Origin of the sequence: Corynebacterium sp. KPL4015 (genome assembly GCF_040225725.1) — a bacterium.
Lineage (GTDB): Bacteria > Actinomycetota > Actinomycetes > Mycobacteriales > Mycobacteriaceae > Corynebacterium > Corynebacterium rhinophilum.
This window is the reverse complement of sequence record NZ_JBEHGF010000018.1, coordinates 1-48,220: the sequence shown is the minus strand read 5'-3', so window position 1 is coordinate 48,220 and position 48,220 is coordinate 1. Positions and strand designations below refer to the sequence as shown.

Genomic DNA, 48,220 nt, shown 5'->3' with positions numbered 1-48,220 from the left:
AGCACGTGCTGGCCCCTGACACCATCACACTGCATGCTCTATCGAAAGGTAGAAACACCACTCAAACGGACTTGACCCGTCGTGTTTGCAGCCTTTATTTTTTCCATGCTGAAAATAAGCGAAGCCCAAGACACTGAGGCCGCTTTAGATAAATGCCGCGAGGATGTAACCAGCCGTGCCAAGTATCCCGGAGGAGTCAGTTTTCCAGAAGACATTGACATTCAGTCATCAGATTCAATAACTGATTCGCCGCGCAGGTACTACGCCTTTGGCCACGTTGATTTCCCCAATGGATTTGGCACTCCAGTCCGAGAGTTCTATTCCTGCAACATTGTCGTTGATTTGGGCGATATTCAAGACAGTACCGTCCACGTTGCCAAAGATCCGCTGCGCTAATCGTTCTCGACCACTGCTGCGCTCTTGCAGCCAATGTCGGAAAACTTCCCTCTTTCCCTCTCACTCACTTTGAAAGGTATCCACACCATGACCTCCCCATCCCCTTATTCCGATAATTCCCAACCGGCTGGTCAACCAGCTGGGCAGCCGGCTCCTGAGCATCCCCAAAAGAAAAAGGGCGGCTGCCTTAAGTGGGGCGCAATCATCATCGGTGTCCTCATCGTTATCGCCATCATCGCCAGTTTGGGCGGCAGCGATGATGAAACTAGCGGAAGCTCCACGGACCAGACCACCCCGCAAAGCACTGTAGAGGCCGCCCCAGAGGAAGAGGCCCAAGAAATCAATGCGGACGACGATGCTCGCGATGAACAAGACAATCAGCCAGAAGAACGAAGCGAAGACCAGGATGTCCCGCGCGAATTCAAGAACGCTCTGAAGAGTGCCAAGTTCTACTCAGATTCCATGCACATGTCTAAGCAGGGCCTGTATGACCAGCTCAGCAGCGAATATGGCGATAAATTCAGCCCAGAAGCAGCCCAATACGCAATTGATAATTTGGAGGCAGACTACCGGGATAACGCCCTGGAATCGGCCCGCGTCTATGAAGATATGATGAGCATGTCCCCCAATGCCATCTATGACCAGCTCATCAGTGAATACGGCGATAAGTTCACCGAAGAAGAAGCACAGTACGCCATGGATAATCTGTAGTTGTACCCCACAAGGAACTCGCGCAGTGCCGTCGAGGTGCCTTGCTCTTGCTCGAGGGCGACGCTTATAGTCGCTCTCACTAGCATTGCGGCAACGTTACACTCGAAAGGATTCCTGCCATGCCCGCTCCACACTCCACGTCTGCCTCGGAACCTAATGATGACGATTCCCAGGAGTCATTGCCCCTGACCAAGGATCCATTCCTCAGGTGGAGCGTTCTTGTCCTGATTATCCTTACCATCATCGCCATCGTCACCAACCTGCCTTAAAGCTGGCGACGCTGTAGGCCGATGCCCCATCTAAGCCGCTAGCGCTTGCGCCGGCCGCGGCGAAAGCCTTTTAGCTCCGCCTTCTTGGCAATCGCGGCCACCTGTGCCGCGGTGTAGTTCACTGGCGCAACCCCGGCGCGGGGCAAGACCCATCCCCTCCAGTAAGAAATAATGGCCATGCCGCTGCCGACGATTGGGGAAACCACCATGCCCAAGGCGAATTGGTCATAGGATGCAAAGGTCACCATGACGATGCCGGTCACGATAGACGGCACTGCATAGAGGGGGCTGCCGCCGAAAATGGAAGGGATCTGACCGGAGGCGACATCGCGGACCATTCCCCCGCCGACGGCGGTTAAGACACCTAAAAACGCGCACGGGATCATAGGCATGCCCGCAGCCAGTGCCTTCACGCAACCGGTGGTAGACCACATACCCAAAATGATGGCATCGCCGTGCTCGCGAAAAATCTCCCACGCCTTTCCCTTCAGCTCCATGAGAAAGGCGGTCAGCGCCCCGGCGCAGGCAAGGCCCAAGTACCAGGGATCTGAAATGGCGGCGGCGGGGCCGTCATCGATAAGCATGTCGCGGATCATGCCGCCAGCCAGGCCGGAAAATAAGGCGAGGAAAACAAACCCGACGATGTCGAATTCGCGGCGGCGGGCAATCGTGCCACCGATGATGCCGTTCAAGGCCACTCCGATCAGATCGAAGGCCTGGTACATCGTGTTGATGAGGGGATCCACGTCGTGCATAACAACTACTGAACATAGCCGATCGCAGCGGTTTCGCCCTTTCTAGGGGTAGGAAGTGAGTAAAGTTGATAGACGGTCTCTTCTGGCCGGATTACAGTGTTATCCCGCTTTGTCTCGGTTATCTCGAAAGTTCTTTCATGTCTAACTCAAATGCCAGGTACTTCATCTGGTCCAATGGCCTGCAAAATTTAGGCGACCAGATCGTCGCCTCCAAAACGGTGCTGCCGGCGCTCTTTAATGCGGCAGGCGTCCCCGCCTTCTTCACCGGCCTGCTTACCCCTATCCGGGAATCTGGCTCCATGCTGCCGCAGGCCGCTCTTACCCCCTGGGTGACCACGCACCGCGCACGCAAGCGCTTGTGGATGATCGGCTCGACCGGCCAAGCTATCTCCGCCGCCGTGATTGCCCTTGCAGCTTTCTTTATACGCGGCGCATGGTTGGGCGTGATTGTACTTCTTGCATTGGCGGCGCTTTCCCTATTCCGCGCGTTGTGTTCCATCGCTGGCAAAGACGTCCAAGCGCGCACGATTTCCAAGGGACAGCGCGGCCGGGTGACTGGATCCGCAACGGCCTTGGGCGGCGGGGCCACCCTACTTGCCGGTGTCATCTTATTCCTCTTGGGGGATCTCACGATCTCTACTATGGGCATCGTTTTATTGGTCGGCGCTTCTACCTGGGCCATTGCCACGCGGGTATTTTCGCACGTGGAAGAACCAGTGCCGGAGGGGGAACAAGAGGGCATCGATAAGAGCTGGTGGTCAGATACGTGGAAGCTTTTCACTGACGATGCCCAGTTCCGCAACTTCGTCATCGTTCGCGCACTGCTGCTGGTCTCGGCGCTTTCTACCGCATTTATCGTGCTGCTGCACGATGACCTATCTGGTGTCTTCGGCTTCGTGATTGCCTCTGGTTTGGCCTCACTTATCGGTGGGCGAGTTTCTGGCATATTTTCGGATAAATCCTCCAAAAACACCATGGCGGCTGGTGCTGCCGCCTCCTCCGTTATCATCCTGCTCATCGTGGCTAGTTCCCACTGGGCCCCAGACGCTATGAATGCTTGGGTCATGCCGCTCGGCTTCTTTGCCGTCAATCTCGCGCATACGTCTGTTCGCGTGGCGCGAAAGACCTACGTAGTGGATATGGCCGGTGGGGATAAAAGGACGCAGTACGTGGGTGCGGCTAACACCATGATGGGCATTATTTTGCTCATCGTGGGTGGTATTTCTTCCGTCATCGCTCTCGCGGGGCCAGAGGCAGCGTTGATTTTCTTGGCGCTCGTCGGCTTTATTGGAGTGTGGCGCGCGGGCAGCCTTAAGGAGGTTTCTCGCACATAGTTTAAATATGGACTATAAGATAAAGCCCGAAGAACTAATCAAACTCAACCCCCAGGAGTTTTGTTGACCGTGGAAGCAACTACCCCAAGTGCCGTCGTCGTCCTTGCGGCGGGCGCCGGCACGCGCATGAAATCCACAAAGCAAAAGACTTTGCACGAAATTGGCGGTCGCACGCTGCTTGGACACGCGCTGCACGCCGCGGCGGGTATTAACCCGGATCACCTCGTAACCGTCGTGGGCCACCAGCGCGAGCAGGTCTCGCCCGTCGTAGAAAAAATTGCGAATGAGCTGGACCGTGAGGTCGTGCAGGCCGTGCAGGAAGAACAGCGCGGTACCGGCCATGCCGTGTCCTGCGGGATTTGCCCAATTTCTGATTTCGAAGGCACCATCATCGTCACCAACGGTGATGTGCCGCTTTTGCCCCCAGAAACCATCGAGGGGTTGCGCGATACCCACACCGCTCAAGGCAATGCGGTCACGGTGTTATCCATGCGCCTTGCAGATCCCACCGGTTATGGCCGCATCATTCGCGACACGGACGGATCGGTGTCCGCCATCGTGGAGCACAAGGATGCCACCGAAGAACAGCGCCTGGTTAATGAGGTCAACTCCGGTGTTTTCGCTTTCGATGCGGCAGCATTGCGCGATGCCCTGACCAAGCTTGATACCAATAATGCGCAGGGCGAGCTCTACATTACCGATGTCCTCGAAATCGCCCGCACCGCTGGGCATGGCGTGGGTGCGCACGTGGCCGCGGATCCGCAGGAACTCGCCGGCGTCAATGACCGCGTGCAGCTGGCCGCCGCTGGCCGCGAGCTCAACCGCCGCATGGTGGAAAAGGCCATGCGCGGTGGCGCCACCATCATCGATCCGGAAACCACTTGGATTGGTGTCAATGTCACCATCGGCACCGATGTCACCATCCACCCCGGCACCCAGCTGTGGGGTGCAACGAGCATTGCCGATAATGCCGAGATCGGCCCAGATTCCACGTTGACGAATATGCAGATCGGTACCGGCGCGTCCGTCGTCCGCACCCACGGCAGCGATTCCGTCATCGGCGTCAACGCCAAGATCGGGCCTTTTACCTTCATTCGCCCGAATACCATCGTGGGCGAAGACGGCAAGCTCGGCGGCTTCGTGGAGGCGAAAAATGCCGAGCTCGGCCGCGGTACCAAGGTGCCGCACCTTACCTATATCGGCGATGCCACCGTAGGCGAGGAATCCAATATCGGGGCATCCTCGGTCTTCGTCAATTACGACGGTGTAAACAAGCACCACACCACCATTGGCAGCCACGTGCGCACCGGCTCGGATACGATGTTTATCGCTCCGGTCAATGTCGGTGATGGCGCGTACTCCGGTGCGGGTACAGTAATTAAAGACGATGTTCCCGCGGGAGCACTCGTAGTCTCCGGTGGCAAACAGCGCAATATCGAAGGCTGGGTTGAAAAGAAGCGTCCGGGCACCCCAGCGGCAGAAGCCGCAGCCCGTGCACAGGACAACGAAAAGTAAAGGGGCATATTCTCCTATGACTGGCAAGGTAACTGGTAGTAGCAAGAACATGAAGCTCTTTTCTGGGCGCGCACACCCAGAATTGGCAGAGGCAGTGGCAAAGGAACTCAAGACTGATCTGGTTCCTACCACCGCCCGGGACTTCGCCAATGGTGAGATCTTCATCCGCTTCGAAGAGTCCGTGCGCGGTGCTGACTGCTTCGTCATGCAATCGCATTCCCAGCCGCTTAATAAGTGGTTGATGGAACAGCTCATCATGATCGATGCGTTGAAGCGTGGTTCCGCCAAGCGCATTACCGCGATCTTGCCGTTCTACCCATATGCGCGTCAGGATAAAAAGCACTTGGGCCGCGAGCCCATCTCCGCCCGCCTGGTCGCAGATCTCCTGCAGGCAGCCGGCGCGGACCGCATCGTCTCGGTGGACCTGCACACGGATCAGATTCAGGGCTTCTTCGACGGTCCGGTGGACCACATGCACGCCCAGCCCATCTTGACGGACTACATCAAGTCCAAGTACGCCACCGATAACATCGCCGTCGTCTCCCCCGATGCCGGCCGCGTGAAGGTCGCCGAAAAGTGGGCCCACGACTTGGGCGATGCCCCGCTGGCCTTCGTGCACAAGACCCGCTCCAATACCGAGGCCAATAAGACGGTCTCCAACCGCGTAGTGGGTGAAGTTGAGGGCAAGGACTGCGTGCTTCTCGATGACATGATTGACACCGGTGGCACCATCGCCGGCGCCGTGCGCGTCCTCAAGGAAGCGGGCGCAAAGAAGGTCATCATCGCCTGTACCCACGGCGTCTTCTCTGACCCTGCCCGCGAGCGCCTGTCCGAGTGCGGTGCCGAGGAAGTCATCACCACCGATACCCTTCCGCAGTCCACCGAAGGCTGGTCCAACCTCAAGGTCCTGTCCATTGCCCCACTGCTGGCTCGGACCATCCATGAGATCTTCGAAAACGGTTCCGTGACTACCCTTTTCGACCGCGCATAAGCGTTTCGCCGGTCGCACTACAACTCACACCCCGCCCTTCGCGCTCACCGTGAACGGCGGGGTGTCGGTGTTTTCCATCCCCGTGAGCGCCAAAGGCGTCGCAGGTACACGCAAGCACTACCGCACTACCGCCTGCCGTTCGCCCCACTCCTCCCTTCGCGCTCACCGCGTAACCCGAGCTACAGACATACGCGCTACCGGTGAGCGCGAAGGGCGTAATCAGAGGAAAGGGCGCGAAGGAAGATTAACGGGGTGAGTTTTGGTTTCATCGGCCGAAAGATGCTAATCTAACTCAGTCTCGGCGAGGGCGACTCAAAAATTGGGAAGCCGTTATCGACGCGATTGAAGTTAGAGCATGTTGCTTTTATTGACGCCTGCGATGACTCGTCCAAGACGTTCATCGGCAGGCTTTCGTCGTTTTTATACCTTCGATAGCCTCGCCGCACTACACCGACAAAGGAGATTGCATCATGGCAGAGCGCCCAATTATTAAAGCAGAACCACGTACCGTCTTTGGCAAGGGCTACGCCCGCCGCCTGCGCCGCGACTGGAAGGTTCCCGGCGTAATCTACGGTAGCGACCAGGAGCCCGTACACTTCGCAGTGCCACTGCTGGACATCCAGTCCCTCGTTCGCAACAACGGTGTCAACGCCGTTCTGGAGCTTGAGCTTGAGGGCGAGCAGTACCTGACCATGGTCAAGAACGTTGACCAGAACGTGCTCACCATGGACATCGACCACGTTGACTTGCTGCTGATTAAGCGCGGCGAGAAGGTCGAGGTTGAGGTTCCGATTACCCTGACCGGCGAGTCCGCACCGGGCACCATGCACATTCAGGATGCAGACGTCCTCATGGTTGAGGCTGACGTACTAAGCATTCCGGAAGAGATCGAGCTGTCCATCGAGGGCCTCGAGGACGGCGAGGTCATCACCGCCGCCGACATCACCATGCCGGAAGGCACCACCCTGGTGGCAGACCCAGAGACCGTTATCCTCTCCATCTCCCTGCCTGAGGTTGACGAGGAGCTCGAAGAGGCCGCTGAGGCTGCTGAGGAAGGCGGCGCCGACGCTGGTGCCGACTCCGTCGACGAAGAGGCCGAAGGCGAGTCCTCCGAGTCCGACGACTCCGAGGAGTAATTTCCCACTCCCCCAAACGCATATCGCCGTGAGCAGCAATGCTCACGGCGATATCGCAGTTTTATAGATGGTTTATAAATCTTGTCCGGCAAGTTCACGAATTCTAGGCGTGATTTCGATCTTGCCCTTGCCTTCCTTAGCGCGCTTGATAATGAGCCGCGCAGCAGCAACTTTGCCACTAGGAACATTTTCGGTTTCGCGATCAACTTCAGGTGATTTTTCGGGCATGGGGCGCACCTCCTTAATCACTACGATACTTCCCCAAGTCCACCGCTGTAAGAGGTATTTTTAGCACCCAAGCAGCAGTGATACTCGGCGGCATATTCTATGGAGCATAGACTTGTATTTCCAATAGAATTTCAATCTATGCGACAATAATGCAGTGACTCCACTACTCGTAGTAGGCCTTGGCAATCCTGGCCCGAAATATTCCGGCACGCGGCACAATATCGGCTTCGACGTTGCCGATGAGCTCGCCGGTGAATTAATGAGCAGCTTTTCGGTGCATAAGAAGACTAATACCGAGGTCGCGGAAGGAATGCTATCCGGACGCAAGGTAATCTGCGCTAAACCGCGGTCCTTTATGAACATGTCTGGCGGGCCGATCAAGGCACTCGCCCAGTACTTCCATCTGGCACCCGCAGATATTGTGGTGATGCACGATGAATTAGAACTCGACTTCGGGACCGTGAAATTGCGCCAAGGCGGTGGCGATCACGGGCACAACGGTCTGCGCTCTACTACGAAGTCGCTCGGTACTAAGGACTATCAGCGCCTTTCTATCGGCATCGGAAGGCCGCCAGGCCGGATGGATCCGGCATCGTTTGTGCTCAAGCCGTGGTCCAAACAAGAAAAGGTGGAGATCCCCATCCTCTGCGCTGACGCAGTAGCAGAAATAAGGAGTGCGCTAGACTAGCTGGCATGAAATTGGCTACTCTTCGCACCGCGTTCGGCACCTCTGCAATCCGCATTGAAGGCGATAATGTGGGAGTGTAGCTGGACTACGAGGACGTAGGCGCGCTGCTGCGCAGCGAAGATTGGCGCAAGGCCGCACAACTATCCGGCGAGCCGATAGTCTTTGAGCAGCATGATTTAGAAGCAGTCGTCCCAACGCCAGGAAAGATCATCTGCGTAGGCCTTAATTACGCCAAGCATATCCGGGAAATGGGCCGCGACTTTCCCGAGCACCCCACGCTATTTATCAAGTTCGCCGATGCTCTGACTGGCCCCTACGATGACGTCTATATCCCCGAGTACGCAACCCAGAAGCTGGACTATGAGGGTGAGCTAGCGGTGGTCATCGGCGAGCGCGCGCACCGCGTAACCCGCGCAGACGCATTAGATTACGCGGCGGGGTATTCCATCATGAATGACTACACCCTGCGCGATTTTCAGCGTCAGACCAGCCAATTCCACGCGGGCAAGTCTTTTTATCGCACCGCAGGCTTTGGGCCTTGGCTGACCACCCCTGATGAATGGGCGCCGGGCAAAAGCGCGCGACTGACCACCACGGTTAATGGCGAGGTGCGCCAGCAGGACAATACTGATGACCTCATCTTTTCCATCGCTGAGCTCATCGAATTTTGCTCGCAGCTCTATCCCCTCAACCCCGGTGATGTCATCGTGACCGGTACGCCCGAAGGCGTTGGTTTTGCCCGCGACCCGCAGCAATTCCTCCAGAACGGCGATACCGTCGCCATAGACGTCGAAGGGCTCGGTCATATTTCTAATACCACTCGCTACGGCGAGCCCGGCCTCTAAGCCTGCTGCACATACCCCGCACAAGCTGTGGTTGGGTTCTCACTCCAACGAGGGCACACCAGTTTTCTAGATAGGGCCACCAAGCCGTTAAGCTGGAAGAATGAGCACCAAAAGCAGCAAATCCCCTAAGAAGCTGAATAAGAAGGCCTACGAAAAAGAGCTCGAGCGGTTGCAAGCAGAGCTCGTTGATATGCAGCAGTGGGTCGTTGAAACCGGCGCCCGCGTGGTCATCATCATGGAAGGCCGCGACGCCGCCGGCAAGGGTTCTGCCATCAAGCGCATCACGCAGTATCTCAACCCCCGCACCTGCCGGATCGAGGCTCTTCCGGCCCCGAACTCGCGCGAACAGGGCCAGTGGTATTTCCAGCGCTACGTGGAAAAGCTGCCGACCAAGGGCGAAATCGTCATCTTTGACCGCTCTTGGTACAACCGCGCCGGCGTTGAGCGCGTCATGGGCTTTTGCACCGACCAAGAATACGTCCGCTTCTTGCACCAGGCTCCCACCTTTGAGCAGATGCTTGTGGAAGACGGCATCATCCTGCGCAAGTACTGGTTCTCTGTCTCTGATGAAGAGCAGATTAAGCGCTTTGAATCCCGCCGCAATGATCCGCTGCGCCGCTGGAAGCTCTCCCCCATGGATCTCCAATCCATTACCCGCTGGGAAGACTATTCCCGCGCCAAGGATGCCATGTTCATCCATACCGATACCCCGACCGCGCCGTGGTACACCGTGGAGTCTGAGGATAAAAAGCGCTCGCGCATCAACGTCATTTCGCACCTGCTCAATACCATCCCTTACGAAAAGATCGAGCGCGAGCTGCCGGAAATCCCACACCGTCCCGATTCCGATGGCAAGACCTACGAGCGCCCAGACCGCGAAGAGTTCCGCTATGTGCCGGATGTAGCCGCCAAGCTAGAGGACTCGTCTAAAAAGAAGGGTAAGAAGAAAAGCAAGAAGAAGGACAAAAAGAAGTAGTCCCCCCGAAGGCGTACTACTATGTCCGACTATGAGCACTGACACCGTCGCCAGAACACGCTTGGGGGATAAAATCCTCACCGCGGTGGCAGCGCTCATCGCGGTGTTTTATCTCATTAGTGCATGGGCAAATCCCGGTGCTATCGAACTCATCCAAGCAGCGCTATCGCTTTTATTTTTACCCTTCATCTGGGTCTGGCGTACCAAACCGGTACTCAGCGCAGCTGGCTTTATCGTCCTCCTTGGTGCGTGGGCCGCGGCGTGGATAAGCCAGCTACCAGCAAACCTCGGGGTCACCCCATGGGCATTGACCGCGCCGATGGCCGTCTACGCCACCTCCCGCTACGTGGAACGCCGCTCAATTCCCCGCGCGGTGCTTATCGCCGCGTTTCTGGGTTCCTTTGTATCGCCTGCTATGTGGCGCATTGACCCCGAGTCCTTTTTATTATCTTTCCAGCTAGATCGCCGCTACATCGCCTTGCTGGTGGTGCATTGGGCAGTGCTCGGCAGCGCCTATTTCATCGCCGCACGCTATTTTGATCTGGATAGGCAACGCGAGCGCTTAGCTCAAGAACGGTTCCACCAAGCGCAGGAGGAAGAGCGCTTACTCATTGCGCGGGAATTGCACGATGTCTTGGCCCATTCCCTCACCTTGATCAAGGTTCAGGCTAATGCCGGGATTATCGCCGCGCGCACGGATACCACCGCCGCAGAGTCCACTTTGAAGAGCATTCGCGATGGTGCGGATTCCGCGCTGGAGGAAGTGCGCGGCATCGTCACGGCGCTACGCAGTACGGGGCCCACGGCGTTAGAACCCGCGCAGCAGCTCGAGCATGTACAGGGCATCATCGATGGCTTTCGCACCGCTGGCCTGAAGATTGACGCGGAATTGCCTTCCTCCTACGAGGTTTCCGCGCTGACTCAGCTAGCCCTGGTGCGCATCATTTCTGAAGGGCTGACCAATGCCCTGCGCCACCAAGGCCCCGGCACGCATGTGCAGCTAAAACTCACGCTTTCCGATGCCGCACGAGTCACCCTCACCTCCACCGCTACGTCGCCTACGCCCAGTGAGGTATCCGGCAGCGGCGTGGGTTTGGTGGGAGTAAAGGAACGCGCCCAAGCGTTGGGCGGAAGCTTAATAAACAGTGGCGATGCCCAGAAATTTACACTGGATGCGGAACTCCCATTACACAAGGACAACCATGCCTAAGATTCGCGTCATGCTTGCAGACGATCAAGCAATGCTCGTCGCTGCCTTATCAACCATCTTGAACGCGCAGGAAGATATTGAGGTGGTGGCTACCGCATCCTCCGGAGACGACGCCGTTTCCTTGGCACTTCGATTCCGCATTGATGTGACCATTTTGGATATACGAATGCCTGGCATGGATGGAATTGCGGCGGCCCAAGCCATTCTCTCCCGCATCCCTGACTGCCGGATTATCATGCTCACCACATTCAATGAAGAAGATCTGGTATCCCAATCTATCGCCGCCGGTGCGCATGGATTCTTGCTAAAAGATGCGGATCCTGAGGTTCTGGTAGAAGCCGTACGAGACGTTGCTAAGGGAGAGTCTGTCCTCGCCTCACAGGTAACGGGCCCTGTTCTAGAGGGCTATCGCAGGGCACTAACGCACAGCCAGCTTAGTCCACACGAACGCCAAGGACTTAGCCTGGTCACTCGGCGCGAGATGGAGGTGCTCACGCTCATTGCGCGCGGGGCTACCAATGGCGAGATTGCAGGCCACATGTCTATCGCGGATACCACGGTAAAAACGCATGTCTCCGCGCTGATGTCCAAGCTAGCTGCACGCGACCGCGTGGCTTTGGTGCTGCTGGCGCACAAAGCCGGCATAGCCTAGCCTCCTACTGTGGTAGGACTAGCCCGGCGCGAAGACCGTCTCTGGGGCGGAAGATTTTGATAGTCGCGCGACTCATACTTTTGGTATGAGCTATGAGGTTTCCTTCGAACACATCACCAAGTCTTTCGGTTCCCAGGCAGTGCTGCGAGATATTAGTTTTCGTGTTTCACCTGGCCGCGTACACGCTGTGCTCGGGAGAAATGGCGCCGGCAAGTCCACCTTGTTTTCCATTTTCCTCGGTCTGCTGCCTGCCGATTCGGGAACGGTGCGCGTGGCTGGCAAACCATGGTCGCGCGAAGTTCTCGCCCATGTCGGCGCCTCGGTCAACGGGCCAGCCTTCTACGGGCACCTGTCAGCCACAGATAACCTCCGCGTGCATACCCGCCTGCTCGGATTGCCCGACACTGAAATCGAGCGTGTCTTGCACATTGCCGGTCTAACCGGGGCTGGTGCTAAGAAGGCAAAGTCTTTTTCCACCGGGATGAAAGCCCGTTTGGCTTTAGCCCAAGCCTTGCTCGGTAATCCAGAAATCTTATTGCTCGATGAGCCGCAAAATGGACTCGATCCACAGGGCATCGCGGAGCTCCGCAAGCTGCTCCAGCAGCTCGCCGCGGCTGGGCACACCGTTGTGGTCAGCTCCCATCAACTCGGCGAGATCCTTCACCTAGCCCATGACATCACTATCCTGTCCCAAGGCACCATCCGGTATTCCGGCTCCCTGCAAGAACTCGCCCCCAGCGGTGAATTGGAAGCCGAATTCTTCCGCCTGACTTCTGCAGATGGTGAGACCGATGAGTAACCAGTATCGACGGTATCTCTCAGCAGAACTACTGCGCAGCCGCGGCAGCGCCCTGCAGTGGCTACCATTACTCGCCCTGCCCCTAGTGATAATGACGGTATTCTTTTCTGCGTTCACCTCCTCCGCTGAGGACGCTACCGGGGTTCTTGGCTGGCAGTCCATGTTTATCACCGGCATGTACGCTCCACTCATAGCGCTTTTTGCTGGCATTCCTGAGCGCCGCGAGGCACTCAGCCGTAGCGGCGGCACCCTATGGCGCCGGCTTCATCCTCGCTACGAGCATGCCTCCCGGTTCCTCATCGTCTTGGCAAGCCTCGCAGTATTTCACCTACTTAATTTCGGTCTGTCCTGGGCGGCGGTTGCAATACAAGCACGGACAGACCACCAGCTGCTCATCATCGCTGGGGCTTATTCTTTGATCGGGGCTATTGGCATCGCGGGGCTTGCGACCGCAGGCGCCCGCAGGCTGGGCCTTGCCGTCACGCTTATCCTCGCGGTTATCTGGCAGGTCATTAGTGTGCTTCCTCGCGTTGTCGAGGGGCCGCTATGGTGGGCCTTTCCGCCCGCCTGGCCGCTACGGTTACTATTGCCTGCGCTGCGCATCCACCAGAATTCGGTTCCGCTCGAGCCTGGCGATCCACTCCTGCAGGAAAGCCCGCTTCCGGCATTGGCGTTGTGCCTCATCCTCGCTGTAGCAGGCTCTTTGACCGCGACCATGACGCCTGGCCGAGTACGTCCGCTTTCCCGACGCCGGCGCGTTACGGCGCCCACGGTCAGTACCGCCGCCACGCCAGCTCAGGGTTGGCAGCCTGCCACTGTCTCTCGTGCCGCTGCCCACTCGCGCCGTGCCGATGCGCTCCGGGGGTTTCACCGGGCCATAATGACACCAGCGGTCATTACGTGCTTGGTATCAAGCGCCTTAGCTCTGTTCTTTATTGCCTTTATCTACCCACCACGTTATGTACAGGGATTCTTCGTATTTCTGCTTCTCCCCGTGGGTGCCGGTGTACTTCCTATGCTGGTCTGGCCGGGGTTCTCGGGCGCGTGGCCAATTGTTTATACAGAATCTCGCCACTGCTCTACTGCCCTTCTCCTGTGGTTACTGAGCATCATCACAGCGGTGTGCACGTGTGCTTCGCTCGCGGTTATCTTCGCCGGTGGTGCTGCCCTAACCGTACCAGCGCAATTACCCCTAGCCATCGGCGTGGGATACGTCCTTACGGTGATATCTCTCATCGTCGTCATCCGCTTTGGTATTTGGAGCTCACTTGCTCTGACAATCGTCGGCACCATTGTCTCCGTGACGGTAGGCGGCGATGTCCTCGCGAAGACTATCCTTTGGCTCGTTGCCTTCCCCGCCTGGCCGATGAATGCGGATTCTCCCGGACGCTACGCCTGTGCTGCGATAATGACCCTCCTTTTCGCCGCCATTACTTCGTGGGCCGCCAGGCGGTTGCTGCGCACACGGGCACTTCGCCCTACCGATTAAATAACTAAGGCCCGCGGGGACTCCGCGGGCCTTAAATTATGCGAGCTTAAAGCTCAGAGGGAGATAAGCGCTTGGGCAGGACCACCGGGCGGGCATTAGAAAGCCCCTCCACCACGCGGATGACCTGGTTGGAGTAGCCAAACTCGTTGTCGTACCAGACGTAGAGCACCAAGTGCTTGCCGGAGGCAATGGTGGCGATACCATCAACGATGCCGGCATTGGTATTGCCCACGAAGTCACTAGAAACGACCTCTGGGGAGGCAATGTAGGAAATCTGCTGGCGCAGATCCGAATGCAGGGAGACATTGCGCAGGAAGTCATTGACCTCATCACGGTCGACCTCTTGCTCCAGCTCCAGGTTAAGCACCGCCATGGACACGTCCGGGGTGGGAACGCGGATGGCGTTACCGGTCAGCTTGCCTTCGAACTCAGGCAGGGCCTTGGCCACGGCCTTGGCAGCACCGGTGGCGGCAAGCACCATGTTCAGGCCAGCGGCGCGGCCGCGGCGCTCGCCCTTGTGGTAGTTATCAATGAGGTTTTGGTCATTGGTAAACGAGTGCGCGGTTTCCACGTGGCCGTGCGCCACGCCGTAGCGGTCATTGATGACCTTGAGCACCGGGGTGATGCCGTTGGTAGTACAGGAGGCTGCCGACAAAATGCTGTCAGACTCCTCGATAATGCTGTGGTTAATTCCGTAGACGATGTTCTTCACATCGCCCTTGCCCGGCGCGGTGAGCAGAACCTTGGAAACGCCCTTGGACTGCAGGTGCTGTGACAGCCCCTCACGGTCACGCCAGCGGCCGGTGTTGTCGATGACAATCGCATCGTTGAGGTCGTACGCGGTGTAGTCAACAGTAGCCGGGTCATTGGAGTAGATGACCTGGATCGGGGTGCCGTTTGCCCAAATAATGTTGTTTTCGCGGTCAACCGAGATAGTGCCGTCGAATGCACCGGGGACAGAGTCACGGCGCAGCAGCGAAGCACGCTTGACGATGTCGTCGTGGGAGACCAGGAAATTGTTGCCGTCCAGGTGGGTCGTGTGCTGCGGTGGCCTGCCCGCCCGCTGCGCGAGGCGCTGGGGCTGGTGACCGGGAAATGAGCAGGAGCATGAAAAAGAAATTGGGCTACGTCGGCCTCGGCTTCCTGCTGGCCGGTGGCGGCGGAGCCGCTGCGGAAATCGACCCCAGCCAGCTACTCCACCTATTAGGAGGTCTGCTGTGAGTACACGGGAAAACGTCACAGTGACGCTTAGATTGGAGGTAGCGGCATGAAATCGGTAATCCTCGACGTGCCGCCGTTTCACAGCGACGGCGCGCAAAGAGAGTTCGAAGAATTTTCTTCCACACTTCCCGGCCCGGAGCTAATTACCGCGAAATATGGCGGCGGCCGCCCGCACCCGCGTGATGTGTCGCGTCTAGCGTATGCAGCCTGCACTACACTGGCACTGCTGACCGTGTGGCTGTGGCTGCCGCACGGCACCAGTGGCAGTGGTGAGACGGTGACAGCTAGTCCGACCTCGACAGCCACCTCTACTCCGTCGCCTACGCCGTCCACTACATCGTCGCCGTACGAGCGCGGGCAGCAGCTTGTGGACCACCTCGGCCAAGTCCGCCCCTACCGTCCCGACATATTAAAGGCCTGCTTCCAGTGGGTCGGCACTGGCACCCCGCCCGCTTTCCAAGTGAACTCTGACCCGGACGCGGACACCTACCTGGTGCCCGACGGCTGTGACTCCGGCTGGCGCGAGGAGCTGCCACAGGAAGCGTGGGTATGCGGCGAGGCCAGCGCCTCCAAGCGGTACTCGATATACAACGAGGCACTGGACGAGGGGCGCGTGAAGCAGCCCTATGCCACCTATCTCCTCGCCTACACCATGATTTGCGGAGGTAACGATGAATGACGAAACCCGCGCCTTCTACCCAGTAGATAACGACGAGACGACCATCATGCAGCCGCTCGGCGACCCCGACATTGACTTCGCCCCGCCACAGGAGACGGACAACCGCGCCGGGCTGCTCGACAGGCTGGGGCTTCCCCGCCCGCAGTGGAGCCTGCCGCACATCGACACTCCGCGGTGGCTGTGGCAGCCCACCTGGCGCAGGCGGTGGCTCCGCTGGCTCGCCGTGCTCGCCGCGCTGTATCTGGTCTCGGTGCTGCTGCACAATGCTGCTGCCGGGTACACGGCGGTCGCCGCCATTGCCCTGTGGCTCGCCGCATGGTTCAGGGGTCGCCGGTACGAGGTGCGGGTACCGCCACGCACTGCCGTGACGGTCGTGTTCGACCAGAAGACAGGGCGCGGGCGCTTCGCTGATTTGGACGACGCTTTAGAGGCTGGCGGCCTGGCGAAGACCACCTACGACGAGAATGGCAAGGCTTTCCACACGGGCTGCTGCACCGTGTCGCTGACCCCACTAGCGGAAACTGGCGACGTGGAGGCGCGAGTGTCCGCGCCGTCGCAGTACCGCCTCGCTGACTTGGAAAAGAATGAGGAGCGCATTCGTCGCCGCCTCAATGTGAAAGACCTTTTTGATTTTCATATCGACCAGTCAAACGGCAATTTTGTGTTCACCATGACGACCGCTGACCGGCCGGACGCGGAGGTCGCAACGGAGTCATGGACAAACGTTTAGGAGTAAGAAAATGGCTAAAGATTTTTTCGCCGGACTCGGCGACGACACCCTGCCGCAGGTTCCCGGTGACACGGAGCAAGTAGCAGAGACGGACACCGTGGACGAGGGTTTTTGCGGCCCCGCACTTATCAACGAGGCAGTCGCTGACCTCGCCAGCTACCGCGAACGCTACTCACAGCTTGCCCAGCACGTAAAGGGCGGCTCGTTCCATGAGCCGGGGGTCGGCAAGCTGCCCGCTGACTCTGTGCACGAGCTGCTGCGTATCTACGGCGCGGTGTTTTCCCCGCAGCCGTGGCACGAGCACGTGGTGCGGTTTGAGCCGGACAGCGTAGGCCTGACACTGGAACTCGACACCGGCGACGCGGTGGAAGCCCTGCGCTCCGCCGGTTTCTACGACGTAACCGGCAATGGCCTCACGGCGCAGGTCGCGGGTCACGACATGCAAGCCACCCGCGGCTATCAGCTCGTCAAGCGCGACGCGCGCGGCCTCTGGGAGCTGGTGCAGTCCACGACGCTGGCACACTGGAACCACACCATGCACAAGCTGGGTCTCGCCTACGTCACTAAACGCGCGGACGGGGTGACCTCCTACCTCTGCCCTACTCCGCAGGGGTGGGGTGTGACAGGTGACGGTCGCGGTTACCTGTCAGTGAAACCCCGCCGACTGTTGGGTTCGACGTTTGGAACCGGACTGTTGAAAAGCTGCGCGGTGTCGTGAAATGCGACGTTGAACTGCGCCGTTTGGCCGCTGACCGAGTGGCAATCGTCACCCCGCCGAGGGCTGCCCGCATGACCCCTGGGTGCCTGGCGCAGACGAGCAACTCCATGTAACTGGCACCGACTCGTTGGAAGAGTTTTGCGCGTCATCTGTTGCCGCGTATCCGCGCCTGGCGTGGGTGCAGGGCCGCACGGCGGACGGCGAAGTGCTGTCGGCTGCTATGGCGCGCTCACCGCACGCACTGGTCGGCGGCGGCACTGGTAGCGGTAAGTCGTTTTGGGCCTCATGGCTGCTGACTAGCTGCGTGCTCGCGGGTGCCGATGCAATGATTGCCGACGGTAAAGGTAGCTCGGACTACGTTCCCCTGGTGCAGCACCTACCCAATGTGGTGATGTACACGTCAACCGACGCGGAGCATGTCCGCCTTATCCAGTGGGTGCATGCGGAGATGGAACACCGCTACGCGCAGCAGAAAGCCGCAGCTATCTCGGGCGAGGTGTACGAGCCGCGGCTCCTTGTAGTTTTGTTTGACGAGTACGGGGCGTTTTCAAAGTCAATCAACGTTAAGAGTCACCCGCAGAAAAATCATAAGACCGTGCACGGTGTGCCAAGATTGAACTCATGAACGCCTCCACCACGCCTCTGCTTGTCGTGGGGCTCGGCAACCCTGGGCCCAAATATGAACTCACCCGCCATAACGTCGGACATCTGGTGCTAGATGAACTAGCCAGCCGGACTTCTCCGATGCCTTCGTCGTTTAGCGTGCACAAGAAATCGAATGCTGAGATTGTGCAGACTCGGTTTAAAACCTCCGATGGTGGCGAGCGACAGGTGATTCTGGCTAAGCCCCGGACGTACATGAATCTGTCGGGTGGGCCGGTCGCGGCGCTGGCGAAGTTCTTCAATGTCGCACCTAGCGACGTCGTGGTGGTCCACGATGAGCTGGACCTAGACCCGGGTGTGGTGCGCCTTAAGCGCGGCGGGGGCGAGAATGGCCACAATGGCCTGCGTTCGACATCGAAGTCATTGGGCACGAAGGACTACATGCGCGTGCGCATTGGCATTGGTCGTCCTCCGGGCCGCCAGGATCCAGCTGATTATGTGCTGCGCAACTTCAATGCCAAGGAGCGCGAGGAACTCGCTTTCACCCTGCCCACCGCGGCGGAGGCAGTGGAGCTAATCGCCAGCCACGGGCTGGAAATTGCTCAAAACCAGGTGCACGGGCGGTAGTAGCTAGCGGCAAGGCAGCAAAGAGCCCCCTTCCCTCCCAGCTTTCACGGGAATGAGGAAGAGGGCTATTTTCGCTTTCTAGGAAGCTTCAGCCTTACAGCTCGTCGGTGTTCGTGCTGCTCGGCGTTTTCGTCGGCGGTTTCGCTCTGCCCACCGAGCGCCTGGCGGTGGGATTCGGGAAGCTGCGGCAGGGCGGCCCGTGAGGGCATCGACCAGGTGATGAGGATCAGGCGCCCGAGGAGCTCCCCGTCCGACACGCCCACGACTCGGCGTAGCGGCCGCCCTTCGCCAGCAATTCATCGTGCGTGCCCCGTTCTGCGACCGTCCCGTCCTCCGAAAGCACGACGATGAGGTCGGCATCGCGGACGGTGTGCAGGCGATGGGCGACGACGATCACGGTGCGATCGCCGCGCAACGCCTCCATCGTGCCGACGATCGCCCGCTCAGTGGCCGCATCCAGCGAGGACGTCGGCTCGTCGAGAAGCACCACCGGGGAATCCTTCAGAAGCGCCCGGGCGATGGCGAGGCGCTGCCGCTCGCCTCCCGACAGCAGCGTCCCCTCCTCCCCCACCGGGGTATCCCACCCGGAAGGCAGCAGCTCCACGATGCGGTCCACCCCGGAACGCCGAGCGGCCTCGCGCAAGCGGTCCCCGTCACCGGGCCCGGAACCGAATTCGGGGTCGGCGAAGACCACGTTGTCCCGCACGGACGCGTCGAAAAGGAACGTCTCCTGGAACACCGGGGTCACCAGCGAGTTCACGCCGTCGGTGCCGATCCGAGGCAAGGGCACCCCGCCGATGAGGATCTCCCCCGAGTCCGGATCATGAAAACGCGACAGCAGCCGCATGACCGTCGTCTTGCCCGCCCCCGACGGTCCCACTACAGCAACCAGCGCTCCCTGAGGTGCACGGAAGCTGACGCCGTCGAGAACCTTCTTATCCCCGTACCCGAAGCTCACGCCGCGGAACTCCACGTCATGCCCGTTGGGCAGCTCCGGTGCGGTCGGTTCGGGAAGGGCGGGGATCGCCCGCAGGTCACGCAACGCAGCCAACGTGTTGCGGCCCGCACCGAAACCGCCGGACAACGCTCCCGCCGTGGTGATCGGTCCGGTGAACTGGACGACCACGATGAGCATTGGCGCCAACTGCGCCGGCGCCATCCCGCCCGTCGCGGCGACTGCTACGGCGACGATTACCGCCGCCGTGAACACCGCATGGACGACCGAACTCAACCGTCCGATGGCCGCCCCCTGCGTCGACGTCGCCTTCGCGAACGTATCGTGTTGGGCCCGGATCGCCTCATCCACCATCGCGTCCGCCGCCGAACCGTCGCTCGCGGCGCGAATCGCCTGCTGGCAGCGGGTGAACTCGATCAGCCTGCCGGAGACGGCAGCGACGGCGTCAGCATGCGCTTCGTCCGACTCCCCGCCGACCCGGCCAATGGCCCGGTAGGCGAAGAAGAGCACCGGCGCCGACGCGACGGGAACCAAACCGACGCGCCAATCCACCGCCAGAATTCCGAAGGCGATGACGGTCGGCGCAACCACCGCGGCGATGACGGGCCGCAGGATCACGTGCGGCACGGACGCCGCGAACGCGATACCCGACGACGCCATCTCCGAAAAGCGGCCGGCCGTGGACTTGGTGACGTACCCGAGTGGCAACGTCAGCACGCGTTTGCCCAGGGAACGCAGCAGGGACGACAGCACCGCTGCGGAATTCGCCCTGCCGACCGTCCCCGCGGCGAGGGACAGCACCGCATGGGCGACCGCGAGGCCGGCGATGACGCCGGTGAAACGCCACGCCGTCGCATCATCTCCCTCGGCCAGAGCCGACAGCAGCGGCAGCAGCGCGACGAACGCCGCTCCCTGGGCCAGCGAGGCAAGCGCGGCCAACGCAATGAGCCACGCCAGCGTCATTCTCGAGCGCCGATCCGTCATCGACCACAAGTCCCGAATCATCGGTTCCCCGCCTTTTCATCGTCTGATTCAGTGCCCCGCGGAGCGGATGGTTCGTCGTCGAGCGCGAACGCGCGCCACAAATCCCGGTAGCGGCCACCGCGCGCAAGCAACTCGTCGTGGGTACCCGCCTCCGCGACCGCTCCCCCATCGAGAACGAGGATGCGGTCGGCGTTGCGGATCGTGCTCAACCTGTGCGCGATCACAATCACCGTCCGCGAACGGGCCAAACGCTCGATTGCGGACTGGATGAGGGCCTCGGAAGCCGGATCCGCATAAGCGGTTGCCTCATCGAAGATGAGCACCGGCGCGTCCGTGACGATCGACCTCGCGATGGCCACGCGCTGCGCCTCACCGCCGGAAAAGGTCACGTCGACGTTGACCACCGAATCCAGACGCTTCGGCAGCGCCGCGATGACCGCATCGAGGTTCGCGAGCTTCGCGGCCGCCATGATTTCGCCGTCGGTGGCGTCTCTCCTGGCCAGCCGGATGTTCTCCCGCAACGGCAGCGTGAGCAACTGCGGATCTTGGAACACCACCGACACCGAGCGGTGCACGTCGCGCACGGCGATGTCGCGAAGATCGGTGCCGCCCAGCAGCACCGAGCCTTCAACGGGGTCGTGGAAACGCGCCAACAGCCGGGCGACGGTGGACTTTCCGGAACCGGAGGACCCCACCAGCGCAGTGAGGGTCCCCGGTTCGAACGTCGCGGACATCCCGTCGAGGACCCGCGGCCCATCGCCATAGGAGAAGACCAGGTTCCGGACCTCGAGCGCGCCTCCGCGCACGGGCACCGGATCGGCGGGCTCGGCGATTGGCGGCGTGCCCAGCACCTCCGCGATGGACTTCAGGGCGGCAATCCCCGCGATGATGGGTTCGGAGTTCATGGCCACCCGCACGATCGCCGCGGAGAGTCCAAGGCTGAGAACCAGCCCGGCGACGAGACCCTCCGGTATGCCGCCCGCGGCGTCCCTCAGAGCGAGGCCGGCCCAGCACACCACTGCGAGGACTGTGATCGGGGACGTCACCACGTCGATGAACCCGAGATAGATGTTCGACTGCCGGGACCAGGCGGACCACGCGCGGACGAACGACAACGCCGCGGCATCGTAGCGACCCGCGCCCTGGTTGGCGCGTCCGAAGGACTTCATCACCGGGATACCGCGCACCAACTCGATGACCGCGGCCGTCACTCCTTCGGAGGCTCGCTCGTAGTCGCGCTGAAGACCGGCTCCGCGCGAAATCATCACGCCCATCAGGGCGAAGGTGACCAGCACCGGGACGATCGCCACCGCCGCGATCCGCCAATCCACCGCGACGAGCGCGATGAGGGAAAGCAGGGGAACCAGCACCGCCACCACGGTCTCACCGACGGTGTGGCCCATGAGCTGGTGGACAGCCGCGACGTCCTTCTCAACCGACCCGATGATTCCCGACGAGCGCCGGGCGTCCAGCCAGCCCAGCGGCAACTTCCGGATTTGGGCGACCAGCCGGCGCCGGAGGTGGAGCTGCAGGTCGTTATCCGCCCGGTGCGAGAGCATGCCGGCGGCGCCGTCCGCGGCCATGCGCACCGTTGCGGCGACGACGATGACAGCCACGGCCAACCACGTCCGATGCTCCGGGGCCTCCGGGTACGTCATCGCGATGTCGATGATGCCGACCAGCGAAGCGACGGTAGCCACCGACGACAGGACGGATAACGCGACCACCGCACGCATCCGCGTCCGGATCGGGGCGAGCAGCGACCACGGGCCTACGGTCCCGTCCACGGCGCTCACTTGCCCGCCTCCCCGATCGCGCTTTTCTTCGTGAGAGTGCAGAAGTACACCATGCCGGCGTGTGAGGCTCCGCCCAGCTTCAGCCCGTTGGCTTCGGCGAGGTCCTCGAGCTCGCTGCCCCGGAACACCCGGTGGCCCATCTTCGCCATGACGGCCATGTCGACCCGCTCGTTCACGTCGGGATCCTCGGCGAACGTCTGCACGTAAGCGATGCCGCCGTCGGCGAGCAGACCGGCGACCCTGCCGAGCGCGGCACCCGCATCCTTCATTTGGTGGAGCGCGCCGCACACCCAGATTTCATCGGTCCTGCCGGGCTCTCCCGCGAGCGGCGCGAGGACGTCGGCGACGTGGAATTCCGTCCGGGCCCCGAGCCTTTCGACGGCGGCGCGTTCGCGGGCGATGCGGATCGCATTGGGCGACAGGTCGTAGCCGACGATGTTCGCCCTGCGATAGCGAGGCTCGGCGGCGAGCATGCGGGCGAGCCACCCGGTTCCGCAACCGAGGTCGAGAACCCGGGCCGGCGCATCCGGCCCGGGATCCAGCGCACGGAGCTTCCGATACACGGCGGCGGCGTCCATCGGTTCACGCGCATAGCGGCTGAGGAACCTCGGCTGGACCTTGTCCTCGTAGGCCGCGAGGAGTCTGCGGTTGTTCTGGACGATCTGGGCAATCGACTTCATCTGGTTCTGTCTCCGGGGTGTGTGGGCCGCGTCCACGCGGCGGTTTCGGGTTAGGTGCTCGGGTTCGCGGGCCGTCGTCGGCGGCGCCGCCCCAGTGGACGTGCCCGTCATGCAGACTCCCCCGGCCTCGTTTTCACGGCGATGCCCCACGCCGCGAGCACGGCGATGCCTAAGAACCAGGCCGCGCAGACCACCAGACCCGCAGCCCCGGTGCCGTTGACGGCCTCGCCTGCCGCGGATACGGGGGTGTGCCCGGCGATTCCGCGCAGGAGGGGACGGAAGTGGTCGGCGGGCATGAGCACCGTGTTGACGAACATCGCAACGATGATTAACGGGATGAGGGCCACGGACCCCTGGGGGCTGGTGATGGAGAACGCGATGTACGTGCCGGTGCATGCGGCCGCCGCGGCAACCATCGCCCCGGTCACCGCGATCCTCCACCACCAGGACACCTCCGGGGGGCCGTCGGAAAGCAAGGCGGCCACCGCCGCGACGACGGCCGTCATCGCCATGATCCGGATGAACTCGGCAATGATCCGTGCGGCCGACACGGCCGCGTACGGTGACGGCATGGTGATTAACCGCTCGTGGAAGCCATTGCTGCGTTCAACGAACACGGTGGACGATCCCGTGATGGCCAGGATGAACGCCCACGCCGTCACGACCAGGATGACCGCGTTCCGGAGTTCGAACTCTCCGGTGAGCTGCCTGACCAGGCCACCGAACATGCGGTTGACGATGAACAGGTACACGAGCGGAGCAATGAACGTCATGAACCAGAAGTCGGGGCGCCGCAGCCAAATGTGGGCGATGCGCCGCAGATGCACGAAGATGGCGCCGATCATGATTCGCTCCTCGAGGTGAACCGGCGGATGAACAGGACGATTCCGGCGACCACCGCGACACCGAGCCACAGGGCTGCCTCTTCCCCGGCGCTATCCGGGAAGGCGTCCGGGGACGCCGCCCTGATCACCTCGATCATCGGCGAAAACGGCATGTGACGTACGACGTCGCGCAGGGAGCCGTCCAAAGCGGTCGCCGGAATGAACGCGGTGGAGAACATGAGCAGCAGCATTTCCAGCGCCTGGATCGATGAGGCCGTCGACACCGGGGCGGGCACCATCAGGATCACCCCGTCCGTGACCAGGGACAGGACCGCCGCGGCGAGCAGCGACCACAGGACAGTCCACGCGACGTCACCGACAGCCATGTCGAGGCCGCAGGCCCACGCGACGACCAGCAGCGCCGCGATCGACGCGGACATCCGCAGCACATCGGTGGCGAGCCTGCCGGCGACATAGCCGCCTGTGGCCCCGGGCAACACGCGCACGCGGTCAACGAGCCCGGATTCGACGTCCTGTCCCACCGCCATCGCCGACGCCGCGGCGGTGAACATCGCCGCCTGGAACAGGCAGCCGCCGAGCACGAAACGCAGGTACCCGAAGCCGGATTGCCCCGCCGAGTATCCAAACACCGCGTACAGGCACAGCAGGAAGAGGGGCGGAACTACGAACATGGAGATCAGCGACGCGGTGTTGCGTCGCAACAGCAGCAGATCCCGACGGAGAAACGCCGCGACCGACGTCGCACTCATCGCGCCGCACCCCCCGCGTTCATCGATATGAACACCTCGTTGAGGGTGGGTGACGACACGCTCAGCGAATCCGGCGACGCTTCCGAGGCCTCCATCGCCTGCGCCGCCGCCTCGAGGACCCGCGGTCCGGGGTCGACGTCGAGGGACACCAACTTCCCCGCGACGCGGGCGCCGTCTAGGCACGTTCCCCCGAGGCAGCAGGCGAACGCCTCCGCCTCGGCGGCGGTGGCGAAGGACACGCGGAGCACGTGCGACCCGAAGTCGCGGCGCAATTCCTCCGGCGTTCCGCTGGCGACGATGCGGCGATCCTTGAGCAGATGGACGTGGTCGGCCAGCGCCTCCGCCTCTTCCAGGTACTGGGTGGTCAGCACCAGGGTCATTCCGTCGTCGCGCAGTTGCCGGATGAAGCCCCACAGCTCTTCGCGGCTGACAGGGTCCAGCCCCGTTGTGGGTTCGTCGAGGAACAGCAGCCTGGGCACGACGCACAGCGACGCGGCGATGTCGAGACGGCGCCGCATGCCACCCGAATAGGCCGACGCCAGCGTCGAGGCACTGTCCGCGAGCGAGAATTGCGCGAGCAGTTCCGTCGCGCGGGCGGCCGCGGCGGCGCGGTCGAGCCCGCGCAGCCGCCCGAAGAACTCCAGGTTCTCCCGGCCGGTGAGGTTCTCGTCGATCGCCGCGAATTGGCCGGTGGTGGCAATGTCGGCGCGCACGCCCGCCGGGTCCTCTTTCACATCGCGCGAGAAGATGCTCACCTCGCCGGAGTCGGCGGTGATGAGCGTCGACAGGATTCGGATGAGGGTGGTCTTGCCTGCACCGTTGTGGCCGAGGAACGACACGATCGCCCCGGCGGGCACGGTAAAACTCACGCCGTCGAGCACATGCTTGCGCATCCGGGCGCCGCGCTTTCCCTTGCGCCCGCCGTCCGGCGGGGCACCTGCCCCGCCTTCGGGCGGGGTGCCCGCATTGCCCGCATTGCCCGCAATCGGGTAGCTCTTCGTGAGGTCGCGGACGACGATCGCCGCACCTCGTTCAGCTTGATCCGTCATCGTTTCCCCTTTTCTTTGGTATCGCAGTGGGCCGCTGTCGGCAGCGGCCCCGTGGTCGGGTTGTCATGCGGCACCTCGATATGGATGCCCGCATCGCGGGCGAAGGCGAGGACCGGTTCGAGGAGCCGGGGGTGGCCGACGAGATCCCGGCACCCCGGCGCGACCGGCTTCCCCGCGACCGCCACAACGGTGGCGGCAGCAATCGCCGCGGTCATTTTGTAGGAACCCGGGCCGGTCGCCCGGACGACGGTCGTCTCGGCCGTCGGCCCCGCATCGCCCGCGCCGGCGGACGACAGTGCGACGACCAGCTCGGCGGGTTGCGGAGTGCCCTTCACCCGCGCCTTCCGCGATGTCACGGCCGCCCCGAGACGGGCGAGCAGACCGGAGACAACGGGCATCGCGTACAGTCTCGACGTGCAGATCTTCTCCACCGACTCATCGGGGAGAGCATCGAAGGCGACGTGGTAGGAATAGCCGCGGATCGAGGGGCACACCTCGCGTACGACGTCGATGTCCGGGCATTCATAGCCGATTCCGCTTTGCGACGACACCGGGTTGCGCCGTACTTCGACAATGGCGCCGCCGAGCATTGCGCGGTATCCGCCGCGAATGGTCCGGAACATCGACTCGACCGACGCGGCCCCGGATTCCTGGTCGGCGCCGATTCGCAGATCGACCCGCACATCGCGGACCTCTTCGACCCCCGCAGCGCGGGCCCCGAGAATCAACAGTGCCGTCGACAAGCCCGGGCACAGGCCGAACCCGGTGAGCACGGGAACCCCCTCCCGCCGGGCATCCCCGTCGAGAGCCATGATTGCGCGGCGGGCGTCGATCGAATCGTTGACGTCGATGTACCCGGTACCTGAGTCGATGCAAGCACGGGCGAGTGAGTCTGCGTGCACCTCGAACGGGCCGGTGCAGTTGACCACCCAATCGTGTTTTCGGAAGACCCTGCAGATCTCGTTGTGGCCGGCGGCGATCCTCAGCGGGAAGTGCCGCCCCGGGCCATCGTCTGGCTTCTGCCGGGAAGTGTAGGCCAGCTCAATCCCGTCGACGACGCCGAGCATCCCCCGGACGAGCCGTCCGGTGACGCCGGTACCTCCGGCCACCAGCACTTTCACGGGTTCGCCCGCGTCGCGGTCCCGTGCTTCCCCGCCGTTTCGTCGGTCAGTCATTTTCCATCTCGTTTCCCCGGTCCCGCGACCGGTCGATTCCTTCGGACGACGGGTCCGCTGCCCTGTCGTCCGTTTCCGGCGCCCGGCGCCGGCGTTCGATGTACTCCCCGATGAGGGCCCCGGTCAACGCGGCATCCTCTCCGAGGACGAACGAATAGTGGTTTCCCGCGACGCCGGCGACGCAGAGGTCATCGACGAGGTGGTCCCGCCACTGGTCGTGGTTGTGAGCCTCGCCGTCGTCGGGGAGAACGAACAGCGCCTCCCTCACCCGCCCCCCGGGCCGGTACCGGGTGCGGGCATCGATGAGCGAGCGCAGCGAGTTGAACTCCGTCGCCGTCACCCGGTCGCCGGAAAGCCCAAGGTCCTCCAGGAGCGTCGGTGCGACCGCTGCGGCCAGGGCACGCAAACGGGCCCCCCGTTCCCCGTCGGTCTCGTCGACCCCGCCGAACTCCGCCCAGAGGCGGGCAACCGGCGTTCCGTGCGGGAGATCGGCAATCGAGGGCACCACCCGGGACAGCAGCCCCTTTTCGGATTCCGCGCCGAAATCCCCGACGTCGACCGCGATCCCCGGAGCCAGGCTGTCGAGAAACACCAGCGCGGGATCAAGATCGGCCAAACGGAGCACCATCTCGGCCGCGATGGTGCCGCCGAGGCTCCATCCGACGATCGCCGGGGCGGCACCGTCGACGAGCACCTCGCGGACCCGGCCCGAGTAGTGGGCCGCGATGTCGCCGATGCCGATGGCGTGGGGGAATGGTCTCTCGAACTCCGCGAAGCCGACGCCCCACACCTGCCCGCCACCGGGGATCGCGAGGGCCAGGTCTCGGTAGATGTCGACGGTGCCGAATCCGCCGTGGACGAGGAAGATCGGGCGCGCCTCATCGCCGCTGCGCAATAGGACCAGCGAATGGTCCGCGGCCGACGCGCCGGGGTCATCCACGTCCCGCCGGTCGGTCGGCGTGGCCGTCGACTGGCCGACGAGCTCGGCCACGCCACGTGGCGTCGGCTTGGCCAGCGCTTCCGCGAGCGGTACCGACGCCCCGGTGATGTCCTGGATCCGCTGCATCAGATTCACGAATCCCAGGGAGTCGTAGCCGAGGAGGAACAGGTCGTCGTCCGCGCCGGCTTCAGCGCCGCCTAGGTCGGCCCGGACCATCCCGGTGATGACCGTCAGGTATTCGCGAACTCGGCCCATCAGGTCCCCGGATGCGATCCTCGAGATCGAGCCCGACCTGTCGCGCTCCGCCGATGACGCGCCCGCGACGCCGTCGCCGATCGCCCCACCGCTGGAAGAAGTGCCCCCGACCGCCAGGCGCAGGCGCCGAACCTGGCCGACGCTCAGCGGCGCCGCTTCGGGGCAGCCCCCGGCGAAGCCCGACACCGACCTGATGTAGTGGTCGAAGATGTCCTCCACCAGTTCCGGTTCCAGGATCTGCTCGACGAAATCCCAGGCGACGTTGATACGCCCGCCGACCTCCATCACTTGGTTGTCCAACAGCACCTGCGGGGTCTGGGAGATGGCGTAATCGACGTCACCCAGGACGTGGGCATCCCTACCCGAGCCATCGCCTGCCGCGGAACCCTCGCCGAACAGCAACGAGGTGTACACGAACGGCGCGATGGCCTGTCCGACGGGCAGACCCCGGTGGCGCGCGATGGCGCCGAGCAACGACACCCCGGAGTACCCGGCCGCCATGTGCCCGAGCAGCCGGTCGCGCAGTTCCGCCGTCCACCAACGGAGGTCATAGTCGGCGGCCGCTTTCACCGGCATCAGAATGACGCCGGTGAAATCACCGAAGACGCCGGCGAAGTCGGCGATTTCGGGATCACGGTTGTACGTGGTGATGTTGATGCCGACCGAATCCCCCCTCGACCACAGCGACAGGCTCGTCGCATAGCAGGCGAGAAGCAGTGCGGACACGCTGCCGTCGGCGGCGCTGGCCCGTTCCCGCAACAGTGCGGTTTCCTCAGCGGTGAACGTGTGCGACAGGCGACGCATCCGCGGCACATCCACGTCCGCGGCCGCACCGATTGATGGAAGGGTGTTGCCGGGCGGGAAGTCCTCGACCACCGTCCGAGTCAACGTCTCATCGCCACGCCCGACCGCCGAAGCCTCCCGGCGCTTCATCTCCAAGACGTACGTGCGGTAGTCGCCGGTGACGGGCGGAAGCTCCGTTCCCCGGTACAGCTTGTCCAGGTCGTCGATGAAAATCCGTTGGCTCGCCCCGTCTCCGATGATCATGTCCACGCTGAAGAACAGGCGGTGCCTCCCGTCCGGGAGCGCGAACGCCGACAGATGAAACAAGGGCCAGCTGCCCAGATCGAATACCTGGTGGCTCAGCTCATCGCGCTTGCGCCGCACCGCCTCGACCACGGTCGCCTCATCGGCGGCCCGGTAGTCGGCGACGGCAATGCGGTAGCGCGGAACCTCCGGCAGAATCCGCTGCGTGGCTTGTGCGGTGAACACGACGCGCAGCATCGGATGCCTGCGGATGAGGTTGTCGAGGGCGTCCTCCAGGCGGTCGATGTCGGTACCGGGTTCGGTGACGGATTCGATGTAGTAGTGCTCGGTGACGCCGCCCAGCTCGAACCCGGAGTTCCGGCCGACGTAGTAGGCCTTCTGCATGTCGGTCAGGGGGAACGGCGCGTGGGGGTCGTCCCCGAATTGTTCCACCGGATCCTTCCCGTGGGCACTCGCGGAGGATTCTCGGGCACCTCCTGCGGCTGAACCGGCACCGCCGGCACAATCGAGGGAAGACACTGCCTCGGCGACGGCTTCAGACTCGGCACCGGACTCCCGCATGGCCTCCGAGACAAGGCCGGCGATGTGCGCGATGGTCGGGTCGGCGATGACGTCGCGGAAACGGAGCCGGACGCCCGTCTTCTGCCGGATCGCGCGCATCATAACCTGGAATTGCAGAGAATCGCCGCCGCGGCGGAAGAAGGACTCTCCCGCGCCGCACGCCGGATCCGCCCCACTCGTCGACGGGGCTTCCCCGAGGATCTCGTCGAAGACTCCGGATACCAACTCGATCGCCCCGGGGGCGGCGACGGAACCAGCCGCGCCCGCGGCTCCGGCCTCCGCCCCGGCGACCTCGCCATCGGCCGTTGCCCCGCCGCCCGCGGCACCGACGTGCCTACGAATTTCCTCCTGATCCAGTTTCCCGTTGACGGTGACGGGCAGGTGCGCCACGGGCAGCAGGACCGTCGGTACCATGTACGCTGGCAAGCAGCGGGCGAGCTCGGCCCGGACGGCATCCCGCGAGCCGGTCATGTCGTCCGCCGGAACGTAAAGGCACGCCAGGAGTCCCCGACCGCCCGATTCGACGACCGCCGCCATCGACGCGGTCACCAGGCCGGACCGCTCGAGGACCGATTCGATTTCTCCGAGTTCGACGCGGAAGCCCGCGATTTTCACCTGACGATCGCGGCGGCCGAGAAATTCCACGAAACCCTCCGCGTTGAAGATGCCCACGTCTCCGGTTCGGTAGCAGCGCCCGATGCCTGGGACATCCCCGAAGGCGGCAGCGGTCCGCTCCGGATCGGCCGCATACCCCTGCGCGACGCCGAGACCGCTGATGTGGATTTCCCCCGGCACGCCGACGGGGCAATGCACCCCGTCGGGCGCGAGCACGTGGATGCCCTGGTTCGCCAGCGGGTACCCGTAGGGAATGCGGTTTTCCAGGCTGTCGCGTAGCAGCGGGCAGTGGATGGACCAAATGCTTCCTTCGGTCGCACCGCCGAGGCTATTGATCGACGCGTTCGGGAACATGTCCATGGCGCGCGCCGGAAGCCCCGCTGCGATGCGATCGCCGCTGAGCAATACGGTGCGCACATCCGGGAACACGTCGTCGTCCGCCGCCCGGACCAGGGCGAGCTCCAAAAGGGCGGGCGCGGAGTTCCACAGCGTGACCCGCTCTTCCCGCAAGACGTCGAGGATTTCATCGGCGTCGCGCTCGTCTCTGACCATCGTCACCGTCGCGCCTGCCGCGAACGCCCCGAACACGTCGTAGACCGACAGGTCGAATCCCAGCGACGACAATCCGATGATGCGATCGGCGGAGGTGACCCCATACCGCCGGTTCACGTCGAGGATGGTGTTGATGCAGTTGCGGTGACTGATTCGCACACCCTTTGGCCGGCCCGTCGTCCCCGAGGTGAAGATTACGTAGGCAAGGTCGTCAGGGGCAGTGCCAAGCGAAGGGTGCGCACCCGCGCTGCCCGCGCGGTCGCAGACTTCCGCGGCTGCGGGCTTGCCGACGCCCGCCACTCCGCTTTGGTCCAGTTCATCGATCACGCCGGTGTCCAGAATCGGGCCCGACGCACCTGAGGCTTCCACGACGTATTCCTGTCGCTGGGCCGGCATGCCCGCGTCGACGGGGACGAATGCGGCTCCCGCACGCAATGCGCCGACCATGTTAACGATGTCGTCGGGATGCTTGGTGTAGCGCACGATCACCGCGTCCCCCGCCCCGACGCCGGAATCTGAGAGATGGCGGGCGATGCGTCCGGCCCGGGCCCAGACCTCGGCGTAGGTGTACGAGATGTCCCGGGCGGCGAGGCGCACGGCCGGCGCGTCCGGAGTCGCCGCGTATGCGGCTTCGACAAGCGAAACCAGGGTGTCATCGTGGATCGGGCCCGCAGCGTCGTTGTAGCGGGCGACGGCCCCCTCCGTCTCCGCATGACGGATGGGCAGAGCCTCTCCCCCCTCCGCCACCACGTCCAGGGCCTCCGCAACGACCCCGAACATCGCATCTGCCGCAGGGAAGTAATCGTCGACCACGTCCCACGACAACGTCATCCCGCCCGATGCCGGCATCACTTGGATGTCGAGGCACACCTGCGCGGTTTGCGTGTAGATGCGTTCGATGACCGGGCTGCGCCCGCTGCCCCGCTCGCCGCCGAGGTAGCTGGTGAACACCACCGGAGCAGTGGCCTGGGTCTGATTGGCCGCGTCCCGGAGGAATCGCTGTAGCACCTCCACACCGGAAACGCCGCGGTGGGACAGCCCTTCACGGATGTCCAGGTCGATCGCCTCCGCCAACCCGTCGATGGTCGCAGCTCTCCCGGCGTCGACGCCGATGAGCATCGATGAAGTGAAATCTCCCATCACCCTCGTGCCCGCGGCGAGGCCGCTGCGTTCGCTGACAGTCACGTTGACCGTCAACGCCGATTCGGGCAGCCACCTGCAGACGACGGCGGCGTTGACGGCCATTACCAGCGACGACAGGGTAACTCCAATGCGGCGGGCCCGTTCGCCGAGCTTGGCGGTGATCTCCGCGTCGAGCACCGTGCCCAAGCGCCGGGTCGACCAATCGTCGTCACCCCTCACGGCCGCCGGGAACTCCGGGCGCCGCGGCAGATCTGCGGCCTTCTTCTCCCAATAGGCGAGGTCCTCGGCCCGTTTCCCTTCGCGCCGGCGCGCAGAGATTGCCGCCAGGGCATCCCCATATTTGGAAGCCGGAGCCGGCGGCTCCCCGGCCAGCAGAGATTCGAGCTCGTCGAAGAACAGGTACACCGAACCCGCATCCATGACGATCATGTTGAAGTAGATGAACATCCTGCACCCGCCCGCATCTGCGAGCAGCCTCGCGGCGACCATGGGACCGTCCTCGTTCGACGATCGCGCCGCGGTTCGCATGTCCCGACGGATCTCCCCCACCGCCGCGTCGACATCGTCGCCGGACCCGACTACCTCGACGGTGGCGAGGCACGCGCCGGTCGGGCTCAAGACCCCGGCATCGACGTCGAGCCGATGGAACAGTACGTCGTGACGCCCGAAGACCACCCGCACGGCCTCCGCCACCTGCGGCAACGAATAGTCGTGTCGGGATTCCGCGTAAATGTACGTCGCTTGGCCGCCAAGCTCGATGTCCTCGTCCGCGCCGAGCAGGTAGGCGGTCTGAATTGGATTGAGCGGGACCGCATCCGCGGGACCGGCCCCATTTTTGCCGGCACAGCCGTCATCCGACTCACCCGTCGCTACAGCGGGGTCGGCCCCGGCAGCGGCGCCTGCGGCAGATCCGGCATCAGCGCCACCCCGGGCGGCGTCGATGACGGCCGCCAAATCAGCGACCGTGACCCCGGGGTCCATCGCCGCGTAATCGATGGTCACCCCGTACTCGTCCTCCAGCGCCAGCAGCATCTGGAGGAAAGTCAGGGAGTTCGGGATGTGGTCGCGGAGTTTCACGTCCGCCGAATCCAGGTGCACGCCGATGGCGTCGGCGATGGACTCCGACAGCCGTTCGGGGGCGACTCGGTCCCCGGTGCGAGCTCCTCCCACGGCGGTAGATGCGACGGCCGGCGCGATCGTTTCATTGGTCATCGTCATCTCCTCAGAGCAAAGCCTCGAGCTTGCGGCGGAGCTTCTTGCCGTTCGACGCGACGGGCAGCTCGTCGACCCACAGAACCCGGGAGACGGGCACCCCGGCGACGCGCATCAGTTCGGTCGTCGCGGACCGGGCCACCGCCTGTTCAGAGATCGGAGGTTCATCCCCGTCCGATCGCCCGGCACCGGTCGCATCGTCGGCCTTACGATCGGTCGGGGTCCGCCTGGCCAAGAACACGGCGATCTCCTCTTCGCCCGTGGCTGGGTTGCTCCGGCCGAGAACGGCAACATCGCGGTCAAGCGCATTCTCCAGCACGGCTTCCAAATCAGCCGAATAGTAGTTCCGGCCGTTGACGAAGATGATGTCCTTCTTCCGGCCGAGGACGAACAACTCGCCGTCGCGGAGAATGCCCATGTCCCCCGTTGCGAACGCCCCGTCATCGGTGAGCTCGTGCTCCACGATCCCCTCTGCTGTGATCGCGGCTCGGGTCATCGGAGCGCCGGCGATGTGGATTTCACCGACGGTGCCGTCGCCGAGGACCCCGCCCCCGTCATCGCGGATGGTCAACGAGATCCCCGGGACGGCCTTGCCCAAGGCGACGAACTCAGCTCCGGACTCGCTCTCGATGTCCTCGAAACGCTGCCCCGTGGCGATGCCCGTCCGGTCAAGTCGCACCGTGGACAGACCCGAGTAGATGTCCCGGGTCGTAACCAGGAGGCAAGCTTCGGACATTCCGTAGGCGGAGGTCAGGGCATCCTCCCGGAGGCCCATGGCGGACATCGCCGCGAGGAACTTCCGGGCCAATGGAGCGTCGATGGGTTCAGAACCGCTCATCAGCTTCTGAACGTTGGAGAAGTCGTAACCGTGGTCATCCCCGAGGGGCCGGCGCTCGAGATGGCGCAGGAAATGCTTGAACGCGAAGTTCGGGCACACTGTCACCGTCGGCCGGTGCCTGGTCACGGCCTCGAACCACCTCGGGGGATCGGCGACCACCTCGGAAACCGGCAGCAACACCTGGTCGTACCCACGAAAAAGGGCGTAGACGTGGAAACCGATCAGCGAAAGGTTGTGGGTCAAAGGCAGCCACGTGAGCATCTTGTTCTCGTACCGGTGCGCGTGGCGTGGGATCGTCGCGCGCAGACCGTTCAGCACGGACTCGTTGGTTACGATGACGCCCTTTGGCGATCCCGTGGAGCCGGACGAAAACTGGATGAGGGCTTCGCCGGCCGTCCCACCTCGCACCGGGAACGCGGGGACCGCCCCGGCGCCATCCCCGGAATCCACGTCCCCCGCCTGAGAGAAGTTCGATTCAGCATCACCCGGCATCGCCGCACCCGGTTCCGCGGCAGCGTCATTGACGATGGACACGTCGAGCAGCCGGTCCTCGCCCACGACCACGGCACCGTTTGCGCCGGTGAGCAGCGTGTGACTGCGTTCGTCGACCAGGATCGGGGCCCCGGGCATCATGTCCGAGAGCGTCCGCACCCTGTCGACGTCAACCGGGCCCGACACCGGCGGCGCAAGCGCCGGAACCGCGCCGGCGTAGACGCAGCCCCAGAACGCCCGGATGAGCCCGCGGTTCTCCGAAACTTGGAAGATCACGCGATCGCCGGGGCCGATGCCGGCTTCAGCCAACCGAGTCGCAGCCGCCACCGCCTCCGCGTGGACCCGGCCATACGGGACGAAGACGTCCCGCCGATTCTCGACGAAGGTGATCCCCTTTTTCGTCTCATCGGCCTTGTCCCGAAGCACGTCGCTGATGGTCCGGATCGTGTTCATTGGTACCTCTTTCGGTTGTCGGCGCCATGCCGGTGCCGGGCGGACCGGGCCCGCATGGCGTGACCCGGAGGATGTGTCTGAAGGGTTGAAAGGGTGAAGCAACTGGGTGGGGCGCGTCTCCGCACAAGCTCGGAAACGCTCGCGGGCCCGGGACCCGCCGGTTCCGGGTGCCCGTCAAGTCACTGCGGACACCAGGGCGGCGACGAAGGCCGCGGCGGACGCTGCGGCCGCGAACCCGTCACGCACTCGCCAGGGGTGATCGGTGCGGAAGGTGCGCCGCGGATGACGGCCGAAGTTGCGCATCGCCAGGGTCAGGGACAGCTTTTCGGCGCAGCGCACGGCGCTGACGAACAAGGGAAAGGCGATGCACGCGGGCGTCGTCGCGCGAATGAAGCCGGAGCGGAAAGACTGCCCCGGTCGCATCGAGCGCAATCTAATCGCCCATGTCAGATGGGGGATTTCGCTGCGCAGGAACGCCGCGATGCTCACCCCGGAAATCGCTATGGTGCACCATGTGTAGGGAACCCGGAGGCGTTGCACCATGGCGTCGAAAAGCTCCTCGACGCGCATGCACGCGGAGACCAGGACCGTCCCCGCGAACACGGCCGTCAGCAGCAGTCCGTGATGGATGCCGTGGCGGACGGCCTCCGCCGGATCCCCACCGCCGTAGAACTCGGAGCGCCACCCGAGCAGGCCGAAGAACACCCCGATCAACAGGACGAGGAGGACCTTCCCCGCCGTCGCCCGAACGTCGCGTTCCGCGATCGCAGCGAGTGCGAGGAACGCAACCCCCGTCAGCGCGAGAACGGCGTCTCCGCCGGAGAGCAGCCCGGCGACGAGGACGAGCATCACCGCCGCGACGATCGTGATTGCGTTCAACCCCGCGCGCCTCCGAGCGTCGGATTCACCGGTCCAGGGGCTTTCGTCCCCGGACGTCCGTGCGCCGGCCGCGGGCAGTGCGCGATCCCGCCGGGACGACTCCGGGGCAGCCGGCACGTCGGTCGCGGGACCGGACCAGGCGACCTTCCCTTCGGCGACGATGCTCGCCCGATCCGCCCACGTTCGCGCGACACGGCGGTCGTGGCACGTGAACACAACGGTTCCGCCGGCCCCGGCGTATTCCGCCAGCGCATCCAGCACGATGCGCGAGCTCGGCGAATCCAGGTGCGCCAACGGCTCGTCGAGAAGCAGCAAACGGCGATTGGCCGCCACCGCCAGGAAGATGCCCAACCGTCTTTTCTGTCCGCCCGACAGGACGAACGGCGAGACGGGGTCAAGTGCCCGGGGGCACAGGGCTTCCCGCAGTTTCCGCAGCTCATCGGCGCCGAGTGGCCCGTGCGGGTCCGTGCCGGCCAGCGCGGAGTCGATTTCCGCGGCGACGGTCGCGCGGGTGAACTGGTGCTCGGGGTTCTGGAACGCCCACGACGCGAAGGCGTCGGGGGCGCGCCGGGCTGGCTCGCCGTCGATCCGGAGGTCCGCTCCCGCCTTCATCTGGCCCGACAGCACCGCCAGCAAGGTGGACTTACCGGCTCCGTTGGTGCCGACCAGGGCATGGATCTCGCCCCGTTCCAGTGTCAGATCGGCCCCGTTCAGGATCCGCTCCCTGCCCCGGGCCACATGGGCTCCGGTCAAGGCCAGCAGTGGAACGGCGTCCGCCTCCGATTCCGGATCGGCGCCATCCCCGGCTCCCCGGGGCCTTCGCCGCCGGTCCGGACTGAGACGGTCCGGTGCCCCCGTGCCCGGCGTACTGGCGTCCGGCGCTCCGGCGGTCGCGGCCGACGTCGCAATGCCCTTCACCGCGATGCCCTCCGGCGCTCCGTGCGCGGCGACGCTCCCGTCCGCATCGAGGATTGTCACCGTGTCGACCCACCCGTCGAACGGGCGGAGGTCGTGCTCGATGAGCAGGATGACGCGACCCGGGGCCCGCAAATCACGGATGGCGGCGAACAGCGACCGGCGACCGTCCTCGTCGACGTGGGCCGCGGGCTCGTCGAAGATCATGACCTCCGGCGCCCTGGCCACCGCACCGGCGATGGCCATCCGCTGGCGTTGCCCACCCGACAAAGCCCACGGATCCTTCTCCGCGAGCTCTGACAGCCCGAGCTCCGATAGGGCCTCGGCTGATCGCTTGGCGACGATGCCGGCTTCCACGAGGGAAAACTCGAGGGCCATGGACACGTCATCGACGACTCGGAGCGTGAGCACCTGCGTCGCCGGGTCTTGCCCGACGAAGGTGACCCGGTCCCCGTCCACGGGGCGTTCGGTGCCGTCGGCATCGACGATGTGCACGAATCCGGCATGGTCGATGGGGATGTGCGAGGGGATCAGTCCAGCGATAAGGTGGGCCAGGCTCGTCTTTCCGCATCCCACGGGTCCCGTGATGGCGTTGATCGTGCCGAAATCGAAGGAGAGATCCACCATGTCGGGTGCCCATCGCCCATCGGCATGCCGCACGCCCGCGCCACTAACCCGTAACCGGGCCGGGGCCGTCCCGCGTGTCGCACCGGCGCACGCGGGTGCTCCGGCGGTCACCGGGTGACCCCGCGGCTGCGAAGCCCCTTTGCGACGGCAAAGCCCAGGACCAAAAACACCAGGCTCGATGCCAAGGCTACGGCGAAGCTGATCAGGGCCATGGGCGTGGTCAGCGAGTCGACGCCGACTGCGCGCGGGGCCATCGTTCCCATCAGCGCGGAAAACAACATCGCCGATGCCACGAACTGGGGACGCGTCCACCGCCGGTACAGGGTGACCATGAACGGAAGCTCGATGAGCAATCCTTCCACAATCAGCGCCCCGATTGCGGCGACGCCGAATGGGGTGGTCGCCGCGGACACGACGCCCATGGCAAGGCATGCGATGAGGCTCGCGCCAGGCTTGCGGACGACGATGAGGGGAACAACGCACTGCAGGAACCACAACCCGAGCGTCGCCGCGACGAGATAAACGTGGGCGATGCCGGCAAACACCTGCAGGTAAGTCAGGGGCACGATGATGAGAGACCCCGCGACGCCAATCGCGGCGGCGACGAGCATGTCGCGGGTGGATGGTCGGCCACCCGCTGCGACCGGTGCGACGTGCACCAACCGCCCGTCATCCGTCTGCGACGCCACCGCGTCCCCGGCTCCCCCTCCGGAGAGGGGTTCTCCGGTCGATCCACGTTTTCCGTTCATCGTCGCCGCCTCGCTTCCGTTGCCGATTCCCGATCGGGAACACCACCTGAACCAGTATTAGGTTAGGCAATGCTTATCGCATTACGCAAGGCTCAATTTACTGACCTTACCCCCTCACCCCCGTTACCGTGATGGTGCCCCTCACGGGGCGCGGTCACCGGGCCCGGTATGGCTTATCTGCGTGAACATTTCCATAATCCGGGGGTGTTGCCACCGGACACCGGGGACAACCGCTGACAGCTAATAGGGACACGGACCAAACAGAGGTCTCGTCGTAACGTGGGTGCCTGCAACGGATGTCCAAGACACCGGCGACCAGCCGCAACAGAAGGACACCACCATGGAACCGTCCACAACACCCGAAATCATCATCGGCCTCGACGTCGGCAAAACCGGCCACCATGCCTGCGCGCTGACCAACACCGGCGAGAGAATTTACGACAAACCACTGCCCCAAGACGAAGCCGCACGGCGCGAAATCTTCGCGTCCATGCAAGCCCACGGCAGCGTTCTCATGGTCATCGATCAACCCAACACGATCGGCGCCCTGCCCATCGCCGTGGCCCGCGACTGCGGTTGCACGGTCGGAGACCTCCCCGACCTAGCCATGCGAAAAGCAGCCGATCTCTACCCTGGACGATCAAAAACCGCCGCCGGAATGCATTCATCATCGCCGACACCGCCCGCACCATGCCGCACACACTGCGGGCAGTCGACCGCGACGACGAGACACTAGCAGCGCTGAAGATGCTCGCCGGATTCCACGATGACATCGCCAAAGACGCCACCCGAACGAAAAACCGCCTTCGCAGCGTGCTCACACAGATTCACCCCGCACTCGAGCGCGTCTTTGCAGGCGAGATTCTCTCGCGCACGCTGGTGCTGGACTCGCTCATCCACTACGAAGGTCCGACAAAACTGGCCGCCGCAGGTCGAGGCCGGGTCCTGAAGTGGATGCGCAACCGCGCCAAGAAGGATCCTGCTTCCCTGGTTGACGCAATTTTCGCCGCCCTTGCCGAGCAAACTGTCACGGTACCCGGCACTGCGGCAGCAGAATTGGTCATTCCCCAGCTGGCGGCGAACATCAAAGCGCTTCTAGCACAGCGCGACACGATCGCCGGACAAGTCGAGGAGATGCTCGAATCGTTCTCTCTTACCCAGGTCTTGATGTCGATGCCCGGCGTAGGCATCGAGACCGCCTCTAGCATCTTGTTGTCCATCGGCGATTGCCAGGACTTCGCCGACGCCGCGCACTTGGCCGCTTACGCCGGCATCGCGCCGACCACCCGGCAGTCGGGTACGTCGGCCCGCGGCGAGTTTCCCACCAAGGCCGACAATAAACAGTTGAAAAACGCGATGTTTCGATCGGCGTGGATCGCGTCGAACTGCCATCCCGCATCGCGCGACTACTACCTGCGTAAACGGGCTGAAGGACAGAAACACAATGCCGCGGTGATGTGGCTTGCCCGGAGCCGCTGCAACGTCATCTATGCCCTGTTGACTCGGTGTGAGTTCTTCCGAGAAATCCCTGCTAGAACCATCGCCACGGCTGCGTAGGCCGCTGCGCTGATCACCGCCGGCCCGCACGATGCGGCCCGGCGATCAGTCATGGCTACCCCCATACGATGTACGTGAAAGTCTCGCCTGACTATTGACAATCCACATAGGGACCCCCACGCGAATCGGGACCGAGTGGCGGCCGACCCCTCGGCCCAACAGCGCCCGGGGCCGCGCAGAACCAGGTCCACCAGCGGTAGGCGATAGCGGCCTCCCGCACCGAAAGCTCCGTCCCCCTCCCCTGCCCTCCCCATCGCCTCACCCCCGTGATTTAGGAGGGGGAAGAGGGCGTTCGAGGGTTCAACAGCTCAAGCCCAGGACCGCCGACTTAGAGCTCGTCGATGTGCTTGCGCTTCGGGTAAACACGCGGGCGAGCACCGGCAATCTCCTCAGCGATGCGAACGACCTGGTTGGAGTAACCGAACTCGTTGTCGTACCAGACGTAGAGCACCAAGTGCTTGCCGGAGGCAATGGTGGCGATGCCATCAACGATGCCGGCATTGGTATTGCCCACGAAGTCACTAGAGACGACCTCTGGGGAGGCAATGTAGGAAATCTGCTGGCGCAGATCCGAATGCAGGGAGACATTGCGCAGGAAGTCATTGACCTCATCACGGTCGACTTCTTGCTCCAGCTCCAGGTTAAGCACCGCCATGGACACGTCCGGGGTGGGAACGCGGATGGCGTTACCGGTCAGCTTGCCTTCGAACTCAGGCAGGGCCTTGGCCACGGCCTTGGCAGCACCGGTGGCGGCAAGCACCATGTTCAGGCCAGCGGCGCGGCCGCGGCGCTCGCCCTTGTGGTAGTTATCAATGAGGTTTTGGTCATTGGTAAACGAGTGCGCGGTTTCCACGTGGCCGTGCGCCACGCCGTAGCGGTCATTGATGACCTTGAGCACCGGGGTGATGCCGTTGGTGGTGCACGATGCGGCGGAGAGGATCTTATCGTCATCGGTAATGGCGGAATCATTGATGCCAAAGACGATGTTTTTAATATCTCCCTTGCCCGGTGCGGTCAGCAGCACGCGGGCCACTCCCTTGGCCTTAAGGTGCTGGGACAGGCCTTCCTTATCGCGCCAAACACCGGTGTTATCTACCAGCACGGCGTTGTTGATGCCGTATTCGGTGTAATCGATCGTGGCTGGGTCGTTGGCGTAGATCATCTGGATCTTCGTACCATTGGCCCAGATAACCTGTTCTTCCTCATCCACGCTGATGGTGCCGTTGAAGGCACCGTGGACGGAATCGCGGCGCAGGAGGCTGGCGCGCTTGATGATGTCCCCTTCGCCCTTATTGCGCACCACGATCGCGCGCAGGCGCACGCCGCCGTAAGCGGCTTCGCGGGCGACGAGGATGCGGGCAAGGAGGCGGCCGATGCGGCCAAAGCCGTAGAGCACGACATCGGTTGGGTCGATGTCTTCGCCGGCACCGACGATTTCCGTGAGTTCATCTTCGAGGTAGCGGCGCAGGTCATCTTCGCCCGACTCTTCAAAGCCCAGTAGGAGGCGTCCGACGTCGATGGATGCGGAGCTTAGGTTCATATCCGCAAGTTCGGACAGGATGGGCAGGGTTTCTGCCGTGGAGAGCTGGCGCTGGGCAATGCGGCGTCCGTAGCGGTGGGACTTGATGATGTCGATATCGGTCTGCCCAACCAGCGGGCGGCCGAAGATGGTGGCGACGACGTTGTTATTGCGGTGCAGTTGGTGGATGAGGGGAATCATCTGTTGCGCCAATTCGAGGCGCTCGTTCCAGTCATCATGTCCAATATGTGCGTTCGCAGTCACGAGGCTCCATCCATTTCTATTTCGGGGGTGGCTAGAAATCTTCGCCCCAAATTTTAGCGTGTCTTAGTGTTTGTTTTGGCATAGGGAGTCCAGAATGTCTGCGACACTACCCCCGCGGATTTTGGCAGCCGGCTCACCTACGAGGCAGTAGGCTACGGCGTCATCGTGCTGCGCTCGGCGTTCCTTGAGCACGGAATTAAGCATGGGATATACCGGGGGTAAATCGGGGTGAGTGCGGGTGTAGTCAGTCTCCAGGCCGCGGGCATGGCGTCCGGAAAAGGCGCGGGTGGATACGGTGGCCCCGCCGCGCCGGAGAAGCTTACGGTTGTAGTCACTGGTTCCGGCTTCTTTACTCAGCAAGAAGGCAGAGCCGCACGATGCGGCGGCCACGCCGGGCAGGCTTAATACCTGGGTTGCCTCTACTGCCGTGCGCAGCCCACCTGCGGCAATCAGCGGGATGCTCGGTGCGACGGCGTGGACGGCTTCGTGGACTGCGGCGATGAGATCTGGCAGGGGTCGATCGTCTGGAAGCGCGGTGCGGTCCCACGTGCCGCGGTGCCCGCCGGCATAAGGGCCCTGTACGCACAGCGCATCCACTCCCAGCTTGGCGGCGGCGCGGGCCTCGCCTGGCGTGGTGACGGTGGTCCAAGCCTCGGCACCCGCGGCGTGGATGCGGGCAAGCTGCTCAGAGTCAAAGGTGCCGAACATGGACCACACGACGCGCGCGCCGCCCTGCAGCGCCAGCTCGAGCTTGTCGTGGAAGCCAAAGGAATAATCGGGATCCGGTAGCGAGGCATCTTCGGCCGCGGCCAGTTCCGCGGCGGCGGCCAACTGCTCAGGAGTTAACGGATCCTGCGGGCAAAACAGGTTCACCCCAAAGGGGATGCCGGCGCAGGCATCAATCTGGCTGCGGGCAGAATCCACGCTGGCAGACCCAAGCCCCAAGGTGCCAAAGGAGCCGGCCTGATGCGCAGCGCGCACCAGATCCACGGTGGTAGGCCCGCCCGCCATGGGCGCTGGTATTACGGTTCGGCGCAAAGATTGAATAACCTGGCTCATAGGAAACTACTGTACCGAGCTAGAAAGGCGCATTCGTGGCAGCTTTGAAAGATTTTATTGCCCGGTTTTTCGGCGGGCCCCCGCAAGCGCAGCAGGGGCAGGGTCCGGCCGAGTTAGAAGCAGACTGGCTCATCATTGGCCTGGGCAACCCCGGGGCGAAATACGCCGCCACGCGCCATAACGTGGGATACATGGCCGTGGACGATGTGCTGGCCCAAGGCGGCGACGTGCTCGAGCCGGTGCGCGGGATGGACCTCGAGGTAGCCCCGCTGCGCTGGGGCGATACCCGCGTCCTGGCGGTGCGCACGACAACGTTTATGAATCTCTCCGGTGATCCGATTGCCCCGCTGGCGCAAGCTTTGGGAATTGCGGCGGACCACATCATCGTCATTCACGATGAACTAGATCTGCCTGCCAATAAAATTCGACTAAAGCAAGGCGGCAATGAAAATGGGCACAACGGGCTGAAATCGCTGACGCACAACCTGGGCACGCGGGATTATGTGCGCGTGCGCATTGGCATTGCGCGCCCGCCGAAGGGTTCGTCGATTCCGGATTATGTCTTAGCGCCTGTCGATGCCGGCCCCGGCTTCGATACCGCCATTGCGTCCGCCGCCGAAGCCGCCCGGCTCATCGCCACGCACGGGCTCGTACAAGCGCAAAACCGCATTCATTCGCGCTAGGACTGGGAAAATTTCTCCAGCGCCTGTGGGCTGCCGGCGGCGACGATGAAGTCGGTGGGGGCGAGCTGGGTGGCATCGGCAAGCGGGGCCCAAGCACCCTCCGCCTGGCAGACCGACACCAACTGCACGTGGTGGGTGCGCCAAACCTCGCCCAAATCGAGCGGGCGGCCCGTGACCGAGGAGGGCGCGGCCATCTGGGTCACGCCGTAGTACGGGGCGATCTCAGCAAAGTCGCGGAAGCGCCCGCCCAAGAGGTAGGCTACGCGACGGCCGGTATCGCGCTCGGGGCGGATGACGTGGTGGGCGCCAATCTGGCGCAGGATGCGTTCGTGGGCCTCCGAATTAGCCTTGGCCCAAATATCTTTGACCCCCAGCTCCACCAGGTTGGAGACAGTGAGGATGGACGCCTCCAGGTGCGAGCCGATGCCCACGATGACCCGCTCCACCTCGTCGATGCCCAGCTGGCGCAGCGCCGCCGGATCGGTGGTATCGGCCGAAATGGCCTCGGTTAAGTGCGGCGCTCGTTCGCGCACGATCTTTTCATCGGAGTCGATTCCAAGGACCTCTACCCCATGGCCCATGAGCTCGCTAGCCAGGGAGCAACCAAACCGCCCCAAGCCAATGACGACGACAGGGGCAATGTCGAGGGTGGCGCGGGAGTGGCCCAACGCCTTAAAAATGCTAGCCAATGAAGGGCCTTTCTTCGGGGTAGCTATAGCGGCGACTGAGGTTCTTGGCCGCCAACGCTGCTACCAGGGTGGTTGGACCAACGCGGCCCAGGTACATGATGAAACACAGCACGATTTGTGAGGGTGCGGACAAGCTGGCGGTAATCCCGGTGGATAGGCCCACGGTGGCAAAGGCGGACATGACCTCAAAGGAGACCTGATCACCGCTAAATTGCGGGTCGAAAAAGCGCAGTGCCGCCACGCCCAGGGTCACCACCAGCACGCCAGCAAAGCTCAATGCTAGCGCCTGTCGGGTCACACTATGGGGAAGGCTGCGGTGGTAGATGGAGGTCTTTTCCTTGCCCAAGAACTCAGCGGCCATGGCGGCCAATAGTACGCACGCGGTGGTGACCTTGATGCCGCCGGCGGTACCGGCCGAGCCGCCGCCGATAAACATCAAGATATCGGTGCCCATGAGCGTCACCGGGTGGACCTCGCCGTAGTCAAAGGTATTAAAACCGGCCGTGCGCGGGGATACGCTGGTAAAGAACGAGTTGAGGAGCTTGTCGCCCCACGCCATCGGTGCCAGTACGCCATTCCACTCCGTCAAGGCAAAAAATATCGTGCCGGCCACAATGAGCACGCCGGTTGCCGCCAGCGTCATCCGCGCGGTAATAGAGATGCGACGCATCGCCTCCGACCCGCGCCGCAGGTGGCGCATCAATTCCGCCCAGACTGGAAAACCCAGCCCGCCGCCAATGACCGCTCCGGCCAGCGGCATTAGTATCCAGGCATCGCCCACAAACGGCACGAGGTTATCGCTATTGGTGCTAAACCCAGCGTTATTGAACGCCGAAATGGCATGAAAGATGCCCTCCCATAACGCCCGCGGGAAGGAATGCCCGTAGCCCACCATCAGGCGCGCGGTGACCGCCACAGCGATAATGCTTTCTACCACCGCGGTAAAGGCGAAGGTAAAAATCAGGGTGCGGCGGATGCCACCGGCGAGGATGGGCCGGCTTTCATAGGCGCCGGTCTTGCGCGCCTTAAAGCTAATCCGGCCGGTTAAAAGCAGGCCGGATAGCGAGGCCAGCGACATAATCCCCAAACCGCCCAGTTGGATAAGGGCCAAGATGACCACTTGCCCGGCTGGACTCCAGAAACTGCCGGTATCAACCACGACCAGCCCGGTCAACGAGACCGCGGAGGTCGCGGTAAAGAGGGCGGATAAAAACGAGGCGCGGGAATCTCCCGCCTCGGCGAACGGCAGCAATAACAAAACCGTTCCTATCAGGATGAGCAGTAGAAACCCGGTGGCGGTTAGCCGCGCTGGTCCCCATTGCCGCAGAAAAAGCAGGCGCTTCACAAGCCGGAAGTATAGACCTGTCCAGCCCCACGCGGAACTGTGCGGCGCGACGCCGCGGACAAATATCACGAACGAATGTCGCGGACGGATGTCGCGTCCATAGCTAGAATCTAGCCTATGACTTCGCCGTACTCCGCTGCTAGGACCATCGTGATCACCGGGGCATCGTCAGGCATTGGTGCCGCAGCCGCCCGGCAGATTCACCGCACCCGCCCGCAGGATAACCTCGTCATCATCGGCCGCAATCCGGACAAGACCAAGGCCGTTGCACAGGAAGTGGACGGGCAGTATTTCCTCGCCGATTTCGAATCGCTTGCTGAGGTCCGCCAACTGGCTGATGACCTGCAACAACTAGAGCGCATCGATGCCTTGGGCAATAATGCCGGCGGCATCTTCGATGGCCCTACCATGACCGCTGATGGGTTCGAGCGCACGTGGCAGGTCAATGTCGTCGCACCTTTCCTTTTGACATCTCTGTTGCAAGAAAAGCTGCGCGATAGTAGCGCCACCGTGGTCAATACGGCGTCGTTGGCCAATATGCTGATCTCAAATTTCGATCCGGCGGATCCCAATACGCTGGAGCATTTCAGCCCAGAGCGCGCATACGGCAATGCCAAGCTAGCGGATATCTTGCTCGCCCGCTTTATCGATGCCCACGGCATCAACGCGGTGTCCTTTCACCCAGGCGTTTTAGCCACCGAGTTTGGCAAGTCCTCTAAGGGGCTGACCGGCAAGTTGTACTCCGGGGTCATCGGCAAGGCCTTTGGCACCGCAGAGGCCGGCGGCGAGAACTTGGCCTACTTCCTCACCGGCACCGAGGGCATCCATTTTCAGTCCGGGGAATACTACAATAATAAACGCACGCTGGGCGTGCAGCGCCCGATTGCGAAGAATACCTCTGTGGCACACCGCGTCTTTGAGGATCTGGGCCGCCGCCTCAATGTGGAGTGGTAGCGGGAAACCACTAGACTATGGCGCATGAGTTCTGTCGCTTTTGAGGCCTCGCGCCGCCGCACGTTCGCCGTTATCGCCCACCCGGATGCCGGTAAGTCCACGCTGACGGAGGCGCTGGCGCTGCATGCGCACGTGATTAATGAGGCCGGCGCGGTCCACGGCAAGGGCAACCGCAAGTCCACCGTGTCTGACTGGATGGACATGGAGAAAAACCGCGGCATCTCCGTCGCCTCGTCCGCGCTGCAGTTTGAATACGCCCCGGAGGGACACGAGGGCGAGCCTTATATGATCAACCTGGTTGATACCCCAGGTCACGCGGACTTTTCGGAGGATACCTACCGCGTGCTCACCGCGGTAGATGCCGCAGTGATGCTTATCGATGCCGCCAAGGGCCTCGAGCCACAAACCCTCAAGCTCTTCCGCGTTTGTAAGGCGCGCGGGCTGCCCATCGTCACAGTGATCAACAAGTGGGACCGCGTGGGCCGCGAGCCACTCGAGCTCGTTGATGAAATCGTAAACGAAATCCAGTTGCAGCCCACCCCGCTGTACTGGCCGGTGGGCATCGCGGGCGATTTCCGCGGCCTGGCCCACATCAATGATGACGGCGAGGCCGATAACTACATCCACTTCATCCGCACCGCCGGTGGTTCCACCATCGCGCCGGAAGAGCACTACAATCCTGCGGCCGCTGAAGAAAAGGAAGAGGATGTGTGGGAAACCGCGGTAGAGGAAGCCGAGCTGCTTGCTGCCGATGGCGCCCTGCACGATCAAGAACTTTTTGAGCAGTGCGTGACCTCCCCGCTCATCTTCGCCTCGGCAATGCTGAACTTCGGTGTCCACCAGATCCTGGATACCTTGTGTGCCATCGCCCCAGCGCCGCATTCCCGCGAATCCGATCCCAAGGCCGTGGAGGCAGCCACCAGCGCTATCGATGAGGTCCGCGAGGTAGCCGATGACTTCTCCGGCGTCGTCTTCAAGGTGCAGGCGGGCATGGACCAAAAACACCGCGACAACTTGGCGTTTATGCGCGTGGTCTCCGGCGAATTCGAGCGCGGAATGCAGGTCAACCACGCCCAATCCGGCCGCAGTTTTTCCACCAAGTATGCGCTGACGGTCTTTGGCCGCACCCGCGATACCGTGGATACCGCTTACCCAGGCGATATCGTGGGCCTCGTCAACGCGGGCTCGCTAGCACCCGGTGACACCATCTATTCCGGCAAAAAGGTGCAGTTCAAGCCCATGCCCCAATTCGCCCCGGAGGCCTTCCGCATCTTGCGCGCGAAATCGCTGGGCAAGTACAAGGCCTTCCGCAAGGGCTTGGAACAGCTCTCGGCCGAAGGCGTAGTGCAGGTCCTGCGCAACGATGCGCGCGGTGATGCTTCCCCGGTCATGGCGGCGGTCGGCCCCATGCAGTTCGAGGTCATGCAGGCCCGCATGGAATTCGAATACAACGTCGAAACCGTCACCGAGCCCATCCCCTACTCCGTGGCGCGGCGCACCGATGCCGAATCCGCACCGGAACTCGGCCGCCAGCGCGGCGTGGAGATCTTCACCCGCCAAGACGGCGAGCTCATCGCCCTATTTGGCGATAAGTGGAAGCTCGCCTTCATTGAAAAGGAACACCCAGAGCTGACCATGGAGACCTTGGTCGCGGATTAATAGAGCGGCTGCCCCGTCAGAGCAGCATGACCGGGATGACCACGATCTTCATGAACTGCGCCACCACGATGGTGGAGGTATAGCCGGTAAGGATGCGCGAATCCGAGCTGGCACCCGTGGCGTAATTGACCACCGCGGGCTGGCCAAAAAGCCCGGAAATGCCGCCTGAGGTGCGGGTTTCGGATTGCCCCATAAAACGGCTGGCCACCGCGAAAATCCCGATGATAATAACGGCGATGATCGCAGCCAGCACCATGGATTTCAGACCCATCCAGGAAAAGGCGGTGGAGACAAAGGCCTCGCCGGAGGACAAGCCCACCGAAGCCAAGAAGATGAACTGCTCCCCATTAGTTGGACTGAGAAATCAGTTACCGACTAGTGGGGAGTAGTTTTCTTTGAGAGTACGAA

The 48,220-nt window shown here is 62.9% G+C and carries 40 protein-coding genes and 2 pseudogenes; 23 read left to right on the top strand and 19 right to left on the bottom strand.

The features are described from left to right. Positions 1-81 precede the first annotated feature (81 nt). From ABRP64_RS07935 to ABRP64_RS07925, 3 genes are all read left to right on the top strand, one after another. On the top strand, positions 82-396 hold the full coding sequence (locus ABRP64_RS07935) for a hypothetical protein (protein WP_349866057.1): 315 nt from the start codon (positions 82-84) through the stop codon (positions 394-396). 87 nt (positions 397-483) lie between these two features. Further along, positions 484-1,107: an Ltp family lipoprotein gene (locus ABRP64_RS07930; protein ID WP_349866055.1), complete on the top strand. Its 624-nt coding sequence runs from the start codon at positions 484-486 to the stop codon at positions 1,105-1,107. A 119-nt stretch (positions 1,108-1,226) separates the two neighbouring features. Continuing rightward, the gene (locus ABRP64_RS07925) at positions 1,227-1,376 is read left to right on the top strand and encodes a hypothetical protein (protein ID WP_349866053.1); all 150 of its coding nucleotides are present in this window, start codon (positions 1,227-1,229) and stop codon (positions 1,374-1,376) included. 38 nt (positions 1,377-1,414) lie between these two features. Here ABRP64_RS07925 and ABRP64_RS07920 read toward each other — a convergent pair whose 3' ends face one another. Then, the gene (locus ABRP64_RS07920; protein ID WP_349866051.1) at positions 1,415-2,131 is read right to left on the bottom strand and encodes a trimeric intracellular cation channel family protein; all 717 of its coding nucleotides are present in this window, start codon (positions 2,129-2,131) and stop codon (positions 1,415-1,417) included. A gap of 137 nt (positions 2,132-2,268) precedes the next feature. On the opposite strand from ABRP64_RS07920, the gene ABRP64_RS07915 reads away from it, so the two are divergent. The 4 genes from ABRP64_RS07915 to ABRP64_RS07900 all read left to right on the top strand — a co-directional run bounded on the left by ABRP64_RS07915 (position 2,269) and on the right by ABRP64_RS07900 (position 7,107). Continuing rightward, the gene (locus tag ABRP64_RS07915; RefSeq protein WP_349866049.1) at positions 2,269-3,465 is read left to right on the top strand and encodes an MFS transporter; all 1,197 of its coding nucleotides are present in this window, start codon (positions 2,269-2,271) and stop codon (positions 3,463-3,465) included. Between the two features lie 69 nt (positions 3,466-3,534). Further along, the gene (gene glmU, locus ABRP64_RS07910) at positions 3,535-4,980 is read left to right on the top strand and encodes a bifunctional UDP-N-acetylglucosamine diphosphorylase/glucosamine-1-phosphate N-acetyltransferase GlmU (protein ID WP_349866047.1); all 1,446 of its coding nucleotides are present in this window, start codon (positions 3,535-3,537) and stop codon (positions 4,978-4,980) included. Positions 4,981-4,996: 16 nt separating this feature from the next. Next, positions 4,997-5,971, top strand: a complete 975-nt coding sequence (locus tag ABRP64_RS07905) for a ribose-phosphate diphosphokinase (RefSeq protein WP_284771310.1) — start codon at positions 4,997-4,999, stop codon at positions 5,969-5,971. Between the two features lie 470 nt (positions 5,972-6,441). Continuing rightward, complete coding sequence (locus ABRP64_RS07900) at positions 6,442-7,107, top strand: 50S ribosomal protein L25/general stress protein Ctc (RefSeq protein ID WP_284771309.1); 666 nt, start codon at positions 6,442-6,444, stop codon at positions 7,105-7,107. Positions 7,108-7,179: 72 nt separating this feature from the next. On the opposite strand, the gene ABRP64_RS07895 is transcribed toward ABRP64_RS07900, so the two are convergent. Beyond that, a complete protein-coding gene (locus ABRP64_RS07895; RefSeq protein WP_284771308.1) occupies positions 7,180-7,335 on the bottom strand; it encodes an RNA helicase in 156 nt (51 codons plus the stop codon). A 154-nt stretch (positions 7,336-7,489) separates the two neighbouring features. Between ABRP64_RS07895 and pth (ABRP64_RS07890) the strand changes: the two genes are divergently transcribed. The 7 genes and pseudogenes from pth (ABRP64_RS07890) to ABRP64_RS07860 all read left to right on the top strand — a co-directional run bounded on the left by pth (ABRP64_RS07890) (position 7,490) and on the right by ABRP64_RS07860 (position 13,994). Further along, entirely contained in the window at positions 7,490-8,023 is a 534-nt protein-coding gene (pth, locus tag ABRP64_RS07890; protein WP_284771307.1) for an aminoacyl-tRNA hydrolase, read from the top strand. Positions 8,024-8,028: 5 nt separating this feature from the next. Continuing rightward, a pseudogene (locus ABRP64_RS07885) lies at positions 8,029-8,868 on the top strand (fumarylacetoacetate hydrolase family protein). A 100-nt stretch (positions 8,869-8,968) separates the two neighbouring features. Then, positions 8,969-9,844, top strand: a complete 876-nt coding sequence (gene ppk2 / locus ABRP64_RS07880) for a polyphosphate kinase 2 (RefSeq protein ID WP_284611046.1) — start codon at positions 8,969-8,971, stop codon at positions 9,842-9,844. A gap of 31 nt (positions 9,845-9,875) precedes the next feature. Next, positions 9,876-11,054: a sensor histidine kinase gene (locus tag ABRP64_RS07875; protein ID WP_296090667.1), complete on the top strand. Its 1,179-nt coding sequence runs from the start codon at positions 9,876-9,878 to the stop codon at positions 11,052-11,054. Further along, positions 11,047-11,706: a response regulator transcription factor gene (locus tag ABRP64_RS07870; protein WP_349866045.1), complete on the top strand. Its 660-nt coding sequence runs from the start codon at positions 11,047-11,049 to the stop codon at positions 11,704-11,706. The genes ABRP64_RS07875 and ABRP64_RS07870 overlap by 8 nt, the downstream gene beginning before the upstream one ends. 85 nt (positions 11,707-11,791) lie before the next feature. Beyond that, the gene (locus ABRP64_RS07865; protein ID WP_296090672.1) at positions 11,792-12,505 is read left to right on the top strand and encodes an ATP-binding cassette domain-containing protein; all 714 of its coding nucleotides are present in this window, start codon (positions 11,792-11,794) and stop codon (positions 12,503-12,505) included. Continuing rightward, positions 12,498-13,994, top strand: a complete 1,497-nt coding sequence (locus tag ABRP64_RS07860) for an ABC-2 family transporter permease (RefSeq protein WP_296090675.1) — start codon at positions 12,498-12,500, stop codon at positions 13,992-13,994. The genes ABRP64_RS07865 and ABRP64_RS07860 overlap by 8 nt, the downstream gene beginning before the upstream one ends. A gap of 46 nt (positions 13,995-14,040) precedes the next feature. Here ABRP64_RS07860 and ABRP64_RS07855 read toward each other — a convergent pair whose 3' ends face one another. After that, positions 14,041-15,234: a glyceraldehyde-3-phosphate dehydrogenase gene (locus tag ABRP64_RS07855; RefSeq protein ID WP_284771102.1), complete on the bottom strand. Its 1,194-nt coding sequence runs from the start codon at positions 15,232-15,234 to the stop codon at positions 14,041-14,043. A gap of 27 nt (positions 15,235-15,261) precedes the next feature. Between ABRP64_RS07855 and ABRP64_RS07850 the strand changes: the two genes are divergently transcribed. From ABRP64_RS07850 to pth (ABRP64_RS07830), 5 genes are all read left to right on the top strand, one after another. Beyond that, entirely contained in the window at positions 15,262-15,894 is a 633-nt protein-coding gene (locus tag ABRP64_RS07850) for a hypothetical protein (RefSeq protein WP_349866043.1), read from the top strand. Next, positions 15,887-16,624, top strand: a complete 738-nt coding sequence (locus ABRP64_RS07845) for a hypothetical protein (RefSeq protein WP_349866041.1) — start codon at positions 15,887-15,889, stop codon at positions 16,622-16,624. The genes ABRP64_RS07850 and ABRP64_RS07845 overlap by 8 nt, the downstream gene beginning before the upstream one ends. Positions 16,625-16,634: 10 nt before the next feature. Continuing rightward, positions 16,635-17,342 (top strand): hypothetical protein, encoded by a 708-nt coding sequence (locus tag ABRP64_RS07840; protein ID WP_349866039.1) that lies wholly within the window; start codon positions 16,635-16,637, stop codon positions 17,340-17,342. 82 nt (positions 17,343-17,424) lie between these two features. Further along, positions 17,425-17,967: an FtsK/SpoIIIE domain-containing protein gene (locus ABRP64_RS07835; RefSeq protein WP_349866038.1), complete on the top strand. Its 543-nt coding sequence runs from the start codon at positions 17,425-17,427 to the stop codon at positions 17,965-17,967. After that, on the top strand, positions 17,964-18,572 hold the full coding sequence (gene pth, locus ABRP64_RS07830; protein ID WP_284851819.1) for an aminoacyl-tRNA hydrolase: 609 nt from the start codon (positions 17,964-17,966) through the stop codon (positions 18,570-18,572). The genes ABRP64_RS07835 and pth (ABRP64_RS07830) overlap by 4 nt, the downstream gene beginning before the upstream one ends. Before the next feature lie 226 nt (positions 18,573-18,798). Here pth (ABRP64_RS07830) and ABRP64_RS07825 read toward each other — a convergent pair whose 3' ends face one another. From ABRP64_RS07825 to ABRP64_RS07775, 11 genes are all read right to left on the bottom strand, one after another. Further along, the gene (locus tag ABRP64_RS07825) at positions 18,799-20,532 is read right to left on the bottom strand and encodes an ABC transporter ATP-binding protein (protein ID WP_349866036.1); all 1,734 of its coding nucleotides are present in this window, start codon (positions 20,530-20,532) and stop codon (positions 18,799-18,801) included. Next, positions 20,529-22,307, bottom strand: a complete 1,779-nt coding sequence (locus ABRP64_RS07820) for an ABC transporter ATP-binding protein (protein ID WP_284771095.1) — start codon at positions 22,305-22,307, stop codon at positions 20,529-20,531. Before ABRP64_RS07820 ends, ABRP64_RS07825 begins: the two co-directional genes overlap by 4 nt. Then, positions 22,304-23,098 (bottom strand): class I SAM-dependent methyltransferase, encoded by a 795-nt coding sequence (locus tag ABRP64_RS07815; RefSeq protein WP_284785440.1) that lies wholly within the window; start codon positions 23,096-23,098, stop codon positions 22,304-22,306. Before ABRP64_RS07815 ends, ABRP64_RS07820 begins: the two co-directional genes overlap by 4 nt. Beyond that, positions 23,095-23,832 (bottom strand): ABC transporter permease, encoded by a 738-nt coding sequence (locus tag ABRP64_RS07810; RefSeq protein ID WP_284771093.1) that lies wholly within the window; start codon positions 23,830-23,832, stop codon positions 23,095-23,097. The genes ABRP64_RS07815 and ABRP64_RS07810 overlap by 4 nt, the downstream gene beginning before the upstream one ends. Then, positions 23,829-24,581, bottom strand: coding sequence for an ABC transporter permease (locus tag ABRP64_RS07805; RefSeq protein WP_005510617.1), 753 nt, complete (start codon positions 24,579-24,581; stop codon positions 23,829-23,831). Before ABRP64_RS07805 ends, ABRP64_RS07810 begins: the two co-directional genes overlap by 4 nt. Next, positions 24,578-25,630, bottom strand: a complete 1,053-nt coding sequence (locus ABRP64_RS07800) for an ABC transporter ATP-binding protein (protein WP_284771092.1) — start codon at positions 25,628-25,630, stop codon at positions 24,578-24,580. Before ABRP64_RS07800 ends, ABRP64_RS07805 begins: the two co-directional genes overlap by 4 nt. Next, the gene (locus ABRP64_RS07795; RefSeq protein WP_284783407.1) at positions 25,627-26,805 is read right to left on the bottom strand and encodes a saccharopine dehydrogenase family protein; all 1,179 of its coding nucleotides are present in this window, start codon (positions 26,803-26,805) and stop codon (positions 25,627-25,629) included. The genes ABRP64_RS07800 and ABRP64_RS07795 overlap by 4 nt, the downstream gene beginning before the upstream one ends. Continuing rightward, complete coding sequence (locus ABRP64_RS07790) at positions 26,798-33,130, bottom strand: non-ribosomal peptide synthetase (protein ID WP_349866034.1); 6,333 nt, start codon at positions 33,128-33,130, stop codon at positions 26,798-26,800. The genes ABRP64_RS07795 and ABRP64_RS07790 overlap by 8 nt, the downstream gene beginning before the upstream one ends. A gap of 10 nt (positions 33,131-33,140) precedes the next feature. After that, positions 33,141-34,913: an AMP-binding protein gene (locus tag ABRP64_RS07785; protein ID WP_284854086.1), complete on the bottom strand. Its 1,773-nt coding sequence runs from the start codon at positions 34,911-34,913 to the stop codon at positions 33,141-33,143. Between the two features lie 174 nt (positions 34,914-35,087). Then, complete coding sequence (locus tag ABRP64_RS11700) at positions 35,088-37,334, bottom strand: ATP-binding cassette domain-containing protein (protein ID WP_284854085.1); 2,247 nt, start codon at positions 37,332-37,334, stop codon at positions 35,088-35,090. 107 nt (positions 37,335-37,441) lie between these two features. After that, entirely contained in the window at positions 37,442-38,083 is a 642-nt protein-coding gene (locus ABRP64_RS07775; RefSeq protein WP_070732999.1) for an ECF transporter S component, read from the bottom strand. Between the two features lie 340 nt (positions 38,084-38,423). Here ABRP64_RS07775 and ABRP64_RS07770 point away from each other — a divergent pair. Then, positions 38,424-39,640: pseudogene (locus tag ABRP64_RS07770) on the top strand (IS110 family RNA-guided transposase). Between the two features lie 328 nt (positions 39,641-39,968). Here the strand turns inward: ABRP64_RS07770 and ABRP64_RS07765 are convergent. Together ABRP64_RS07765 and ABRP64_RS07760 are read right to left on the bottom strand one after the other, a co-directional pair. After that, positions 39,969-41,423, bottom strand: a complete 1,455-nt coding sequence (locus ABRP64_RS07765; protein ID WP_284771087.1) for a glyceraldehyde-3-phosphate dehydrogenase — start codon at positions 41,421-41,423, stop codon at positions 39,969-39,971. 63 nt (positions 41,424-41,486) lie between these two features. Continuing rightward, complete coding sequence (locus tag ABRP64_RS07760) at positions 41,487-42,482, bottom strand: nitronate monooxygenase (protein ID WP_349866031.1); 996 nt, start codon at positions 42,480-42,482, stop codon at positions 41,487-41,489. A gap of 35 nt (positions 42,483-42,517) precedes the next feature. Here ABRP64_RS07760 and pth (ABRP64_RS07755) point away from each other — a divergent pair, with 35 nt between their 5' ends. After that, a complete protein-coding gene (gene pth, locus ABRP64_RS07755; protein ID WP_502880522.1) occupies positions 42,518-43,165 on the top strand; it encodes an aminoacyl-tRNA hydrolase in 648 nt (215 codons plus the stop codon). Here the strand turns inward: pth (ABRP64_RS07755) and ABRP64_RS07750 are convergent. Then, entirely contained in the window at positions 43,162-43,854 is a 693-nt protein-coding gene (locus ABRP64_RS07750; protein WP_005279976.1) for a potassium channel family protein, read from the bottom strand. The genes pth (ABRP64_RS07755) and ABRP64_RS07750 overlap by 4 nt on opposite strands. After that, positions 43,847-45,199: a TrkH family potassium uptake protein gene (locus ABRP64_RS07745; RefSeq protein WP_349866029.1), complete on the bottom strand. Its 1,353-nt coding sequence runs from the start codon at positions 45,197-45,199 to the stop codon at positions 43,847-43,849. Before ABRP64_RS07745 ends, ABRP64_RS07750 begins: the two co-directional genes overlap by 8 nt. A gap of 117 nt (positions 45,200-45,316) precedes the next feature. On the opposite strand from ABRP64_RS07745, the gene ABRP64_RS07740 reads away from it, so the two are divergent. Further along, entirely contained in the window at positions 45,317-46,153 is an 837-nt protein-coding gene (locus ABRP64_RS07740) for an SDR family NAD(P)-dependent oxidoreductase (RefSeq protein ID WP_296088434.1), read from the top strand. 24 nt (positions 46,154-46,177) lie between these two features. Then, positions 46,178-47,812, top strand: coding sequence for a peptide chain release factor 3 (locus ABRP64_RS07735; RefSeq protein ID WP_349866027.1), 1,635 nt, complete (start codon positions 46,178-46,180; stop codon positions 47,810-47,812). Positions 47,813-47,828: 16 nt separating this feature from the next. Here ABRP64_RS07735 and ABRP64_RS07730 read toward each other — a convergent pair whose 3' ends face one another. Then, positions 47,829-48,140, bottom strand: coding sequence for an aspartate-alanine antiporter-like transporter (locus tag ABRP64_RS07730; RefSeq protein WP_349866025.1), 312 nt, complete (start codon positions 48,138-48,140; stop codon positions 47,829-47,831). Between the last annotated feature and the right edge of the window lie 80 nt (positions 48,141-48,220).

Excerpts from the sequence above, each read along its gene's own strand:
- ABRP64_RS07930 (WP_349866055.1), top strand. The coding sequence starts at position 484 with ATGACCTCCCCATCCCCTTATTCCGATAATTCCCAACCGGCTGGTCAA.
- ABRP64_RS07925 (WP_349866053.1), top strand. The coding sequence starts at position 1,227 with ATGCCCGCTCCACACTCCACGTCTGCCTCGGAACCTAATGATGACGAT.
- ABRP64_RS07920 (WP_349866051.1), bottom strand. The coding sequence starts at position 2,131 with ATGCACGACGTGGATCCCCTCATCAACACGATGTACCAGGCCTTCGAT.
- ABRP64_RS07915 (WP_349866049.1), top strand. The coding sequence starts at position 2,269 with ATGTCTAACTCAAATGCCAGGTACTTCATCTGGTCCAATGGCCTGCAA.
- ABRP64_RS07905 (WP_284771310.1), top strand. The coding sequence starts at position 4,997 with ATGACTGGCAAGGTAACTGGTAGTAGCAAGAACATGAAGCTCTTTTCT.
- ABRP64_RS07900 (WP_284771309.1), top strand. The coding sequence starts at position 6,442 with ATGGCAGAGCGCCCAATTATTAAAGCAGAACCACGTACCGTCTTTGGC.
- ABRP64_RS07895 (WP_284771308.1), bottom strand. The coding sequence starts at position 7,335 with ATGCCCGAAAAATCACCTGAAGTTGATCGCGAAACCGAAAATGTTCCT.
- ppk2 (WP_284611046.1), top strand. The coding sequence starts at position 8,969 with ATGAGCACCAAAAGCAGCAAATCCCCTAAGAAGCTGAATAAGAAGGCC.
- ABRP64_RS07875 (WP_296090667.1), top strand. The coding sequence starts at position 9,876 with ATGAGCACTGACACCGTCGCCAGAACACGCTTGGGGGATAAAATCCTC.
- ABRP64_RS07870 (WP_349866045.1), top strand. The coding sequence starts at position 11,047 with ATGCCTAAGATTCGCGTCATGCTTGCAGACGATCAAGCAATGCTCGTC.
- ABRP64_RS07865 (WP_296090672.1), top strand. The coding sequence starts at position 11,792 with ATGAGCTATGAGGTTTCCTTCGAACACATCACCAAGTCTTTCGGTTCC.
- ABRP64_RS07860 (WP_296090675.1), top strand. The coding sequence starts at position 12,498 with ATGAGTAACCAGTATCGACGGTATCTCTCAGCAGAACTACTGCGCAGC.
- ABRP64_RS07850 (WP_349866043.1), top strand. The coding sequence starts at position 15,262 with ATGAAATCGGTAATCCTCGACGTGCCGCCGTTTCACAGCGACGGCGCG.
- ABRP64_RS07845 (WP_349866041.1), top strand. The coding sequence starts at position 15,887 with ATGAATGACGAAACCCGCGCCTTCTACCCAGTAGATAACGACGAGACG.
- ABRP64_RS07840 (WP_349866039.1), top strand. The coding sequence starts at position 16,635 with ATGGCTAAAGATTTTTTCGCCGGACTCGGCGACGACACCCTGCCGCAG.
- pth (WP_284851819.1), top strand. The coding sequence starts at position 17,964 with ATGAACGCCTCCACCACGCCTCTGCTTGTCGTGGGGCTCGGCAACCCT.
- ABRP64_RS07825 (WP_349866036.1), bottom strand. The coding sequence starts at position 20,532 with ATGATTCGGGACTTGTGGTCGATGACGGATCGGCGCTCGAGAATGACG.
- ABRP64_RS07815 (WP_284785440.1), bottom strand. The coding sequence starts at position 23,098 with ATGACGGGCACGTCCACTGGGGCGGCGCCGCCGACGACGGCCCGCGAA.
- ABRP64_RS07810 (WP_284771093.1), bottom strand. The coding sequence starts at position 23,832 with ATGATCGGCGCCATCTTCGTGCATCTGCGGCGCATCGCCCACATTTGG.
- ABRP64_RS07805 (WP_005510617.1), bottom strand. The coding sequence starts at position 24,581 with ATGAGTGCGACGTCGGTCGCGGCGTTTCTCCGTCGGGATCTGCTGCTG.
- ABRP64_RS07800 (WP_284771092.1), bottom strand. The coding sequence starts at position 25,630 with ATGACGGATCAAGCTGAACGAGGTGCGGCGATCGTCGTCCGCGACCTC.
- ABRP64_RS07795 (WP_284783407.1), bottom strand. The coding sequence starts at position 26,805 with ATGACTGACCGACGAAACGGCGGGGAAGCACGGGACCGCGACGCGGGC.
- ABRP64_RS07790 (WP_349866034.1), bottom strand. The coding sequence starts at position 33,130 with ATGACCAATGAAACGATCGCGCCGGCCGTCGCATCTACCGCCGTGGGA.
- ABRP64_RS07785 (WP_284854086.1), bottom strand. The coding sequence starts at position 34,913 with ATGAACACGATCCGGACCATCAGCGACGTGCTTCGGGACAAGGCCGAT.
- ABRP64_RS11700 (WP_284854085.1), bottom strand. The coding sequence starts at position 37,334 with ATGGTGGATCTCTCCTTCGATTTCGGCACGATCAACGCCATCACGGGA.
- ABRP64_RS07775 (WP_070732999.1), bottom strand. The coding sequence starts at position 38,083 with ATGAACGGAAAACGTGGATCGACCGGAGAACCCCTCTCCGGAGGGGGA.
- ABRP64_RS07760 (WP_349866031.1), bottom strand. The coding sequence starts at position 42,482 with ATGAGCCAGGTTATTCAATCTTTGCGCCGAACCGTAATACCAGCGCCC.
- ABRP64_RS07740 (WP_296088434.1), top strand. The coding sequence starts at position 45,317 with ATGACTTCGCCGTACTCCGCTGCTAGGACCATCGTGATCACCGGGGCA.
- ABRP64_RS07735 (WP_349866027.1), top strand. The coding sequence starts at position 46,178 with ATGAGTTCTGTCGCTTTTGAGGCCTCGCGCCGCCGCACGTTCGCCGTT.